Below are 42128 nucleotides of genomic sequence, written 5' to 3' on the forward strand. Positions count from 1 at the left end.
TTGACGGGAAAGCGACGGTCGTCGTGGTGAGATCCAGCACGTTCTTCAGGTCGATGGCGAAATCGGTCGTGAGCACATGCGCTCCGTTCTGCGTATTCGTCGCTTGCAGACGCAGGCTCAAATCGCCGGGGTTTTCGTAGTCGAGGGACTGCCCAGCGGCCAGCTTGATCAAGCGGGCGCCGCCGTCGACGACGAATCGATTGTCGACCGATCCATCATCGGCCAGCACCTGATAGGTGTAGGATGCAAAGCCCGAGGCGATCCAATCCGGATCAGCCAGCGCAAACGACCCCACGGGACCGCCGTTCACATTCTCCAGAATGGATAGCGGGGCCACGGTCAGCCCCGTGGGCGCCTCGTTGACGTCGTTCAGCGCCACCGTGAAGTCATGCGTGATCGTCTGGCTCGGATCCGCCACATTGGTCGCCTTGAGGCGGAGGCTTAAGTCGCTAGGCTGCTCGAAATTGAGCGCCGCGCCGGGCGCGAGCCGGATGGAGTTGGAGGCTGCGTCGATCACAAAGCGCCCGTCTGCCAAGCCATCATCGGCCAGGACCTGATAGGTGTAGGTCGTGAACGGACCAGCGCCGTCTGGATCGGTCATCACGAAATCGGCGAGCTTGGCTCCAGCGGTGTTCTCGTCAACCACGCTGGCGGTGATGGTGAGCGCCGTCGGCGCCTCATTCACGTCTTTCAGCGCGATGGTGAAGGCCTGCGTGATCGTCTGGCCGGGATCGGCCACATTGGTCGCCTTGAGGCGCAGGCTCAGATCGCCAGGCTGCTCATAATCAAGCGCCACGCCAGACGCGAGCTGGATGCTCTTGGCGGCTGGATCGACCACGAAGCGGCCGTCCACCGAGCCGTCGTCGGCCAGGACCTGATAGGTGTAGCTCGTGAACGGACCCGGCCCCAAATCAGGGTCGCTGATCGCGAAGCCGGCGACTTTGGCCCCAGCCGCAGTCTCGTTCACGTTCGTGGCCGTGATGCTGAGCGCTGTCGGGGCCTCATTGACGTCGGTGACGTCCAGATGGAACGCTGTGCTGACTGGCGTGGAGCCGATGACGCTGGGGTCGATGACAGCCACCCTCACGTCATAAGCGTTTTTCGCTTCGTAATTCGGCGATGGGCCGACGAAGTACAGCCCGTGTCCTCGCACTTCGAACGCGGCTGCGTCGGCGCCAGTTAAGCTATAGGTCCCTGCGGGGACGGCGTCCGGATCCGTGAAGGACAGGTCGGCGACCTTCACGCCCCCAATCAGATCCGCATTCTCCGCCACCGACGCCTTCTCGGGGGTCACCATGATGGCGGTTGGAGCGCTGTTGGGTGCGGGCGCATCGCCGCCCGCGTCGCCGGGATTGGCGTCGGCGTCGCCGCCGTCGTTCTGGCCGGCCGCGGTGAGCGGCTTGCCAAAAATCGAGCCCAGATAATTTTCCTTCCCGTCGGCGATCATATTGAAGAACTTCAACATGGCTGGCGCGGCGCGCGTGATGAATTCTTGCGATTGCGAGAAGCTGACGACCAGATCGGCCGTGCCAAGGCCCGACTGCGTCCAGGCTTGCAGGCCGGCGGCGTCGGGCTCGCGGTCGAGCACATGGCGATACAACTGCGTGACGAAATCGGTCAGGTTGAAATCCGAGCCGACGCCGTAGTGGTCCTTGAACTCCTGCGAGGTCACGAAAAACCGAGCGATGTCGTGCAGGCCGGCGCCGGCCGCCAGCTTGTCGGTCCAGACGTCGAACCCGGTGACGTCGGGCTTGTGGCCGAACACGGACTCGTAAAGCCGGACCACGGCGGAGGGATTGCCGCTGGCCTCGCCCGAAGCTCCAATGATGTCGCTGATCTGCTCAAAGGTGAAGCCGCCACGCCCGAGCTGTTCGGCGCGCAAAGCCAGCTCCGCCGCGGTCGGGTCGCGCTGCAAGATCTCCCGGTAGAGCTGCTGGAGGGCGGCGGGCAGGTCCGGCACTCCGTCGGATTGTCCGGCTTGCTGCGGGAGGTCGCTGAAGATCGAGCCGACGTGATCCTCCGCGCCCTTGGCGGCGAGCAAGAAGAACTCCAGCGCCTCCGGCGCGGCGCGGCTGATGAATTCCGGCGACTGCGAAAAGCCGATCAGCAGGTCGGCGGGCGACATCCCGGACTTTGTCCAGGCTTGCAGGCCGGCCGCGTCAGGCTCGCGGTCGAGCACATGGCGATAGAGCGCGGTGATGAAGGCGGCGCGATCGAAGGCGGCGCCAGCGCCGTAATGATCCTTGAACTCTTGGGAGCTGACGAAGCCTTGGGCGATGTCGTGCAGGTTGGCTCCGTCGCGCAGCGCCAAGGTCCAGGCGTTGAACCCGGCCACGTCGGGCTTGCGCCCGAAGGCCGCCTCATAGAGCCGCAGCACCTCGGAGGGAATGCCTGAAGCTTCCTCGGACGCCGCGATCGCTAACGCCACGCCGCCATCGTCAAGGAAGCCGCCACCCTGGATCGCGACCCAGAACGCGCTCTCGGCCGGAGTGGGCGCTCGGCCAAGGACGGAGGTGAAACAGGACTCAATTTGCGAGGCGGACGCCATGACCTTCGGTCTCCAACGAGGGCCAAATAGGCCCATCCATTGGTGGCGTTTATGTCAAATGCCATCTATCGCTGTAAACGAAAGAGTTATCGTTTCGTTAATTTCACTAGGTCCCGTGTCGGCAGATCGCTTGAAGTATCATCAGTGTTGTCATCCGTTAATGAACGGGATTACCGGACCGTGCTGAAATTGAACGGGGGACCGCCGTGACACTGCCGCAGTTGCGCCTGCGCTAGTCGGCCCCGCTTCGGCCGCACGCTGGCGCGATCGGGCCAGCTGCTTGCGTGGCGTCGGCGCGGATCAAGCGGCGACTAGGGGGAGCTCGAGGCCGGCTCAGTCCGCAAGGCTTGCTTCGCTCGACGAGGCTCGATAGGAGTCGCCGGACTGATCCGGCGGGCGGTTTCAGAGCTCCTCTCCGGCTGGACCTGATCGGACCAAACGATCCATGGTTTTGGGAGACGCATGTCCGTTCTCGCTAGCATCGAGACCTACTATCGCGGGATCCAGCTCAGGGAACCGCCCCAGGCGGAGGCGCGATCCTACGCCGCACAGGTCCAATCGGGCGCTCTGACCCTGCCGCAAGTCCAGCGGGCCCTCATTGACGCGCCCTACACGGCGGATTTCGTCCTGCCCGTGATCCGGGTCTACGAAGCCTCGTTCGGGCGTGTCCCCGAAGCCGCCGTGGTGGCCTATTGGGCGTCCATCATCGCGTCTGGCGCGTTCACGCTTGTGCGGCTCACCAAGCTGTTCGCGGCCTCCAGCGAATTTGTCGCCCTGTACGGCGACGATAGGGGTGTGAATGGTCCCTTCGTGCGGGCCCTGTATGCGCGGGTGCTCGCCCGTGCGCCCGAAGATGTCGGTCTCGCCTATTGGGTGGGCTCCGGCCGGGAGCGCTGGGAAGTCTTGCACTTTTTGGCCCAGTCCGACGAGTTCACCGCCCGCAGCGAGCCCCACGTGACGGACTATTTGGAAGCGTGCGTTGCTGGCCAGCCGCGCCCGGCAGGGTCGTTGTTTGGGCGAGGTGGTCTGCGGACCGGCGCATCCTGACCAACCCCATAGCGCAAGCTTCACTCGGCCGCCTTGCTTTCGGCGGAACCGGGGGTGACAGCAAACTTGAAACCCGTCGGAAACTGTCTTAGAAGAGGATTGCACAGGAGCGCGTGATGTACGGAAATCCACAGCGGCGTTTGGCGTCGGACACCTTGGAGCTTCGGCGCGAGGCTGGCCGATGGCTGAAGGAGCAGCGCGAACGCGCCGGTCTCTCGCAGCGCCAGCTGGCGGAAGCCGTCGGCACCGAGTACTACACCTTCATCTCGCAGCTGGAGACAGGCCGCGGCCGCATCCCGCCGGATCGCTATCGCGCCTGGGCCCGGGCTCTCGGCATGGATCCGCGCGACTTCGTCGTCTCTCTTTTGCCGTTTTACGATCCGATCACTTACGAGATACTCTTCGACGAGCATGCCGTAGCGGGGTCCTGATTCGATGGCGCTGAGCGTCCTGCCTTTCCTCCGGCCCGGCCCCTCTCGGGTTGATTGGTCGAATCAGGAGCTCGCGGAGTTCTATCGGGTCGAGGCGGTGCTGGGCCGGGCCGGCGTGCAGGTCGAAACCGACCGCGGCGTCACCGACGAGGGCGACCCCTGGTTCGTCTTCTGCCGCGAAGAGACAGGCGACGTCATCATCCATCTCGCCCGCTATGACGGGCGCTATGTCGTGGCGAGTCCGGTCGTCGACGGCGTCATCGCCGGGCGTGATTTTCGGGCCATCATTGAGCAGCTCATCGCGGCGCATCCCGTGGTGATGCCGCAGGCGACTGACGGCAAGCTGCGCATTCATCCCTCGGCGCTGCTCGTGGCGCTGGTGATGACCTTCCTGTTCAAGAGCTTCAATACGGACGCCCTGGCGGGCGAGACGGGAGACGCAGGAGCGGGGCACGCCTCGGACGCCTCGCACTCCGCGGCCGTCGACGGCGCCGGGCACGGGCTGGAACACGCGCCTTCGCCGGCCGGATCGACCGATGATCGTGACGAGCGCCATGCGCCGTTGATCGAACAGCGGCAATCGGCTCTCTATCTGATGGCCATCGCGATGGCCGTGGCCATGGACACGCGACCTGCCGGTGTGTCAGACGCGCTGAGGCCGCTGTTTGTGCTGCCGTCAGATCATGCCGCCGGGCCAACTGCGGCGAGTTCCGTGTCCGGCTTGCTGGCGGGGCCGCATGACGGGTCGGCGATTGAATTGGCCAACGACCATGGCGGGCTCACGCCGGCGCAACTGGGCGGGACAGAACTCGCTTTGTCCGATGTCGCTCCCACAACGTCGCAGGTCTATCTCTCCCGCGAGGCGCCGCCGCCAGTTCTCCACCCCGTGTCCACCGCCTCAGACGCGCATATGGCGGCCGCAGCGGATCCCGAACCCGCATTGACCCAGGATGCGGGCCTCGCCAGCGCCATAAGTCCCATTCTGGGTTATCGGCATTTCGAGCCGCAGACGCCGGCGGACACGCCTCACCCGAGCGGCGCCGCTAGCCGGCCGACAAGCGGTTCGGCGGGCGCCAGCGCGCCCGCAGGCGCCAGCGCGCCCGCAGTCAGCGCCGCCGCGCCCGCGACGAGCCCGCATCCGGCCAGCGAAGCGGAGCCGGCCGCCGAGCGCACCGGTTCGGCCGCCGCCGATGGCGCGAAGCCGATCGCAGCCGATCTTCTCGACAAGATGATTGGGGCGACCGCCCTGAAGGCCGCGCTGGACGCGGTCTCTCCAAGCGAGGCGCTGGCGATCCGCAAGCTGGTCGGTCTTGCCGTGGAGCCGCTGCAGACCCCGTCGGAGGCCGGCAAGCCCGCCAGTCTGGAACCTGCGAAGGCCGATGTGATCCACGGGTCGGTGCAGAATGTCGCTGTGCTGAAGAGCGCCCTCGATTGGTTCATTCACGAGCGTCCGGACTTTGAAGTGATCAAGACGGAGAAGGATTTCATCCTGTTTGACTCCCATCAACTCGCGGGATCAGCCCGGGAGATTTACACCTGGGAACTCGGCAACGGCTCCAGCATCGCCATTGTCGGATCCATCCCGGATTCCGTCCTGACTTAATCTATCCGGGCCACGCCGCAGCAGCGGTGGCGAAAGCTGTCAGCCCCGAGAGCGGCTTGCAGCCAAATGGGTCAGGCGGCGTGATCGGCGCGCCTGTGGCCGGCCAGCCCGCACCCCAGAATGGCCCATCGAAATCCGAGCCCGAGCGGACGCCAGAGATCCGTCGACCCGCTCACCCCTTCGGAACGGGCGGTCGCCGCTGGCGGACCTTCGCCTTGGCGTTGTTGGAACTGACATGGATCGATCTCACAAGCAGAATTTGGAGCTGCAGGCCCTCCGGGGCATTGCTGTGCTGATGACCTTCTTCGCTCATGCGCCCATCGCCTATCCAAAACTCAATATGCTCGGCAGGATGAACCTCACATCGGGGGTGGACGTCTTTCTGGTGATCTCCGGGTTCGTCATCGCTGGCTCGCTCTTTCCGCAGTTGGAGCCGAAGCGGCCCACGGCTGAGCGGGTTCGCATCGTCATCGCCTTTTGGATCAGGCGGGCCTATCGGCTGCTGCCCGCCAGCTGGTTTTGGGCGTTGTTCCTGGTCGTCCTCGCGCCGTTCAACGCCTCGCGATCATTCGGCCCGCCCAAGCTTGTGGCGCAGGAGTTCGTTTCTGTTCTTCTGTATTCCAAGAATATCATGGAGATTTACGGCCTCAATTTCTCGGTGGGCCCCTACTGGAGCCTCTCTCTAGAGGAGCAGTTTTATCTGATATTGCCGTTTGTGGTGATCGTGTTCCCGCGCCTGTTGACGGCATGGGCGCTGATTCCTCTGATTCTCGTGTTGAGTTCTTCGCCGACGCTGCTTGGTTCGCATTATTGGTTTTTCCGAGTTGGACCGCTGCTGCTCGGGATCCTTCTCTATCGCATGCACCAGACGCAATATGCTGGCGACCTCGAGCCTGTCTTCTTGAAACGAAGATGGGTGGGTCTCGCCGCGACAGGGCTGCTGCTGTTTGTGGCGACGGTGGGCAGTTCCTGGCTGAAATTTTTCCCAGGCTCCATGCTCTACATCACGCTCGCCTCCGGCGCCGTGGTGTTCATCGCCAGCTACCGGAAGAACTATCTTGGCTTGCCAAAGCCTCTTATGGCGCTGATGGTCTGGGTTGGAGACCGGTCTTTTTCTCTGTATGTGTCACATTTGCCAGTCATTCTCTCCGTCTATGAACTGTATTTTCGGCTGTCCGGATCGCTTCTGAAAGATGCGCCCCGGGCCTATGCGATCGCCGCCATGGGGCTGTCGCTCGCGATCGCGCTCGTCGTCGCAGACGTGAGCTATCGGTGGCTGGAAAGGCCCTACCAGCTGCGGGGACGGCGCAAAGCTGAAGAGTACCTGCAGGCAAGATCGCAAGCGAGCCAGTCGCCGGAACCCGCCTAACCTGTCGTGCGACCCGCCGGCGAGGACCTTCTTCGAAAGGCTTTTGCCTGGCGCAAGCGAGGGGCGAGAAGGGCGGCCCACCTAGCCCTGTCGAGGCGGCCTCGCCCGGTCTGAGAGCCGGCGTTCCGACCGGTGCGCCTCTGCGCCGACGGGTCGTTTTTGCATGACCTGCAACCGAGCGAGAGGGGCATCGAACCTGGCCTGCCTGCCCAGCGCGGGGATCTTTCCCTTATCCTGCGGGAAGGGTTACCTCACTGTCGCGAGATCAGCCGGTCAGCCGCGTGTGCGACAGCCCGACCCCGACCGGGAGACGGTCTATGGCCTGCCCGGTTGCACCTGGTTCCCTGGGCGGTTGCACGACAAGCCTGTCCAAAAGCCTGCACAAACACGTGAGCGCCGGCGCGAACAGTTTCTTGCGCGCCACCGTCCGCGACCGCCCCGATAGCCAAGGTGCGCAAGGTCACATTCACGGAAGTCTCCGTCGCTTAGTCTCAAGATGCTGCTGATCAACTTCTTGGCCCCTTTTCATCCCGGCAGCGCAGGCGACCACGGAGAAGCATCATGGCGAATATTCAGGGAGTCTATGTTGCGCTGTTTAACCGACCTGCCGACCCAGCTGGTCTTAAGTTCTTCAGTGACGCCACTGGCGGTGGCAAGGATCTCACCAAAATCGGCGACCTCGCGTCAACGGCGGAATACCAGACGCGGTTCACGGGGATGAGCAACACGGAGATCGTCAACTCGATCTACAAGAGTCTGTACAACAGAGATGCAGAACCTACAGGGTTGAAATTCTTCGTCGACGCGCTGACGTCGGGCAAGCAGACGATCAATTCGATCGCCATCAACATCCTCGACGGCGCGCAGGGACCTGACAAGACCCTGATCGACCTGAAGATTTCGGCGGCGGACCTGTTCACCAGCCATATCGACACCAGCGCCGAGATCGCGGCCTATAACGGCACCGCGGCCGCCGGCCTGGGGCGCGCTTACCTCACGTCTGTGCTGACGACCTTGCCTTCGGTGACCCAGGTCGATGCGGCGATCGCCGGCATCGTCTCCGGCGCCGGCCCGAAGCCGGGCGGGACGCCTGGTCAGACCTTTACGCTGACGGCTGGTGCGGACAACTTCCTGCCGACCGCGACGAATGCGGCGTTCAAGACCACAGACAATGACGACACCTTCCGCGCCAATGTGACGGCGAACACCCTTTCCTCCGCCGACAACATCGACGCCGGGGGCGGGCATGACACCCTGAACGCGCTCTACACTGTCGCTACGGCGGTCACACCGGTGCTCACCAACCTCGAAGATGTTTTCGTTCAAGCGCTTGGGGCGCCGGTCACCTTCAATCTCACCGACTCGCCGAGCGTTTCCACGCTGTGGAATAAGTCTTCAAACGGTGCGTTCACCGGGACAGGCATGAAACTCGGCATCGACGCGGGCCTGACCGGCGTGATCTCCGAAAACGCTGTGTTTTCCTATGCCGGTGCGACCGGAACGGAGGACAAAGCGACGCTGCAAGTACGCGAGGCGACCTTCGTAACGGCGACCAAGACTGTCGCCATCACCGCCATCGAGCATCTCACCCTGCAGCAGTCGGACAATCCCGACACGGGCCCCAATATCAGCAACATTGCGGGCTTGGTGTCGAACGCGCGCAGCATCGACGTTACCGGCGAAGGAACGTTCAGCTTGGGCGGAGCGGCGAGCAATTTCGCCGCGCTGACCAAGTTCGACGCGTCGCATCACAAAGGTGACCTGACCTTCACGGTCAATGTGGGCACGGCGCCCACGCAGCCCCTGACCATTCTGCCGTCGGCCGAGGGCGTCAACACCATCACGCTGAAAGCCGGCAACGGTCTGCCTGACACGATCCAGTTCACCACCGACAACGTGTCGACCGTCGGCAAGCTCACCACGGTCGCCAACTTCAGCCAGAACGCCGAGGACAAGCTCGACCTCAAGGCCTTCGCGCTGGGGGCCGACACCACCGTCGGCACGACGGGCGCGACCCTGACGGGCGATGCGGCGGGCTTTTTCACCGGCACGAACCGGGTGATGCTGAACGACGCCACCGACACGATCTATGTCGACGTCAACAAGGACGGCAACTTCAGCGCCGCCACCGATCTGGCCGTCAAGATCACCGGCGTGACGGCGGCCGGGTTCACCGCCGCCGACCTCGTGCTGGCCTGATTGGCTCGGTGCGGCAGCACTTGCAGATTGGAGGCGAGCAACGGCTCAGGACAGTGTCTGAAACGCCGAGATGAAGAACCAAGACAAGCCTCACCCTGCGAGAGCCCTCTCTCGCGGGGCTTTTGTTTGATCAGCACGCGACGGCGTGGCGACAACGCCGGCCAGCCCGGCTCGTCAGGTCACCTCCGGGCCGCTGCCCGCGACAAGGAGCGGCGGATGGTCTTGGAGGGAGACGGTTCTGAAGAAAGAGCCTGGGTCGCCCTTCCGCCGGCTGAAACCGTCCGGCGCGACAAGAGAGGATCGTCGGACACGCGGGATGCACGCGGTGCGCCGAAACGCCCGGCTTAGTCCGAGCGAACGCAGCCGTTTTCCCGCTTGGCAGCCGATCGTGAAGGTGAGCCAGATCACAAGGAGGGCGACAACCGTTGATTAAGATTACACGGCGGCACGGAAGCTCTCTCAGGTCTTTGTGCTGAAACGGCAGGCTACCCAAGGAGAATGTCATGGCGAGCATCCAGGGAGTCTATGTTGCGCTGTTCAACCGACCCGCCGATCCGGCAGGTCTTAAATTCTTCAGCGACGCCACGGGAGGCGGAAAAGATCTCACGAAAATCGGCGACCTCGCGTCAACAGCGGAATACCAGACGCGGTTTACGGGGCAGAGCGCCACTCAAATCGTCAACTCGATCTATAAAAGCCTGTACAACCGCGATGCCGAACCAAGTGGGCTCGCATTCTTCGTCGATGCTTTGACGTCGGGTCGTCAGACGATCAACACCATCGCCATCAACATCCTCGATGGGGCCCAGGGACCCGACAAGACGCTCATCGACCTTAAGGTGTCGGCCGCGGATTTGTTCACCAGCCACATCGACACCAGCGCCGAGATCGCGGCCTATAACGGCACCGCGGCCGCCGGCCTGGGGCGCGCGTTCCTCACCGCGGTGCTGACGACTCTGCCCTCGGTGACCCAGGTCGATGCGGCCATCGCCGGCATCGTGTCCGCCGCCGGCCCAGGCACGGGCGGAGTGCCCGGTCAGACCTTTACGCTGACGGGCGGAGCGGACAATTTCCTGCCGACCGCGACGAACGCGGCGTTCAAGACGACGGAGAACGACGACACCTTCCGCGCCAATGTGACGGCGAACACCCTCACATCCGCCGATAACATCGATGCCGGCGGCGGCAACGACACCCTCAATGCGCTCTACACGGTCCTGACCACCGCCAAGCCGGTGCTGACCAATCTCGAAAACGTGTTCGTTGAAGCGACCGGGAATACGGTTCAGCTTGATCTCGGCGACTCGACCGGCGTGTCCGTGCTGTGGAACAAGAGCTCGAGCACCGTATTGCAAGGCGTCGGCATGAAACTTGGCACGGACGCCGGGCTGACGGGCGGCATCACCGAGACTACGGTCTTCATCTATCCCGCTGCGACCGGAACCGAAGACAAAGCCACGCTGCGGGTGCGCGAGGCGACGTTCAACACGGCCAACAAGAGCGTGTTCATTGACAACATCGAGCTTTTCACCATTCAGCAATCGGATGATCCGGCGACGGCGGGCAATGTCTCCACCATCGCCGGGCTGCAAATCAACGCTGCGCGAACGCTGGACATCACGGGAGAAGGAACCCTCAATCTGGGTGGGGCGCAAACCCAGATCCCAAAGCTGACCACGGTTGACGCCTCGCATCACAAGGGCGACATGACTTTCAACGTCAACACCGCCGGATCGCCCCCGACCCAGCCCCTGACGATCCTGCCGTCGGCGGAGGGCGTCAACAGCATCACGCTGAAATTGGCCAACGCCTTGCCCGACACGATCAAATTCACCGCCGACAATGTCTCGACCGTCGGCAAGCTCACCACGGTCGCCAACTTCAACCAGAACGCTGAGGACAAGCTCGACCTGAAGGCCTTCGCGCTGGGCGCCGACACCACCGTCGGCACGACGGGCGCAACCCTGACCGGCGATACGGCCGGCTTCTTCACCGGCACGAACCGGGTGGTGCTCAATGACGCCACCGACAACGTCTATGTGGACGTCAACAAGGACGGCAACTTTAGCGCCACCACGGATCTGGCGGTCAGGATCACCGGCGTGACGGCGGCCGGCTTCACCGCGGCCGACCTCGTGCTGTGATCAACCACCCGCCTGACTGAGGCGTCGAGTGATAGCGGCGGGATCGGCTCTCGCAGCCGACCCCGCTGGGCAAGGTCGCCGCTAGGGCGCAGCGGTCTCCCGCGAAGCGGCCGCCACGCGGTCGGTGTACTGGCGCCGCATCAGCAAGAAAGGCAGCTCGATCGTCGTGTAGGACAGCCGCGCGAAAAGCAGGGTGATGGCGAGCACCATCAGGCCGTTGCCGATCAGCGCCGGCCCGCTCACGCCGCCGACCGCCCCACACGTCTTGAAGACGGCGTAGATGATCAGCGCATGCCACATATAAAAGGAAAAGCTCATCTCGCCGCCGGCGCGCAGCCAACGCCCGATGCGGGCCGGCCAAGCCGGGCGTCGCTCCACATAGGCCACGATGAAAAAGCCCCACAGCATGGCTTCGATCGTGCCGGCGATGACGCCCAGGGCCTGTTTGGGCTCAGCGGCCAGGAAGCTGACCCAGCGCGCCTGCGCCGCGCCGCCCGCCACCACCAGCGCGGTCGCCAGCGGCAGGAGCGCTCGACGCATCCCCATGCTGGACGGGGCGGATCCGGCCAGCATGGCGGCCGCCATGCCGATCAGGAACTGATCGAAGCGCCCGACCCAAGTGGAGTAGAGCATCAGCCGGCTGTTGTCAGTGGCGTAGTAGGCGGCCAGCTTGACGACCAGCAGGATGGCGATCAGCCGCGCCAAATAGCCGACGCCCTGCATCCTGGCGAACAGCGCCAGGAAGGGAAACACCAGATAGAAGCCAAATTCGACCGTGATGCTCCAGGCCGGGCCCGTGGCGAAATGCCAGGAGGTCGGCGGATCGCCGATATTGGTCACCACCAGATAGAGCAGGTCGGTCGCTTTGAAGCGATCGCGGCCAATCGAGATCGCCACCACAAAGATCACCACAAACAAGGGCGCGATGCGCAGCAGTCGATTGCGCAGGAACGAGCCATAGGCGATCGGTCCGCCCGCCAACGCGATCCGCATGAAGATGTAGCCGGACAGCACAAAAAACAGCGTGACGCCCGTATAACCGTCAGTGATCAATCCAAAGGCGGCGAGATGCGGCCAGGGCCGCCAGTCATTGGTGTAAAAATGAAAGAAATGAAAGAAAAACACCAACAAGGCCGCGAGCAAACGCAAGTGGTCGATTTCGGGGATATAGGCGACGTTGCGCGATTCCATCAAACATCCTGGTCGCTCGCCGGCGGCGCGGCGTCGGCGTCGGCGTCGGCGCGCAGCATCGTTTCCGCAAAGCGCGTCGCGATCTGTTTCCAGGAGTACAGCTCCTCCACCAAAGCGCGTGCGGCCTCCACCATCATGGACAGGCTGGCGTCGTCGCGCGCCGCCAGCCCGGCCAGCGCCTGCGCCAGACCGTCGTCCGCGGCGACGATGTAGTGGACCTCAGGCGCAATGGCGAGCCCGCGCGCCCCGAAGGCGGTCGAGATCACCGGCACGCCCGCCGCAAAATAGTCGAGCATTTTCAGATTCGTGCCCGAACCGAACCGCATCGGGTTCAAGGCGACGTCGGCGGCCGCCAGAAGATCGTCGCGCACGGTCTGATCGACCGGTCCGAGCAGATGGACATTGTCAGGGAGCTTGCGCTCTTTGAAGGGCAGGCAGGCGCTTCCCAGCACCACGAACCGCGTCTGGGGCGCCAACGGCGCCTCGCGGATGATGTCCTCCACCGCGGCCAGATTGGGGCCATGCCAACTGCCCATGAACAGCGCCGTTTGCAGCGGGCCCAGCCTGGCGCGCCGTTGAACGGCGCGGCGCTTATCCAACGGCGTGAAGGGGATATCGTCCAGCGCCACGCCGTTGGCCGCCTCGAGGCGGCGGGCGCGCGTCGGCCCGTACAACGAGGCGAGTTCATCAAGATCGCGCTCGGCGCAGGCGAACACCGTCGTCGCCGAGGTCCAGCAGGCCCGTTCGGCCTCACGCACCTCATCGAGCAGGCGCGCCGCCTCCGGGCGGTCCTGAAACAGGGCGGATTTCAGCGTGATCTCGACATCCTGCGCCTCATACCACAGCGGTCGGTCCGGGGCGACCTTCTGGATCGCGCCGACCAGATAGGGATGGCAGGCGATCACCGCGTCGCTGGTCATGGCCGAGAGTTCCAGCGCCTCCTCATAATCGCCGGAGAGCCCCGTCAACGCATAGGCGGCGATGTCGCCGATCGGAATGTGGCCGACGACATCGAAAATGTCGCGCTCCGCCTCGGCGTGGGCATGGCTGCGCGGCACGCAGATCTCCAGCAGGCCCGGGGCGATCTCGGTCTCGCTGCGCGCCTCGGTCGAGCCGGTCAGGCACACCAGATCGATATCGTAGAACTCCGCGAGGTTCTTATAGAAATGAAAGACGCGGGCCTGTCCGCCATTCATCGGCGGAAACACCCGAAAGGTGGTCGCCACCGTGAGCTTGGGCCGGCGCGCCCGAAGCCGCTGCGGCGCGGCGTCCGTCCGCAGCAGCCCGGCCGCGACGGCCTCCCAGCTCACCGGCTCCACCGCGCGCCGGGCGGCCTCGCCCATCTGGCGCGCCAGGTCGGGGTCCGTCGCCACGCGCGACAAAGCCTCACCCAAGGCCTGAGGCGTGGCCGCGCTCACCAACCCGGTCTCGCCATGGCGCACGAACTCGGTGGGCCCGCCGGCGTCGGCCGTGGTCAGCACCGCCTTGCCGCTCTTCATCGCCTCGACGGTGACCAGGCCGTAATCCTCGTCATAGGGCGTGAAGGGCACCGCCAGCGCGTCGGCGTAGAGGTCGGCCATGGCGGCGTCCGGCGCATGGCCCAAGAAGCGGATGCGCGGGTCTGACCCGGCCAGCGCCTCAAGCCGCTGCCGGTCCGGTCCGGTCCCGGCGATCAGCAGGGGAATCTCCTGCTGGACGCCGCGCATCGCCTCGATGATGAGGTCGACGCGCTTTGGCCGATCGAGCCGGCTGCTGGTGAAGAAATAGCGAAACGCGCCACCGTGATAGTCGTCACGATGCGGCGGCGGCCGCAGCACGTCCGGCGTCACGCCGGCGGGGAAATAGGATGCGCGGCGCCGCACCGTGTCGGAAATCGTGGCGTAACGGGCGATGCGCCGCGGCGACAGGCCGCCCGCGTCCAGGAAATGGATGATGCGGCGGATCAGCGGGCCCGGAAAGGCGAAGGCGCTGTCGGGCAGCCCGGCCGAGCGCAGCGCGTCCAGGCGCGCGAAAGCCTCGTCAATCTCGGCGTCGTCGGCCGCGCCGCCATAAGCTTCGACCTCGTCCATCCAGTCGAGAAGCGCGCGCACGGGCGGCAGCGCAAACACGGCGGGATCGCTCACGGCTTGCGCATAGGTGTCATAAAGCCCGCGCAGCCGATGCAGCATGTAGCAGATATGGCGCGGATGCTTGACCATCCAGGCCGGGTATTTGCCGGAGATGACGCAGTCATAGCCGCTGAGATCGAGCTCAGCGAAGGCGCGATACGACGCGATCAGGTCCCAGAACGACCGCTCCGAGCCCAACAGGGCGATGATGTCGCAGCGATGCGGCGTATGCCGCTCCAAATGGGTCTGCAGGCCCCACCACAGATTTTCAGCCCCGCCCAGGGCGAAGGGGACAGGATGGGGCGTGACGATGGCGATCTTCATGACGCCGCTCCAGGGGCGGACGCCGCCGCGACGGGAGCCTCGAGCGGCGTCACGCCCGCCAGCAGGCGCTCGATCACCGGATCCCAGCCGACGCCCATCGCCTGATAGCGCTCCAGGCCGCGCCGGCCCAACTCCGCCGCCGATGTGGCGGTCGCAAACACGCGGGCGAAGCCGTCGGCGATGGCGGCGGGGCTCGGTGCGACGACGAAGCCGGTCTCGCCGTCGCGGACGAACTCCAAGGGTCCGCCGGAATCCGTGCAGGTGATCACCGGCTTGGCCGACAGCATGGCTTCCAAGGTCACGTAGCCATAGTCCTCGTCAAGCGGGCCGAAAAACACCGCGGCGCAGCGCGCGTAAAGCGCCAGCATTTCGGCCCGGCTGACCGCGCCGACGAAGCGCACGCGGTCGCTCACGCCGCGTTGCTCGGCCAGCCTCTCCAGCTGCGGCCGCAGGCTCCCGGCCCCGGCGAAGATCGCCCCCATCCGGCCAAGGCCGCCGCCGCCTTCGCTCAGCGCTTCGATCAGCAGGTGCTGGCGTTTCAGCGTCTCCAGCCGGCTCGGCGCGAAGATGAAGGGCAGGGCGGGTTCGCAACGAAACTCCGCCGCATTGGCCGGGGGATGGTAGAGCGGTTCGGAGGCGACGCCAAGCGAGGCCATCAGCCGCTCCGACACGCGTTGGGCGATGGTGAAAACCGGGGCGCCGCCGCCCAGCGCCGCACGATCCGCCTGCTGGATCCGCCTCCGCAGCGTCTCGGTCTCCGCCGCCCCCGCGCGCCAGCCGTACGGGGTGCCGTAAAGATCGTAAGCCGGGCGATGCTGGTGCAACAGCCACACCCGCTTGGCCGGATGGCGCATGACATAGGCGGGGAATTTCAGGCCGATCAGGACGTCGAGCGAGCCGCCGCCATAGTCGGAGAAATCGACGGTCTCGCAGTGGTCGAGCGCCGCGCCGGCCGCCGCCGGCGGATCGAACCAAAACGGCAGCGAGATCTTGTGAACGGCGTGCCCGGCGCGATGCGTCGCCTCGATCAGCCCGTCGACGAGATACTCCGCCCCGCCATGAATGCCGGGCGTATGCACGGTGGCGATGCCCACCCTCATGCGCTGCGGTCCGCGACGCTCGGTTTTTGCGCATAGATGGCGTAGTCGGGGGGCTGCCGAAACCAGTCATTCACGTCGCTGGGCGCAAACCCCGATTCCGGCTGGCCGAGATCGCAGTCGGCGTCGGCGCGGATCACCCGCACCGCCTCATAGCCTCGCGCCTCTGCGACGAAGCGCAACAGGTCAGGCGGCAGCGGCTTGTTGTGCGTGGGGTCGTAGTGGAAGGTGCAGGCGCCCACCACCAAATTCTCCGGATTGGGGGTCTCAAACAGCACGACCCCGCCAGGCTTCAGGGCCCGCAACGCCCCGTCAAACAGCCTGACCAATTGGGCGAAGCTGAGATGTTCGACGATATGGAAACCGGTGACGGCCCCCAGCGATCCTTCTTCAAGCCGCTCCAGATAGGCGATGGCGTCGCCGGCCACCACGTCATGGCCAAGGGCTTGCGCCGCCTCGACCATGGCGACGTTGAGATCGACGCCGCGCGCCGCGACGCCGCAGCCGGCGAGCTGCGTCAGCCATTCGCCGCGCCCGCAGCCAATGTCCAAGACGACGCCGGCAGATGACACGGCGGCGTTTTGCGTGAACAGCGGCAGGTAGCGTTGCGCCCGGCGGGCGATCTCCTCGGTCGGACCGCGGAAGCGGTTTTCAAAGCCGAGATAGAGGCTGTCGAGCGCATGATCCTCAAGGCTGTCCAGGATGGCGCTGGCGCGCACCTGGCCGGGGGCGCCGGCCCGCAGCGCCTCGGTCAACTGGCGCAACTGGCGCGCCTCTTCGGCCAGAAGGCGCCGGCCCGCCCTGGCGTCGCTGGCGTCGCGGCTGGCGCTGGCTGCGGCCGCCTGCGACCGGTCGAGCGCGGTCTGCGACCGATCCATCGCCAGCTTGGATTGCACCCGCGCCGCCGCCGCCTCGCGATTGGCCTCATCCAGCCGGGTTTCGAATTCGACCAGGCTTTTGCGCAGCGCCGTCAGCGAGGCGTTGACGCCCGCCACCAGCTCCAGATGCTTGACGGACAGGTCGGCGAGACGCCGGTCGGTCGCCGGCTGCACGACGAGCGGCATCAGCGGCGCGAACAGGCGCCCGACGCCGGGCAGGCCGGCGAGACGGTCGAGCACGGTCGCCGGCGTCAGCCATTTGATCGTCACGCCATGCGCCCGGCCCTCGGCCGACCGGCGCAGCGCGCCCAGCACCCTGACGCGGCTGATATGGCCGGCGCGCAACGCCGGCATATTATAGGAGCGGCCGACCTCGTCGATCTCCCGGCCGAGCACGATGCGGTAGGCCTGGCGCAGGAAGGTTTCTTCGTCGAAGCCGCCGAACTCTTCGATGCGGTAGACGCGCCGGGCCGGATCGAGACCGGCCTCCTCGGCCGGCTGGATCAGCGGAATGGCCGAGGGCGAGTGCCGGGCGCGGCTCTTCGGCGGCTCCTGGCTGGCCGCCGGGCGCGCCTCTTCGCCCAGGGCCGCGCGCACGCGGCGCAAGATCGCGTCGATCCCGTCGCTCTCGCCTGCCGACAGATGATCCATGCTGATAAGGCCTCCTGGCGCATTCGCCTGTTGGCTGTAGCGCTCACGCAGCCTTGAGGCAACTGAGCCCGCCTTATGTCCCCAGCCGATTGCCGTGGCCCGGTCCCGCGAGCCGCAAGCTTCAGCCTGTGATGGCAGCCGCCGGAGCGCGTGAGGGGCGGCCGCAGGCCATGGTGGGCACAGGCCCGCCGATCCGATTGACAGGCGAGGACCGGCTGTCAAACAGGCGAACCGACCCTACATGAAACCAGTCCCCCGCAACCCCAAGGAACGCCGATGACGACGCCGATGACCGTCACCTCCCGCCGCCGGTTTGGCGCTTTGATCGCTTGCACGCTCGCCGCCCTCGCGGCGAGCCCTCTCAGCGCCGCCGAACTCGGCGGCGCCTACGCCGTCGAGGGCCAGAACGCCGGCGATCAGCGCGTCTATCGCGGCGACCTCACCATCACCCCCATGGGCCGCACCTATCGGGTGGTCTGGCGCATCGGCGCTGGCGAGAATGTCGGCACCGGCATCGTGCAAAACGACATGCTGGCGGTGGTCTATGTCCAGCAGGGCAAAGCCGGGCTGGCGCTTTACGAGGTCCGCCCCGACGGCGTCCTGTCGGGAACCTGGACGATCCACGGCACCCAGGGCGTCGGCTCGGAAATCCTGACGCCCAAGAACCGGACCTGAGCTGAAGTCGGTCGCCCGACCTCGCGGCCCTGACCGGGACCAGACGCGACGGCGATCCGCGGCCGGCCCAAAGGACGGCTTACAGCACGCCCAGCTGGCGCCAGAGCGGCAGTTTCTCAGAAAGGAACGCTTCGACATCGGCGCGCACCGCCTGCTGGCGCTCCCCTGGATCGGTGATCGGCTGGCCCTCCTTCATATAATTCATGCCCAGACGCTGCAGCGAATTAATCACATGCGTGGTCAGGCTCTCGGCGGAGGGCGTCGCGGGCGCGGATTGGCTGGCCGGGTCAGCGGCGGGCGCTGCGTCCGGACGAGCGCCCGATTGCAGCAGGGCCGCCAGGATCAACAGCTCGCTATGCGGAACCTGCAGACCGGAGCCGGCCAGGGGCGCGGCGAGGAAGCCATAGGCCCGGCCCTGCAGCATCTTGGCCGCGATCACCCGGTTGAGGCGCTGGGCCGGGCGGACATCCACGGCGGCGGCGGCGCCGGATCCCCTGTCCTCAAGAACGGGGGCAGGCAGCGCCTGTCCGCTATGGACCAAAAGGCTGACCGCCTGCAAGGCGGCGCTGGCGCCGCCCTGGCGCAGGGCCGGCAAGGCGGCGATCTCGGCGAAACTCGCGGGCCCCTGCGCCAGCAAATCCGCCACCGCGCCATAAATTTCGGCGTTGCCGTCCAGTTCGCCGACCGGGCTGGCGAATTTGAACGAGATCTTGGTCCGCGGCGTCGCCAGGGCGAACCGCATTGACGCCAGCATGGCGTTGTGTTCGCTGGGGTTGGGCGTCAGCGTTCCGCGGACGTAGAGGTCGCGGCGAAACTGCTTGTTCGAGGCGATGTCGCGCAGGGTCTCCTTGAACACCGGATCAGTTTCGGCGGCGATGCGGGCCCGTACGCCCTCCGGCACCGCAAGCCCATCGATGTTTTCGAGGATGGTGGCCGAGCCGACGAAGTCGAGCTTGGCGCGGCCGAACATGGCAGCCACATCGGCGACGTGGAAAATGAACCAGTTCGCGTTCAGATACTCGTGGGCCAAATAGTTCTTGTCGAGCTTCGCCATCTGCTCCAGCCGCGTCTGCAGATGGGGATTGGCCTTGAAGTAGGCCGCGCCTTCGCCCAACAGCGCCTTCGCCAGCTCCAGCCCTGAGCCGGTCTGCAGATCGGAGCGGCCAGCGTGGCGCTTGGCGTTCTCGCGCATCAGGCGCTGCAGCGGCAGCACCGGGGCCCAGCCCGGCATGGAATTATACGAGACGTAGAGCAAGCCGCCCGGCCGCAAGCGCTTGCGGGCGATCTCGACGATGGCCTCCTGCGCGTCGACCGACACCCAGGTCAGGATGCCGTGCAGCACGATGAGATCGAGGTCGTGCTGGCCCTCTTGCGCCTCCCGGGCCAGGTCCTGGAAGCTGGCCTCGCGCAGCGTCACATTGGCGAGCGCCGCCTCGTCGGCCAGGCCCCGGGCGTGCGCCACATGCATCGGGTTGAAATCGACGCCCTCAAACTGCGTCGCCGGATTGGCGGCGGCGTTGATCAAAAAGCCAAGCCCCATGCCGAAGCCGAGTTCGAGCACCCGTTGAGGCCGCAGCGCCAAGCCCGGACTCTTGCCCACGCAGACGGCCGCGAAGGCGATATGGGCCGGCGTGGTCTCGCGGTAGAAACCCAGCGAATAGGGAATATCGGCGACGTAGCCTTCGGTCCAAGCGCTCATGCGGGATCCTTGACGTGAGAAGCCGGCAGTAGCCGACAGCTATACAGCCGCGCACCCTCAATGGGAACACTAGCGAGCGCAACCGGCCTCATCCACGCGGAATCGAAGACCCCGTTTCACCCAGAGGCCCGCGTTTGCGCGCGGGGCCAAGAAGCATGGCGTCGCCTGAAATCCCGGGGATCCCGGAGCAGTACCAGTAGGTCGCCTATCTGGCGGGACTGATCGCCGCCGTGTTCACGGGCCTGAAAGCCCTGGCGGCGGGCACAAGGCGGCCGAGACCCAGCAGCACACAACAGTCGTGTTCTTCGCCGGTGGCCCCTTCATCGACCTGAAGCCCATCCGGGAGCTGAATGAGCACCTGCCGCATCTGGTCTCGCACACGGCGGCCGCCACCATACGAGAAGCAATGCGCGAGCTGAGAAGCGCCGAGTTCAAGAGCGACATGCCGCGTCGCCAGAGATGAGCTTTCGGCACTAGGCCGGTTCGAGGCCCGCATGGTGCGGGCATATGAAAAAGACGATGGCAGTACGCCCGGACGGCCTTCGCTGAGCTCGCCCAGGCTTCTGTCTGTGACTCCGTTTGCGCCCCTCTGACTCGCCCGCCCGGCACACGTCGCGGCGGGCTTTTTGTTTCAGGGTCTCACAAACGAAAATGGGCCGGTCACGAGGACCGGCCCACCTTCAGTTCAGATCAGACGAGATCAGGACAGGATGAAGTCAGCAGCCGAAAGGTCAGCAGTTGCAACGCCAGCCAGCTTGACCGCGAGGTCGGTGCCAGCGTTGAAGTTGCCGTCCTTGTTCACGTCGACGTAGAGAACCTTCGTGGTGTCGTTGAACACAGCGCGGTTCGTACCAGTGAAGAAGCCGCCGATGTCGCCGGCAACCGCAACCGTCGTCGTACCAACTGTCGTGTCGGCTCCGAGGTTGAACGCCTTGAGATCGAGCTTATCTTCGGCAACCGCGTCGAAGCCGGTCACCGTCGTCATTTTGTTGATCGTCGACACGTTCGCCGCCGTGAACACGACCGTGTCCACGTTAGTGTTAGTGCCCAAGGTGATCGCGTTCGTACCAGCCGCAGAGGCCAACACAGTCACGCCGGCAGTCGACGTGGAAAGGTCGACGGTGAGATCGCCCTTATGCGCCGAAGCGTCGAACTTGGTGATGTCCTTGAGGTCACCGCCAGCGCCGACCGTGAGGTTACCCTCACCAGTGACATTGATGGTGCTCGTGCCCGTAACGGTGAGCTTGGTAATCGTCGCGTCGTTCGTGCTTGTCGACGCCAGATCAACCTGGTTGATGGTGACCGTTTCGAGCTTCTGAGCCACTCCGCCAACAGCATTGGCCGAGAGGGTCACGTCAGCTGCGGTCGCTTCACGGATGACCAGCTTCACGTTGTCGGTCGCACTAGTCGCGCCCGAAAACTTGAATGTGACAGCACCGGTGTCATTGCCGTTCAGGCCAGCGGCAGTCGACAACTTCATGTTGTCTACCGTCAAAGCGCCAGAAGAGGCGTTATCCCAAATGGCAGTCGCGCCCGTGGTGTCGCCCGCGTCGTAGGTTACAGTGGCAGTAGTCTTCAGGTTGATGGTCTCCACATTCGAGACCACCGGCTTGACGGTCGCGGCAGCCGTGAAGCTGGCATTCAACGTATCGTTGCCCGCGCCACCATCGATCGTGTCGACCGTTTGGAGAGAATCCGCAACCGCGTCCGCGCGGAACGTGTCATCACCAGCAGTCGTCTGGTTAGCAGTCACGCTGTTCGTCGGCGTGAAGGTGTCTCCAGCCGCCCCAGCGGCGCTCGCCTGCAGCGTGAACGTCTGACCAGCCGTGCCGCCGCCCGTGGAGGACTGCGTCACGATGCCGGCGATGGCAGCGTCAACAGCCGCGTCGGTCGGAGCAGTGGTCGAGATCGGAGCAAGGAAAGCGCGGCCGGAAGCGGCAGCGTTATCACCCGAGTACGCGACGATCTCGGTGCCGAGGTCGACGTGCGCGGTGAAGGTGTTCGCGGCAGCGATCTTCGTGTCGGAGACGGTCTTGTCAGCGCCCTGGGCGCCGTCAAGGATGTTGATCGCGATGTTGTTGATGTTCATCTTGCCGGTGGCAAGCTGGTTCGCGAAGAAGGTCAGGCCGGGGCCGTCCGCATCGCGGTTGAACAGGCTCTTGTAGATCGAGTTGATGATCTGCGAGGGGCTCTGGCCCTTGAAGCGGTTCTGGTACTCGGGGGTCGCGGCCAGATCGCCGACTGCGGTCAGGTTCGCGCCGTTCTGGGTCACGCCATTGAAATAGGCGAGGCCAAGCGGGTCAGCGGGGCGGCCGAACAGGGCGACGTATACGCCTTGGATAGTTGCCATTGGGTGATGTCCTTTATCTCTTCAAAGCTGCACCGCTTCGGTCGCTGTCGACTCGGACCAGAGCAGGTGGATGAAACTCATACAGCGATCCCCATACCCTGCAAACTGAAAAATCGCGCTTTCCGCCGAATTTCTGATCTGTGATCCCGCTGCAACACTCAATGTTGTATGACCTTAACGCTCTGATAACACTTATAGAAATTCGAAAAAACCTGGGGCTAAGCTGTTCGTTTCCAAGTTAAAAGATTGCATTCAGTGATTATAGCGTTTGGTAAGCGCAACAAACTCGAGAGGTAGGCTGAGTCCCTCGTAACCCGAGCTGATTTTTGCTTCATCGGAGCAGATAAAATCCTACTTGGAGCTATCTTATTAGAGCGGGTCGTTCACTCGCAAAACCGAGGCGATCGCAGCGCCCTTTACGCACAAGTTCGTTTTCAGCGTTCATGATTTCGCCCGTCGACCTCTGCTTAGCCGATGTCTGGAAGCCGCCAGCACATTCGAGCAGTGGAGGACCCCTTCCACCACGTGTGCATGATGGGTCGCCAGGCGATCACGAAGCGCCGGGACAGCCGGTCTAAATCCGGACCAACGCAGCCATGGTTGAGGGTGAATTGTCCGAGGTACAAGCGGCGATGACCCTCCGCGTCCCGCCACCCTGGACCGTCCACGCGCGTCCGGGCGCTAATGCGTCGCCGACGGGAATGGCGCCTAGCTGGCCTACGTCTACACGAACCGAGGAGCAAACGCGGGCGGCCACACGAGGCCGCAGGCCGGAGCGGTGGCGGCGAGGATCGAGCGCGGCTGCGGGGGCGCGGCGCGAGCGCCGGAGCACGTCACCCAGCCACGGGAGCGGGCCTTCTCATCAGCCTCCGGATTGTCCTCCCTTGCGTCGTGATTAGAGCTTCGGGGCTGGCGACTCGGGCGTTTCGAAGCTGCAAACTCATCCAGACTAACCAGCAGCGTTTGGCGGTATATTCCAAGACAACGCATCTATAAACGTCTGGCGGACTCTATATTCTTCTCAGTTCTTTACAGAAAGCGATTCGTTGACGACTATAAAATCTGCTTACAAACGACGTCATTTTAACTGTAGCCTTGATTCGTTGGCCGCGCGTCGGCTGCGAATCGTTGACGAAACCCAACAAATTTAATTAGAAATTAACACGGTCGCCATCGGGCCGTTGTCGCACATGAACGCTGGACCTGCAGAACAGGCCGAATCCGGACGGATTCGGTCCGCGGCTTCGCGCGTTTGCGAAAGCCAAAGAGGACGCAATGAACACTGGTTTCACCACAACGCTCGCCGCCCGGGCCTATGTCGATCAGGTCGCTCTCTTGTACCAAACCACGTTAGGCCGCCTGCCCGATGGCGGTGGCCTCGACTACTTTGTCAACGCGCTCGCGCAAGGCGGCATGTCGCTGGCCGACCTCGCTCACATCCTGGTCGACTCGCCTGAATTCACCATGGCTCACGCCGGCGAGACCCGCGAGCAGATTATCAAGGACTTTTACGTCAATATCTTTGGCCGCGCCGCCGACGCCGGCGGCCTGAAGTTTTGGTCCGAGTCGAAGCTTACGCTGGCAGGGCTCGTGCAAGACCTGTCGTCCTCCAACGAAGCCGCACTTCACAATGATTCGGCGCTGAACAGCTTCGAATTTTCGGCGATCAAAGGCGAGATCTCCAGTTCGCCGGGTCAGTCCGGCCAGAACGACGGCAATTCCGGCGCCGGAAATGGCAACGGCAACGGGAATGGCGGCGGCGGCGGCGGCGGTGGGGGAGGCGGCACCGTGGTCGTCACGGTCCCGTCCACGATCGAAATCCCGGGCGCGACCATCAACGGCCAGGCCTTGACGATTGACGGCACCGGCAACGTCAACATCACCGGAGTGACCGTCGCTGAAGCCAAGTTCGATGCGAATGGCGCCGTGGTTCCGGTCGCCGTGAACGCCGACATCGCCGGCGTCACCTTCACCAATGTCGGCACTCACACGGTCAATGGGTCCTACGCCCAGTATGTCGAGACCGCCTGGCGCAACCTGGACAGCGATTACGGCTATGTCGCGGGACAGAATGGCGGCGCCGATTCCCTCAATGGCGGCGGACTCGGCTTCGCCAACCCGGCCGTGATGGGCCGCGCCATTCTGGGCAAGACGACGGTAGGCGAGGCCGCGCTGGCCGTGGACCAGGCCTTCGTCAATCTCGGCCTTGAATATCTCGACTATCTCAAGAAGGGCGGCATGGCGCTGGTCGACTTCGCGGCCAAACTCGGCGGCAGCGCCAGCAGCGTCACCGTTTTTAGTCGATCCACGACAATCTGCTGTCCAACCTCAACACGGAGCAACTCAAGTTCCGCCACCTCGCGGGCGAGTCGGACATCATCGCCAAGACCGGCGAGTGGGGCGCCCGGCCATCCTATGATGGGACGATCGCTGACGTCGCCGACGGACAGGCCGCGCTCAAATTCGACGTTGCCCACAATGTCCTTATGCCCGAGAACTACACCGTTCATTTCGTGCACGGAACAATCGATCCGGCGCTCAAAAAGGCGAACGGCGATTTCATCGCTGGAACCGGAATCTCCGGGACCGATTGGACGGTCGTCAACAATCCACCGAAGGGCCTTGAACTGGATCTGCGGGGCGTGCACTACGCCAATGGCGTGGATACGCTGGCGTTCGTCGACGCGAATGGCGTGACGCACTACTCTGGACCCTCTGGAGCGAGCCCGCTGAAGTCCTCACGCGCCGACATGGGGGTGGACTACGGCGCCAAAGCGCCGAACGCGTCTCAGCTTAAATTCACCCTCGATTTCGACACGGATCCCACTGTCGGGACGAATTACGTTCGCCTCATGCGTGATGCCCTGTTCAGCCTCGGTCAGACCAGGTCGATGACGATATGGTTACGCCGGATCGCTGACCGCCTTTGGCAACAGTCAAAACGCGGCGTTTGGATTCTGGCTTGGAAATCGCCCGACACGGCGGACCATCGCCAGGACGCTCACCTTGGCCACCTCACACGAGGTGGTAGCCTGAGGTCACCCAGGCGTCGTTGAAGCTGTGAAGGTTCGCCAAGGTCACGGTGCCGGCGATTTGCAGCGCGCCATTGACCGGTTCCAGCATGAAGATCCGATACCCCTCGGGATTGTCTGACGTGGTGTAGATCTCACCGTTCAGGTTGATCGTGTCGCCCTCGCTGGCGTTGAAATCGAACACCACATCGTTGCCCGGCGTGATCCGCAGCGGAGCGCCGGTCGCGTCGATGACCGTGTAAGTCGGGTCGAAGATGAAGCTGTCGGCGCCCGCGTCGCCCCAGAGCTTGTCGTCGCCGCCGTCGCCGTTCAGCCTGTCATTGCCCGGCCCTCCGTGCAGTTCGTCGGCGCCGGCCATGAAATCCAAGCTAGGGTCGTATTCGCTGCGCAGTCCGGCAGCGGGCGGCCTGGCGTCGCCATGCAACTCGTCATTGCCGGCGTCGCCGAAAAGAATGTCGGCGTAGTTCGTCCCAGGATAGACGTGAGCGATATAGTTCGTGCCGCCCCACAATTGGTCGTCGCCGTCGCCGCCATGCAACTGGTCCGTCTGCCATTGCCCATCGATGATGTCGTCGCCGGCGTCGCCCCAGACGAAGTCGAACCCGCCACCGCCTAACAAGAGATCGTCGCCCTCCCGGCCAAAGATGAAATCGGGTGAGCCGCCGCCGTCAATGATGTTGCCGGTCGCGTCGCCATAGATCGCGTCCGTAAAGCGGCTGCCGATCAGCTCCTCGACTCCGACATAGCTGTCGCCGCTGGCCCAGCCGGTGTTTGAATTGGAGTTGGCCATGTCGATGACGACGCCGATGTCGTAGCTGCCGATCGACGCAAGGCTTGGGGCGTTTTCGTAGCTGACAGCGTCGACGGCAGCCGCCCCTCCTGCGCCCACGAAAACATCCGGCAAGCTGGTGGCGTACACAAGGGTCTGGAAATTGACTTGCGATGCGACCACCATCATCTCCTCCTGACGCCATCAGGCAGGCTGGCGCTCAGCGCCAGGCCTGCACGAAGCTAAACGGCGGGGACCGTTCAGCACCTATCCTCCTCAACGCAGTGGATGCTGTCCTTGTTCATCAAATGGCAGAGTGGCGCTCAGTCATGCGATGCAAAAACAGGAATGCGACCGGAGCATCAATGCGGACTGTTCCCACGGCCGACTAGCCGAGAAGTCGGCCCGAACCGGCAAGGGCAAACTTGGGTCGCCCTATGGCGCCGCCTTTGGGCCGCTAAGGACCCGTGCTTTTGCTCGTCATAGGTGGACGTAACGAGCGCGACAAAAACCCTCGTCAGGCGTACCCTCATCATGTTCAGCCGGAGGGTAAGTCCATGCTTCACCTGCACTGGACAAATGTACTGAGTAACAAGAATGGCCAGTGGCGCACTGCCCTTCATACCTGGACAATAGAGGAATAACAATTATCCCGCCATAGTTTGGATGAGTTGGTCAGGTCGCGAGCCAGATTGACCGTGCCATCCAGGCGTTCTGGACGGGAATGCGCGACTTCGGTTCCGATCTTTGGCTTACAAGCCCGGACGTGAAGTCGGCCACCTCGGCCTCACTAGTCGTCCCTCGCGGTCCAACTTGCGGCAGGGAGTAGGTCGTGCGTATAGGTGGGGCGTGGTGGCAAGCTATGAACGCTGGTGAGATGATGGCTCCCCGCCTTACTGGGAGGCAATCATGCTTTTTATGGTCAAGTGGAAGGAAAAGCCCCAGGGGTCACCAGCCGCCTACGATGAAGCACAGAAGCGAGTGTTGGCGCTCTTCGAGCATTGGGATGCTGGACCCAACACAACGATTCAACAGTTCGTCGTTGGTTGGTAGCTTTAGTGGCTACATGATCCTGGAGACTGACGATGTTGCAAATTTACACAAGCTTGCCACCGTTTACTCGACCTACGAGATTGAGGCTGAGCCGATCATCGACGTGACCACGGCCGCAAGAATGGAAGCTGAAGGCGTTCAGGTTCGGGAGCGGCTGTTGCAGCGCCAGTGAGCAGCACGAGCGAGGTCATCTCCAATTGCAGGCATCCAGACACGCACTGCTCCGTCGCGTGTCTGGGACCATAGTTGGACGGATTTCATGGTCGGGCGACCCACTCATGCGCGTGCTCGGTCATCGCCCCAACCACCTCCTCACTGCATACCTAACGTTTCGCTCGCCTTAATGCCTGGATAGCTCCGAGTAGGCGTCCATCACTCTTGCAGAGTAGGCCAGGGCCGCACCTGCGTTCATGGCCACCGCCACGCCCAGCGCCTCAGCGATCTCGTCCTGCGACACGCCAAGCTCGATGGCTTTTTTCGTGTGATTGGCGATGCAGCCATCGCAGCGCGTCGTGACTGCTACCGCGAGCGCAATCAGTTCTCGTGTTTTCGGATCCAGCAGCTTTTTCTCACCACCAGCCGCATGCAGCAGCCGGTAGCCGTCGCGCGTCTGCGGAGTTCGTCTCGCAAGCTCGCCGACACTGGTTTTCAGATCAGCTAGCATTCCCGTCCAGTTCAGGAACATCGTCGTCCTCCATCCTGCACCGTCGAGCTTGCCACTCGGGCGCAAAACGCGCCAGTCTGCTCCCTCGCGCGATGCAGTACAGTTCGGGAGGGCGCAATGGCGGTCCTGGAGCCTGTCGAGCCGCCTAAAGTCACTGTTCTGGTCGATAACGCGACCGACAGTCTCTCGTCGGGCGCGCGAAGAACGTTTGATTGAAGATCCATCTTCCGGATCATCGCGCACCCCAGCGGTCCGAAGCGCACTGATAAAATCGAGGCCGTCGCTCGCATCCTGAATACGTGTTCATCTACACGGCAAAAAAGATCAGCAACCCAGGGCGAGTTGATGGGTTCACTACAGTGGTGGGGGGATTCGCGCCATGGCGATTCATTCGGGTGTCACGTCTACGCTTGGCTTCGCAGCCGCGCTGCTCGCGGCGACCGTCGCGCCGTCATTGGCCCAGAGCCTCGGCGCGACAGCCAGAACGGGACGGCCTTCGTCGCCTCAGCGCCTTTGCCCCCGCTGATTTGGCCAAGCTGCGCCAGAAACTCGCGAGCAACCCCGGATTTCGGCTGCGATTTCGGCCCCGTCCTGACCGGCATGGTCCTTCCCGAGACCGTTCGGCTGGACGAGATTCCCGCCGCGTTCGACGTGCAGAGCAGCCTTCACTATGGCGTGGTCAACAATCGCTTCGTTCTTGCGGAGCGATTGTGATGCATGTCCTCGACCCGATGAGCCTACCCCTTGGGGGGCGAGCAGTTCCGGGCTGAGTCCTCAGTTGCTCCCACCGCAATGACGAAACAGGCGGGACTCGACAGCGCAGGTGTTTCGTCCAGAGCCGGGCTCAAGCCAAAAAGCGAAGCATTGGGCGACACGGTTGTGTGCGGCGTTCGGTTTCCCCGCCGCGCCTAGATATCCGTTCACCATGGCGTGCATTGCTGGGCAACCATCGCCGGGCGGACCGTTCTTCCACCAGCACAGCCGATGCATCGGAGGAAATCATGAACAAGCTTTGGTTGGTCGCCGTTGTCGCGGCGAGCGCTTTCACGTCCACGTCGGGTTTCGCCCACAACAGCGGCGCTCCTGCGGGCGCGGCGACCGGGGCAGTCTGACGTCGGTGTCCGGTCGAAACGGGAAGCACTTAACTTATGGCAACGGGACGGCTGAACGTCGGTACGCAACCTCACGCTGGTCGACCCTTTTGATTACCGCCGAAATTCGGGCCGATCACGTTTTCGGCATCCGGCGACGAGAACCGTGTTGTGGTCGCGTATCAGGAGTGTCTCAGTGTTTGGTTGAGGCAGTTCATATTCCTTCCCGACCGCGCCGCGCGCTACACGGGCGTTTGCCAGCTTACTGGAGAGGGAAGGGGAGCGCGACTTGGCGACCTGGACCGCCATATCGGTTCCGCTCAGTTCGTCACATTTGAATGACCGTTGCGCCTGAGCCGTTAGGCTCTTGCTGCGACCCTGCATTATCCTCTTGGAGAAAATACAATGTCGCAGGTTCAAAGTTTCACAGACAACGTCCGTCACGCCAATCGGCTTATCGAAGAGGCGTTGGAGGAAATCGTTGTGCATGGTGTGCCAGACACCATCGACGAGTTGCGCAAGCTGGCCGCCCAATGTCGCGTACGATCGGCCTTTATCATCGCCAGCGTCCCGCCCGGAACGCAGCCGCAGCCACTTCTCGAAGAGATTGCAGATCAGATCGACGACGCGTTGGCCACCGCTATTCACCGGCTCGAAAAAGCGGTGGAACAGGGCTCGCCTCCTGACAGGGCTTGACGTGATTCGCCAAGGGCGGGACGATCCTACGACCGGGCGATTTCGCGGGCGCGGACGGTGCCACCAAGGAGTTCGGCCCTCCTAAGACGTTAAGCGAAGCCGCAGGTGTGAGACCGCCAGTTTAGGCATTTCCATTGGGCATCGATAGAACTCGCTTCTCGAGTTGGAAACGCCGCCTCACGACAAGAACGGCTGAGTTAAGGGATCCAAGGCAAATCATCGGGTGGATTACCACATCGGTGCTTTTGATGCGGCGCGAACACAAGACCAAATTACGCCGGGGCATTGTCCCTTGGCTTCCGTTGGTATGTTGGTGCGGCGCATCACTCAGGCGCAGGCGGCCTGGCTCCTGGCTCTAATTTTTCAACCTTTCCGACAGCTGGAGCGAGATCGTTCGGCCGAAGAGGCACGCTGGGTCCAGTCGAACGCGTTGGAGCTCCAGAGCCGCGCCTCTGCCCCTACGCGGCTGATCCCGGCCTCTATGCGCTGAGCCCGGTCCCGGATACGGTTTAGACGGTAACCATCGATCAGCTATACCATCGCTGCCACCGCAGCCAGCCTTTCCAGCCAACACCCATGGTCCAGGCGGGTGTCCGGCAAGCATCTTCCAAAGCGAGGCTTCTAGTTGGTCTGAGAAACGAGCGGGCCATAAAGGGTTTCACACCGGCCTCCAGCCGAATGGCAAGCTGCCGCCCAGGTCGTAGACGGTTATCCCGGAACCCACGTGTCAACGTGTCAACGTGTCGAAGTTAATGAACGATACGGGTATCGCGAGGTCCTTCTCAACACGTTTTAGCGTGTTGACGAACCCTAAGAGGCAATCATAGGGTTATTTCTTCTCATTGCTGAATTATCCTGACCTACGTGCAGAGTCCTCGCCACCAGCGGGACCGCCGCTCCATCGCCAGGATGGCCGTACTGGGTGCTGCGAGGCTAGAAGAATCAGCCCTACCTGAACAGGGCCGAAGTGGGCGCTCGCTCGGAGGGGCTGTCGAGCATCCAGCAATGCTGCTCATAGAAGATCGGTCTACGTAGTGGGCGGTCATGCGCGGCCCAGATGAAGCGAGTTGTGCTCGCGGGGGCAGTGCCCAGCACTTTATTTTGCGGAGCACTGCCCAAAAACGCGGGCTATTAAATCATCCAGCCGTCCTGGCCATGAGCAAGAGCAATTTGGCCAACGAGGGAGTGGAGGTCGTTCGCAGATGAGACCTCGTTGATCTCGCCGCTCGCAACCGGAAGAACGAGCTTGTATCCGGCGGTTCCGTCCACCTCGCCAGGCGTTCCTGCACCTGGTCCAGCAGGGACAGTCAGGCCATGCAACACGATCTCACGCAGGTCTAGCATCGCATCCTGGGTGAGCTTGCCTGCGGGAAGCGTGAAGCTTTCGACATATGAGATCACGCCACTTGGAGCAGTCGGAAACCCCGTCAGGGCGCCGTCATGGCTATGGCCGTTATCTTGTCCGGTGCCATTGGCATGGTTCACGGTGAGGTTGAGCAGGATTTCACCGTACTGGGGAAGGCCCTCCCCAAGTTCAACATATCCGTCGTTGTCGGCGTCGCTCGCCGTCGTGGGAGTATGTGAATCAGTGCCGTCTACAAAGCCATGGATATGCTGAACATGCGGCTGGTTCGGTTCCAGACCCGTCGCAGAAATTGCGATGGTGAGCGTGTGGGTCTGGTCGTCAAGTGCGAGAACCGCTCCGCCCGTCACCCCAGAGTGGTTCAGGGTCGTGAACTCGGCGAAGTAGAAGTGGTCAGCTGCCAGGAAATCCTTGTCCCCGGTGGCATGGAACATGAGCTTGCGCTCTTGCATCAGATCCACGTCCGACCGCTGATGCCCGTGGCCCAGCAGCATGTCCCCGCGTGGTCTCGGAGCCTCAACCGCAGACGACCCCCTCAGGGTAGATATGTTTTCTCTGGCCATTGAAGCGCTCCTTGGTTTGCTGGAAGGAGGGCTTACGGATCTGCATGGCCGAGAGTTTCAGCCTGAGTTCACGACCCCGTGAAGCTTAGCGCACGGATTGAAATCGCGGCCATCGAGGGGATGCACCCGGCTCGAAGGGCGCGAGCCGAGCTGGGCAACCGCTGCATGCGCCGCGCATCGTGAACGCCCATCGGGAACATGTAGTGCACCGTACAGTTGCCGAGGATCGCGCGGGCCCGTTGGGACCGCTCCAATCCCCGAGGACGATGTTCATGACCAATATCAAGCCCGCACTCTGGGCCACGATTTCTCTTGCTGCGCTGACCCCATCGTTCGGCGCTTCAGCCTTGGCGCAGACGGCCTCTTCAGCCTCGACGTCCATGTCGGATGACAGCGGAACGATGCAGCGGTCCGACAAGGATATGCGACGCGTCCTGGAGAAGCTCCACGCACTCGGCGCAAAGCCCATCGGCACGCAATCGGTCGAGGAGACCCGAAAAGGTCCGACGCCCGCCGACGCGGTCAAAGCCGTCCTGAAGGATGAAGGGAGAGATGCAGCCGCCTTGATGGCCAAACTCAAGGTGGCCAAGAAGGACATGACCTATCCGACGGGGGGCGGCCAGCAGCCGATCCGAATCTACACGCCCGAGGGTTCGGGCGGTCAGCCCAAGCCGGTGGTTGTCTACTACCATGGCGGCGGATGGGTCATCGCCGACCTCGACACCTACGAGTCGTCCGCCATGGCGATGGCCCATAAGACCGGGGCGATCGTGGCCAGCGTCGAATATCGTCACGCGCCGGAGAACAAGTTTCCGGCTGCGCACGAGGACGCCTTCGCGGCCTACCAATGGGTCGTGCAAAATGCCGGTCAGTTTGGCGGCGATCCGCAGCGCCTGGCCCTCATGGGCGAGTCCGCCGGCGGCAATCTGGCCACCAACGTAGCGATCATGGCCCGGGACCAGAAGGTCGAGGCGCCGCTCCATATGGTGCTCGTCTACCCGGTGGCGGGCGCCAACACCGATACGCCGTCCTACCAGAAGAACGCCCACGCCATGCCGCTGAGCAAGCCGGCCATGGAATGGTTTTTCCAAAACACGGTGTCGAAGGATGCTGATCGGAACGACCCGCGCCTCGACCTGGTCGGCAAGGCCGATCTGAAGGATCTGCCTGACGTCACCCTGATCACCGCCGAGATCGACCCGCTGATGTCGGAGGGCAAGGCCCTGGCGGACAAACTGAAGCAGGCTGGATCGAAGGTGAAGTATGAGAACTTCTCCGGCGTCACACACGAGTTCTTCGGCATGGACGCTGTGGTGAAAGACGCCGGGAAGGCGCAAGAACTTGCGGCTGCCGATCTCAAGCATGCCTTCTCTGAGGGCGCCACCGGCGCGGTCAAGGGGCGCACACCGGCGAAGCAATAAGGCCAGAGACACCGTGAAGGACTGCCCAGCTCCAGGGCAGTCCTTCCGACTCAATCTCCCGTTTGCTGAGCCAGTTGGAATCGTACGGCCCGACTGGGCCAGCTCTCCTTCCACTTTCCGCTGAGCGAAGAGCCCAGGGTTCTGCCTGGGCCCAGCGCTGGTCAGCTACGGCATCAGAACCGCATCCACAACGTGGATCACCCCGTTCGACTGCATCACATTAGAAATAGTTACGCGAGCCGTGTTGCCTTTGGCGTCCTCGACAAACAGTGACTTCCCGCTCTTGCCGGGAAGGACGGTCAGCGGCTCACCTTGAACGGTCTTAAGAGTGGCCCTTCCTCCGCCTTGCTTCACCATCCTCATCAGGTCCTGCGCTGAGTAGTTGCCGGCCACGACGTGGTAGGTCAGCACCTTTGTCAGTGTGCCCTTGTTCTGCGGTTGCACGAGGTTGTCGACCGTACCGGTCGGCAGCTTTGAAAATGCGCCATTGGTCGGGGCGAACACCGTGAATGGGCCGGGACTGGCGAGGGTGTCGACGAGGCCAGCCGCCTTGACCGCCGCCACTAGCGTCGTGTGATCCTTTGAGTTCACGGCATTCTCAACGATGGTCTTGGTCGGATACATGGGGGCGCCGCCGACCATTACCGTTCTGGCCAGAGCCGAGCCCGACAGCGTCAGCGATGCGGCGAGCGCAAGGGCGGCGCAGGCTTGAGGGCGAATAAGCGAGGTCATCGTGGGTCTCCCTGATGGCCCTCAATCTGGGGCCCACATCCGACTACGACCGCAAAGAGCAGCGCGTTTCCGAAAACCTGCGGAAAAAGGATCAACTCCGCGTGATGGGGGAGCTCCACGGGTCGAGGTTCTCTAAGTTGGCCGGCTCGGGCGACCTGGGCCCGAGCCTAAGCCCCTTTTGGCCCCAAGAACAATAACGGCAGGGCCCGCCCGCCTCTGCGGCGGCTTTTTGGATCAGCTTCATCCAAGCACTTTACATCGTTAGCACCCCCTGTTCGCACCGAGTTTGCTCCCAGCTGACTACCAGCGCACACAGCGCTCGCTGTTCGACCCCACGTTCAGAATCTCTAACAGCCCTCCCCAGGCGGGAGGAAAGGCCCAGGAGATGATTTCCTCCTGGGCCGCCCGCCGTTTAGCATTTGGCCAGCTAGGGGCGCTATCGTCGTGGCCCGCGCTCCTCACGGAGAACAGGGGCTGGATGCCAGACGGTAGCCTGTGCTCTCCGTTTCGCTCGTCATGTTGACTGAGCGCGGCTAGCTCGGCTGCCGCCTGTGCGGCTCCGAGGGGCAGGGTGAGGCTGTTGAAGGTTTTTGGCCGTCAGCGACACGAAAGCCGGCCGACATGGCGTGGACAGTCCAGGGCGGCGAGAAGGGGCGGCGCGCTATGGCGTGCACGCCTCGCCCACGGCGCTGATGACCTGCTTGGTAACCTCCGCGCGCGACAGCCAGCATCTCCACTTCATCGTCGGCGGCAATGGTGGCTATACCGCAGCCTCACGCCTGTTGAAGCGCGATTGAGCCGGCCGGCGAGCGCAGCCGCGCCGCCCGCAAATAGACGAGGCGCCATGCGCCACGCGGCGCGGCGCTCGGCCAGGTGCAGTCGGTTGTGCGGCGTGGTGCGTCGGCCACAGCGCCGGCGGCCTAACTTTCACATTGCGGCAATCGGCCGCTTGTGAACCTATCCGGGCCGCATGTTACGCCCCGTGTGGCGCTAGAGGCGAACCTAGTGATGACGCAACCCCGCGTGCTGATCCTTGAAGACGAGTTTTTCGTGGCCCTGGATCTTGAAGCGATCGTGCAGGCGCATGTGCCTCGCGCGGAAATCGTTCTGTGCACGTCCGTGGTCGAGGCGCAGGCCGCGCTGGCCAAACCGATTCGGGTGGCCCTGCTTGACGTCGATGTGCATGACGGCAAATCCTTTTCGGTCGCCGAAGCCCTCGTCGCGCGCGGCATTCCATTCGCGTTCGTGTCGGCGTCGTCGCCCGGCGCGGTTCCCGACGCTCTGTCCCACGCTCCCTTTGTGGCGAAGCCCTACGCGGCGCCGCTGCTTCAACAAACGTTGAGCGCCATGATCGGGCGAGTTCCTCACCATGACTGAGCGGTTCACAGGTGCGCAGGGCGCCGCGGCGCACGGCTATGGCGACGAGCCCCTCAGGTCAGACCCGAGTGAAGAGGTGAAAGTTGCGGACCGGCTCCGGCGCGCACAGGAGCTTGGCGGCGCGATCCCTTATGAGTGGGACAGCCGAACGAATGCTCTGATCGCGCCGCGCGCCTTTGGTCGGCTGTACGGCCTTGGCGAAACTGACCCATTGACCTATGACGCCGTCGTCGCCCGCATCCATCCCGACGACCAGGCGAAGAGCAAAGCCGCTCACCGCCGGGCGATCCAGACGGGCGGCTCCTACGAGCAGGAATACAGGGTCGTTCGGGCGCATGACCGAATCGGGTGGCTCTTGGTCCGCGGCGAGGCGACGCGCGACGCGCAGGGCCGGGCGGTGGGGCTGGCCGGCGTCGCCATGGACATCACCTCCAGGAAACAGGCGGAGATCGCGCTGCGTCAGCGCGAAGCGGAGCTTGCTGAACGCCAACAATTCATCAGCAATGTTTTGGCCAGTTCCGACGACTGCATCAAAGTGCTCGATCTCGACGCCCGCCTTCAATTCATGAGCGAGGGGGGCATGCGGGTGATGGAGGTGGACGACTTCGGCAAAATCGAAGGCTGCTCATGGCCTGCCTTCTGGAGCGGCGAGGGGCAGGATTTCGCGCGAGCGGCGGTGGAGGCCGCCACAGAGGGCAAAACCGGCCGGTTTGAGGGCTTTTGTCCGACGCTGGCGGGCACGCCGCGCTGGTGGGACGTGGTGGTCACGCCGATCCGCGACGCCAGCGGCAAAGTCGAGCGCCTGCTGTCGATCTCGCGCGACATCACCGCCCGCAAAGAGGCCGAGGACGCGCTACGATTGGCCCAGGAGCGCGTCGAACTGGCGATGGCGGCCGGCAAAGTCGGCACCTGGGTGTGGGACCTCAAAGCCGGCGTGATCACCGCCGATGAGCGCCTGGCTGAGATGTTTGGGGTGGATGCCGCGCAGGCGGCGCAGGGCGCGCCGGTGGCGGCTTTCACGCAAGCGGTGCACCCCGACGACCGCGACCGCGTCCACGCGATCATGGCCGAGGTCATCGCCAAAGGCGGCTTTTATGAAGTGGAGCACCGCCTGGGCGACGCCAACGGCGCGCCGCGCTGGGTCGTGGCGCGGGGCGAATGCCAGCTCGACAGCGCCGGTCGCCCGGCGCGCTTTCCCGGCGCGACCGTGGACATCACCGCCTTGAAGCGGGCGGAGGAAGCGCGTGAGTTGGTGACTCGCGAGCTGGCGCATCGCATCAAAAACATCTTCGCGGTGGTGAATGGCATCGTGGCGATGTCCGCCCGCAGCGAACCGGAGGCGAAACCCTTCGCCGATCGCCTGCGCGAGCGGCTCACCGCTCTGGCCCAAGCGCATGAGTATATTCGGCCCCATTCGCCGCAAAGCCGCAGCCCGGCCCATGCGCAGCAGACCGTGCAGGGCCTGCTGCGCCTTCTATTGGCGCCCTACCTGCAAGCTGGACAGGAGCGGATCGTGCTGCACGGGGCGGACGTGACCATCGGCCCCAAAACCGCCACTGCGCTCGCCCTGATCTTCCATGAGCAAGCCACGAATGCGGTGAAATACGGCTCGCTTTCAAGCGCCACCGGCTCCGTCGACGTCACGGCGGAACATACAGGCGCGTATTTTCGGCTGCAGTGGCGGGAGGTCGGCGGGCCGCCCATCGACCACAAGCCCGAGCGACGCGGCTTTGGAACGGAACTCGCCGCTCGCAGCGCGGCCAGCCAGCTCGGCGGCGCATTGTCGCATGACTGGGCTGAACGGGGCCTCATCGTGCGGCTGACGCTGCCGGTGGACAGACTCCATGTGTGATGGCAGGACGTGCGACGGATCCAAATCCCGCATTCGAGCTTGGCCGCGAGTGCGGCAGCGACGATTATGACCGCGTCATCGCGCTGTCTAACACCCTGCCCGCCAGCGGCGAACCGCTAGCGTTCCACGCGCTAACCGGCAGAGGATGCGCGACCTGCGCAGCTTGCGTGACACCGCTCCACACTGTGTTTCCACGTACGCCACGACGATTGCGTTATGCTCAAAGTGCAGTCGCTCGGCACATTGTTGAAACGCCAAAGCTTGGATTGCGCGATGCTGCGTGTTATGCGGCTGGGCCACCCAAGGGGTACTGAATGGTTTTGATGCGCCGCGCTACGTCGGTTCAGACGCTTCTTGCTGCCCTTGTTGCCTGTCTGCTTATGCCCGTCCTCTTTTTCACGGGCGTCCTCCTCAGCCGATATGCCGAAGGCGAGCGGGCCCGTCAGCAAGCGGACGCGCTGGATATTGCGAGGCAGCTCGCCAGCGATGTTGATCGCGAGTTGGCGGGCCTCCAAGGCGCGCTGCAGGTGATGACGACCTACATCAGCCTCGACGCGAAGGACTGGTCCGTTGTGTACCGGCAAGCGACTGAGGTGAAGCAATTCTTAGGCGTCGAATCGTTTTCAAGGACGCCAGCGGCCAGCAACACGTGAATACCCGTTTTTCCTTTGGGACGTCGTTGCCCTCCTCACTGCCGCAGGGAGACCGCCGCGCATTGGCGGAGATGAAGCCGGTCATCTCGGACCTGTTTATGGGTGCGACGGCCGGTCGACCCATCTTGAGCCTGAACGCACCCGTGATCCGCCAAGGCGAAGCCGTCGGTCTCGTAAACATGGCAATCGAGCCAAATCGGCTCTCGGCTGTGTTGCGCTCCAGGCTCCTGCCTCAGAACTGGGTCGCGGCGCTGGTGGATGGAGCGGGCAAGGTTGTGGCGCGCTCTCGCTCCCCGGAACAGTTCATCGGCCAGACTGCGACGGTCGACCTCCTTGAGAACACGACCGGGCAACAGGGCACTTGGGCTGGCACTACCAAGGAAGGGACGCCGGTTCTTTCGGCCTACGCGCGATCCTCGCTGTCTGGCTGGCGAGTCGCCGTCGGTGCGCCAGTTGCGGCGATAGAAGCCCCGTTTCGGCGGTCACTGTGGTGGCTGCTCTTCGGTGGTGGCTCGGTCCTGGCATTAGCGACCCTCGCCGCAGGCTGGTGCGGGCGGCAGATTTCCAAGTCCCTTCGTGCGGTCGCTGAGCTGGCAATCTCTGTGACCCGCGCAGAACCTATCGCGCCGCTCCAGACTCGCTTGAAGGAAGTCAACGCGATCTCACAGGCGCTGAGCCAAGCGGCGACCGATGTGGCTCGCCAGACCGCGGGACGAAATCAAGCTGAAGCAAGCCTACGCGCCGAGACGGATCGCTTAGATGCCTTGAACCGCGTCGGCCAAATGATCTCGTCGGAACTGGACCGACAGGCCCTAGTGCAAAAGGTCACCGATGCTGGCGTCGAACTGTCCGGCGCTGCGTTTGGATCATTCTTCTATAACGTCGCCCAAGGAGGGGAGACCCTGACCCTCTACACAAGATCCGGCGTTCCGCGAGAAGCTTTCTCCAATTTCCCTATGCCGCGCGGCACGCACGTCTTCGCACCGGCCAGTCCTGCGGGCGAGCTTCGCTCGCCAGCGAGCTTCCCCAAGGCGTGCAGGATGTCTTCTGTCGTAAAGGGCTTTTCGACGAAACTCGTATGCGCCAGCGGTTCGACTTCATCGCTATCATATCCGCTGATGAAAATCACCGAGACGGCGCGCAGCAAACGGCATTGCGCCGCCAGAACATCGCCGCGCCGGTCCGGCAGGCCGATATCGATGATGAGCAGGTCAATGTCAGGGTTTGCTGAAAAGATCGCCAAACCCGCCCCGGCGCTGCTGGCGCAAATGACGCCATGTCCCTGCTCGCGCAGCACTTCAGCCAAAGAAAGCGCCACGAAGGGCTGATCATCGACTACAAGGATCGTCAGGCGTTTCGGCACGGGCCATTCTCCAGCCTCACCACCGCAGCGTTTCATACTCTTTGGCGCCGTCAACTTGGGGATCTCACGTACCGCGGTCGGCGGTCCAGTCCTGCTTTGCCGCATGCTGGCGAACGACCTTGGCCATCCTACCCGCCGGGCACCAACCCCGACGTTTCGTCTTACCGGCTGTTGAGCGATCGTGTTTGCGCCTCGCCAGCAAGGCGACGCCCTCTTTGCGCTTGCCGCAATCGTCGCGTTCGGTCGGGAGCGGGGCCATACTTTGCTCATTGCATAGGGCCGATCCTAAGCTAGCCAGCGTGGAGAGACGCTCGACTTCTCCCGACCGGGGAAGCCGACCACAACGCCTTCATCGAGAGACTGAACGGCAAGTTCCGGGCGGAGTGCCGTCTTTAGTGCAATCGTCGCCGCAGCGGACCGTTCCAAAGCGCTAAGCGCGATCCGGGAGAGCAGCAGCCGAGCTGAAACGACGAAAAATTCTAATCAAAACGTCGATATCCGGAACCTTGGTCCAGAGAAAACGTCGTTTGCTCAGGGGGCCACAAAAGGAACATCGAAATGGGAACTCGTAATCCCCGCTGTATCATGCAATCGGTTCCTGTCGTACAATCGCCAGAACACACCTCCACGTCTCCTGGCGATCATGGCGAGACGTTTCTGGATGTTGAACTGAGCCCGAAGAACCAGCAAGACCTAATAACGTTGCTTCAGCTCGATTTGGCTCCCTTGAGCCCGCTGGCTATGAACCACACCTTTCTCGGATTCACCATCATCGGGTGGCTCGTCGCGCCCCAGGAGTTGATTGGATTTTTCGGCATTGAGGAAGCCGTAGAGCGTTGGCACCGCCAGTACGAGAGTTCAAGTGAACGGCGTTCACTGCGCCGCGCCAGCTCTCACTGACGGCAGAACAGAGCGGATAATGTCAGACGGGAGCCACTATACAGCCCGGGGCAGAAAGCACCGCCGCCGTTCCGAGATAAATCACCGTCAAGGGTTGGAACAGGTCGATCGCCTTTTTATCATCGCCAGCAGGGGGGCGACACCCGAGAGAGGATGATGAGAACATCTTAATCGGCAGCTTGCGCTTATCGAAACTGGGCCGTTCAGATTATCGCATCGACCTTTGGTGACGTGCGATCCTGACCGAAGCGTGGGGAGGTGAGTACCGCCCACCTCCCCAATCCGAGTGCTCCCCTCTCGGCGCGACCGTCAAAGGGAGCCGATGCTGAACACACTGCTGGCCAGTCAGGTTGCAGCGGCAGGCCAAAGGGCGCTTCCGCACCTGTCCCATCAACGCGGGACGTCAGGTTGTCGCAGCCTGTGCTGATGCTCGCCATGCAGGCGGCTCAAGCGTTTCTGGAGGGAAAGGAACTAAATACACGGCATCTTTGTTGATATCCGTCAACGAGTGGAACGAACAATCGTGTGGAGTGGTGGAATGTCTCAGCCGAACAGCCCAGTGGCGGTCGCCTCAACGCGCGGCGGAGAAGCAGGAGCCACAATCGAGTCCTCCCACTCAGCCATATCCTGGGCTTCGATCATTGCGGGCGGCGTCATAGCGGCCGCTCTGTCGCTGATCCTCCTTTTGGTCGGGGTCGGCTTGGGGCTGACGTCCATTTCGCCGTGGGCCAACTCAGGCGTCAGCGCCACCACCTTCACCGTTTGGGCTGCGGTTTGGCTGATCATCGTCCAATGGCTGTCATCGGCGCTCGGTGGCTATCTCTCTGGCCGTCTGCGGACCAAATGGGTCGGGGTCCATAACGACGAGGTGTTCTTTCGCGACACCGCCCATGGATTGTTGGCCTGGGCGGTTGCGACGCTGCTGACAGTCTCGGTTGTCGCCTCGGGAGCGACCGGTGTCCTCAGCAGTGGGGCTCAGGCCGTGGGCGGGGTGCTGTCAGGGGCGGCTCAGGGCGCCAGCCAGGCAGCCGGACAGGCCGCATCCTCCATTGATCCCAACGCTTATCTGCTGGACGGTCTGTTTCGTTCAAACAAGCCGAACCCGAGTGGGACTGAGCAGGAGGCAAAGGCTGAAGCCGGCAGGATCCTGCTGACCAGCGTCCGCAACGGTTCGATCGAGCCTGCTGACAAAACCTATCTTGCGCAGATGATAGTGAGCCGAACCGGCCAATCCCAGCAGGAAGCCGAAAAGCGGGTTGATGACGCGATCGCCAAGGCGAAGGACGCGGCCGCCAAGGCCAAGGATGCGGCCGACCAGGCCAGGAAAGCCGCGGCAAAGATGGCATTCTACAGCTTCTTCTCAATGCTTCTTGGCGCTTTCATCGCGTGCGCTGCGGGGGCAGTCGGCGGGGCCCAACGTGACGAGTGGTGAGCCAGGCACGGGGTGGGGTGCGCGCGGGGCAGCCTTGGGACTGCCGGAACCAGACCTCGCCTGAGTCGTTGTATCGGCGCTACGTAACGACCAACCAGTGAGAGAGCCCTGCAGCAGATCGCCCTTGCTGCAGGGCTTCTTTGTACCGAGGGTTAGGCAGTGGACGACGCCATTTCGACGATAAGCTGGAGAGCCTCGACCTGCTTGTCAGTCAGACCGTTGCCGCCCCCAATCTTTGTCTCGGCCGCGCCCACAGCTAAGGCAAGATGTTAGCCGAGCCCGTCGTTGTCCTGGCATTTCGGGTCGAAAGCGGCTTCAACCGGCCTTTTTCCCGTCCGTGCACGTCGTCGTGATCCGGGGCCCGTCCCGCTAAGCTGGGAAGGGTTTAGCCTACGGGCGATTTTGCCGTTGCATCCGTGCTTGCAATGAGGCGCTCCGCCGCTTCGTCAGCCCATCGAGGCCCAGAAGAGCTCTAAGCGTACAAGCCATAGCCGAGCATTGCCCAACTGCCCCAGTATCGAAGCAGGCGTAGCCAGATCACGGGCGCAAGAGACATTGAACCCTTCTGGCTCTGTCGGTCGACGTATTCTTCAGTTGCAGCAGCCGATCAAAGAGCGCTAGCGTCGCGGGTTTATGAAGTCCGGGATTGCAACTGCAATGTTCCATTCAGGTCTTGAACCTTGAGACGCTGTCGCGTCATGTGAGGCCAGACAGGAATCTACTATGGAGAAAGCTGCTTTCGCTTACGCATTCAGGTCGTGTCCCACGGAGTGGTGTAGCTGGCCTGGCTGGCACAGCGTCCTCGGGCAGAGCCGAGTCTGTCAGGCTGCCGCCACGGGCAGGATGACGGTGG

General features: G+C 63.4%; 29 protein-coding genes and 1 pseudogene (1 of these 30 cut by a window edge). 18 read left to right on the forward strand and 12 right to left on the reverse strand.

Translation table 11 applies throughout. The features are described from left to right. Positions 1 to 2548, reverse strand: partial view of a DUF4214 domain-containing protein gene (locus ACYVO7_RS18540; protein ID WP_460451298.1) — the 5' portion only. 347 nt of this gene lie to the left of the window's left edge; 2548 of the gene's 2895 nt are visible here — the first part of the coding sequence; it begins with the start codon at positions 2546 to 2548; its stop codon lies off the left edge, out of view. 462 nt (positions 2549 to 3010) lie between these two features. On the opposite strand from ACYVO7_RS18540, the gene ACYVO7_RS18545 reads away from it, so the two are divergent. The 6 genes from ACYVO7_RS18545 to ACYVO7_RS18570 all read left to right on the forward strand — a co-directional run bounded on the left by ACYVO7_RS18545 (position 3011) and on the right by ACYVO7_RS18570 (position 11341). Continuing rightward, the gene (locus tag ACYVO7_RS18545; protein ID WP_460451299.1) at positions 3011 to 3595 is read left to right on the forward strand and encodes a DUF4214 domain-containing protein; all 585 of its coding nucleotides are present in this window, start codon (positions 3011 to 3013) and stop codon (positions 3593 to 3595) included. Positions 3596 to 3711: 116 nt separating this feature from the next. Continuing rightward, complete coding sequence (locus ACYVO7_RS18550; RefSeq protein WP_460451326.1) at positions 3712 to 4026, forward strand: helix-turn-helix domain-containing protein; 315 nt, start codon at positions 3712 to 3714, stop codon at positions 4024 to 4026. A gap of 4 nt (positions 4027 to 4030) precedes the next feature. Next, a complete protein-coding gene (locus ACYVO7_RS18555) occupies positions 4031 to 5629 on the forward strand; it encodes a hypothetical protein (protein WP_460451300.1) in 1599 nt (532 codons plus the stop codon). A 235-nt stretch (positions 5630 to 5864) separates the two neighbouring features. Next, entirely contained in the window at positions 5865 to 6998 is a 1134-nt protein-coding gene (locus ACYVO7_RS18560) for an acyltransferase family protein (RefSeq protein WP_460451301.1), read from the forward strand. 561 nt (positions 6999 to 7559) lie between these two features. After that, the gene (locus ACYVO7_RS18565; RefSeq protein WP_460451302.1) at positions 7560 to 9197 is read left to right on the forward strand and encodes a DUF4214 domain-containing protein; all 1638 of its coding nucleotides are present in this window, start codon (positions 7560 to 7562) and stop codon (positions 9195 to 9197) included. Between the two features lie 503 nt (positions 9198 to 9700). Next, complete coding sequence (locus ACYVO7_RS18570; RefSeq protein ID WP_460451303.1) at positions 9701 to 11341, forward strand: DUF4214 domain-containing protein; 1641 nt, start codon at positions 9701 to 9703, stop codon at positions 11339 to 11341. An 81-nt stretch (positions 11342 to 11422) separates the two neighbouring features. Here ACYVO7_RS18570 and ACYVO7_RS18575 read toward each other — a convergent pair whose 3' ends face one another. Genes ACYVO7_RS18575 through ACYVO7_RS18590 form a run of 4 tightly spaced genes read right to left on the reverse strand, consistent with a single transcriptional unit; the run spans position 11423 to position 17812 of the window. Next, the gene (locus ACYVO7_RS18575) at positions 11423 to 12532 is read right to left on the reverse strand and encodes an acyltransferase family protein (RefSeq protein WP_460451304.1); all 1110 of its coding nucleotides are present in this window, start codon (positions 12530 to 12532) and stop codon (positions 11423 to 11425) included. Next, positions 12532 to 14964: a glycosyltransferase family 4 protein gene (locus ACYVO7_RS18580; RefSeq protein ID WP_460451305.1), complete on the reverse strand. Its 2433-nt coding sequence runs from the start codon at positions 14962 to 14964 to the stop codon at positions 12532 to 12534. The genes ACYVO7_RS18575 and ACYVO7_RS18580 overlap by 1 nt, the downstream gene beginning before the upstream one ends. Continuing rightward, complete coding sequence (locus ACYVO7_RS18585; RefSeq protein WP_460451306.1) at positions 14961 to 16064, reverse strand: glycosyltransferase family 4 protein; 1104 nt, start codon at positions 16062 to 16064, stop codon at positions 14961 to 14963. The genes ACYVO7_RS18580 and ACYVO7_RS18585 overlap by 4 nt, the downstream gene beginning before the upstream one ends. Beyond that, complete coding sequence (locus ACYVO7_RS18590; RefSeq protein WP_460451307.1) at positions 16061 to 17812, reverse strand: class I SAM-dependent methyltransferase; 1752 nt, start codon at positions 17810 to 17812, stop codon at positions 16061 to 16063. Before ACYVO7_RS18590 ends, ACYVO7_RS18585 begins: the two co-directional genes overlap by 4 nt. A gap of 54 nt (positions 17813 to 17866) precedes the next feature. Here ACYVO7_RS18590 and ACYVO7_RS18595 point away from each other — a divergent pair, with 54 nt between their 5' ends. Then, positions 17867 to 18265: a hypothetical protein gene (locus ACYVO7_RS18595; protein WP_460451308.1), complete on the forward strand. Its 399-nt coding sequence runs from the start codon at positions 17867 to 17869 to the stop codon at positions 18263 to 18265. A gap of 79 nt (positions 18266 to 18344) precedes the next feature. On the opposite strand, the gene ACYVO7_RS18600 is transcribed toward ACYVO7_RS18595, so the two are convergent. After that, complete coding sequence (locus ACYVO7_RS18600) at positions 18345 to 19964, reverse strand: class I SAM-dependent methyltransferase (protein ID WP_460451309.1); 1620 nt, start codon at positions 19962 to 19964, stop codon at positions 18345 to 18347. A 298-nt stretch (positions 19965 to 20262) separates the two neighbouring features. Between ACYVO7_RS18600 and ACYVO7_RS18605 the strand changes: the two genes are divergently transcribed. Further along, positions 20263 to 20427, forward strand: a complete 165-nt coding sequence (locus ACYVO7_RS18605) for a hypothetical protein (RefSeq protein WP_460451310.1) — start codon at positions 20263 to 20265, stop codon at positions 20425 to 20427. A 237-nt stretch (positions 20428 to 20664) separates the two neighbouring features. On the opposite strand, the gene ACYVO7_RS18610 is transcribed toward ACYVO7_RS18605, so the two are convergent. Further along, positions 20665 to 22314: a DUF4214 domain-containing protein gene (locus ACYVO7_RS18610; protein ID WP_460451311.1), complete on the reverse strand. Its 1650-nt coding sequence runs from the start codon at positions 22312 to 22314 to the stop codon at positions 20665 to 20667. 1275 nt (positions 22315 to 23589) lie between these two features. Between ACYVO7_RS18610 and ACYVO7_RS18615 the strand changes: the two genes are divergently transcribed. Further along, the gene (locus ACYVO7_RS18615) at positions 23590 to 25011 is read left to right on the forward strand and encodes a DUF4214 domain-containing protein (RefSeq protein ID WP_460451312.1); all 1422 of its coding nucleotides are present in this window, start codon (positions 23590 to 23592) and stop codon (positions 25009 to 25011) included. Between the two features lie 318 nt (positions 25012 to 25329). Here ACYVO7_RS18615 and ACYVO7_RS18620 read toward each other — a convergent pair whose 3' ends face one another. Next, positions 25330 to 26301, reverse strand: a complete 972-nt coding sequence (locus tag ACYVO7_RS18620) for a calcium-binding protein (RefSeq protein WP_460451313.1) — start codon at positions 26299 to 26301, stop codon at positions 25330 to 25332. Positions 26302 to 27033: 732 nt separating this feature from the next. Here ACYVO7_RS18620 and ACYVO7_RS18625 point away from each other — a divergent pair. Then, positions 27034 to 27340, forward strand: a pseudogene (locus ACYVO7_RS18625) (DUF3303 family protein). Positions 27341 to 27508: 168 nt separating this feature from the next. Here the strand turns inward: ACYVO7_RS18625 and ACYVO7_RS18630 are convergent. Next, positions 27509 to 27853 (reverse strand): carboxymuconolactone decarboxylase family protein, encoded by a 345-nt coding sequence (locus tag ACYVO7_RS18630; protein ID WP_460451314.1) that lies wholly within the window; start codon positions 27851 to 27853, stop codon positions 27509 to 27511. A gap of 1475 nt (positions 27854 to 29328) precedes the next feature. Here ACYVO7_RS18630 and ACYVO7_RS18635 point away from each other — a divergent pair. Further along, the gene (locus tag ACYVO7_RS18635) at positions 29329 to 29619 is read left to right on the forward strand and encodes a hypothetical protein (RefSeq protein WP_460451315.1); all 291 of its coding nucleotides are present in this window, start codon (positions 29329 to 29331) and stop codon (positions 29617 to 29619) included. A 1131-nt stretch (positions 29620 to 30750) separates the two neighbouring features. On the opposite strand, the gene ACYVO7_RS18640 is transcribed toward ACYVO7_RS18635, so the two are convergent. Then, positions 30751 to 31476, reverse strand: a complete 726-nt coding sequence (locus tag ACYVO7_RS18640) for a hypothetical protein (protein WP_460451316.1) — start codon at positions 31474 to 31476, stop codon at positions 30751 to 30753. 341 nt (positions 31477 to 31817) lie between these two features. Between ACYVO7_RS18640 and ACYVO7_RS18645 the strand changes: the two genes are divergently transcribed. Continuing rightward, entirely contained in the window at positions 31818 to 32966 is a 1149-nt protein-coding gene (locus tag ACYVO7_RS18645; RefSeq protein WP_460451317.1) for an alpha/beta hydrolase, read from the forward strand. 165 nt (positions 32967 to 33131) lie between these two features. Here ACYVO7_RS18645 and ACYVO7_RS18650 read toward each other — a convergent pair whose 3' ends face one another. Continuing rightward, positions 33132 to 33698: a fasciclin domain-containing protein gene (locus tag ACYVO7_RS18650; protein WP_460451318.1), complete on the reverse strand. Its 567-nt coding sequence runs from the start codon at positions 33696 to 33698 to the stop codon at positions 33132 to 33134. A 626-nt stretch (positions 33699 to 34324) separates the two neighbouring features. Between ACYVO7_RS18650 and ACYVO7_RS18655 the strand changes: the two genes are divergently transcribed. The 4 genes from ACYVO7_RS18655 to ACYVO7_RS18670 all read left to right on the forward strand — a co-directional run bounded on the left by ACYVO7_RS18655 (position 34325) and on the right by ACYVO7_RS18670 (position 37580). Continuing rightward, positions 34325 to 34495, forward strand: a complete 171-nt coding sequence (locus ACYVO7_RS18655; RefSeq protein WP_460451327.1) for a DUF3095 family protein — start codon at positions 34325 to 34327, stop codon at positions 34493 to 34495. A gap of 211 nt (positions 34496 to 34706) precedes the next feature. Then, positions 34707 to 35075: a response regulator gene (locus ACYVO7_RS18660; RefSeq protein ID WP_460451319.1), complete on the forward strand. Its 369-nt coding sequence runs from the start codon at positions 34707 to 34709 to the stop codon at positions 35073 to 35075. Beyond that, entirely contained in the window at positions 35068 to 36927 is a 1860-nt protein-coding gene (locus tag ACYVO7_RS18665; protein WP_460451320.1) for a PAS domain-containing protein, read from the forward strand. The genes ACYVO7_RS18660 and ACYVO7_RS18665 overlap by 8 nt, the downstream gene beginning before the upstream one ends. A gap of 314 nt (positions 36928 to 37241) precedes the next feature. Further along, positions 37242 to 37580 carry a hypothetical protein gene (locus ACYVO7_RS18670; RefSeq protein WP_460451321.1) on the forward strand — a complete coding sequence of 113 codons (339 nt, stop codon included), beginning with the start codon at positions 37242 to 37244 and terminating at the stop codon, positions 37578 to 37580. 910 nt (positions 37581 to 38490) lie between these two features. Here ACYVO7_RS18670 and ACYVO7_RS18675 read toward each other — a convergent pair. Further along, the gene (locus tag ACYVO7_RS18675) at positions 38491 to 38943 is read right to left on the reverse strand and encodes a response regulator (RefSeq protein ID WP_460451322.1); all 453 of its coding nucleotides are present in this window, start codon (positions 38941 to 38943) and stop codon (positions 38491 to 38493) included. Positions 38944 to 39501: 558 nt separating this feature from the next. Between ACYVO7_RS18675 and ACYVO7_RS18680 the strand changes: the two genes are divergently transcribed. Together ACYVO7_RS18680 and ACYVO7_RS18685 are read left to right on the forward strand one after the other, a co-directional pair. Then, the gene (locus ACYVO7_RS18680) at positions 39502 to 39843 is read left to right on the forward strand and encodes a hypothetical protein (protein WP_460451323.1); all 342 of its coding nucleotides are present in this window, start codon (positions 39502 to 39504) and stop codon (positions 39841 to 39843) included. A 538-nt stretch (positions 39844 to 40381) separates the two neighbouring features. Continuing rightward, entirely contained in the window at positions 40382 to 41275 is an 894-nt protein-coding gene (locus ACYVO7_RS18685) for a hypothetical protein (protein ID WP_460451324.1), read from the forward strand. Positions 41276 to 42128 lie beyond the last annotated feature (853 nt).

It is taken from the genome of Alsobacter sp. SYSU BS001988 (genome assembly GCF_054796215.1).

Coding starts and splice junctions, on each gene's coding strand:
- ACYVO7_RS18545 (WP_460451299.1), top strand. CDS start 3,011: ATGTCCGTTCTCGCTAGCATCGAGACCTACTATCGCGGGATCCAGCTC.
- ACYVO7_RS18550 (WP_460451326.1), top strand. CDS start 3,712: ATGTACGGAAATCCACAGCGGCGTTTGGCGTCGGACACCTTGGAGCTT.
- ACYVO7_RS18555 (WP_460451300.1), top strand. CDS start 4,031: ATGGCGCTGAGCGTCCTGCCTTTCCTCCGGCCCGGCCCCTCTCGGGTT.
- ACYVO7_RS18560 (WP_460451301.1), top strand. CDS start 5,865: ATGGATCGATCTCACAAGCAGAATTTGGAGCTGCAGGCCCTCCGGGGC.
- ACYVO7_RS18565 (WP_460451302.1), top strand. CDS start 7,560: ATGGCGAATATTCAGGGAGTCTATGTTGCGCTGTTTAACCGACCTGCC.
- ACYVO7_RS18570 (WP_460451303.1), top strand. CDS start 9,701: ATGGCGAGCATCCAGGGAGTCTATGTTGCGCTGTTCAACCGACCCGCC.
- ACYVO7_RS18575 (WP_460451304.1), bottom strand. CDS start 12,532: ATGGAATCGCGCAACGTCGCCTATATCCCCGAAATCGACCACTTGCGT.
- ACYVO7_RS18580 (WP_460451305.1), bottom strand. CDS start 14,964: ATGAAGATCGCCATCGTCACGCCCCATCCTGTCCCCTTCGCCCTGGGC.
- ACYVO7_RS18585 (WP_460451306.1), bottom strand. CDS start 16,064: ATGAGGGTGGGCATCGCCACCGTGCATACGCCCGGCATTCATGGCGGG.
- ACYVO7_RS18595 (WP_460451308.1), top strand. CDS start 17,867: ATGACGACGCCGATGACCGTCACCTCCCGCCGCCGGTTTGGCGCTTTG.
- ACYVO7_RS18600 (WP_460451309.1), bottom strand. CDS start 19,964: ATGAGCGCTTGGACCGAAGGCTACGTCGCCGATATTCCCTATTCGCTG.
- ACYVO7_RS18610 (WP_460451311.1), bottom strand. CDS start 22,314: ATGGCAACTATCCAAGGCGTATACGTCGCCCTGTTCGGCCGCCCCGCT.
- ACYVO7_RS18615 (WP_460451312.1), top strand. CDS start 23,590: ATGAACACTGGTTTCACCACAACGCTCGCCGCCCGGGCCTATGTCGAT.
- ACYVO7_RS18620 (WP_460451313.1), bottom strand. CDS start 26,301: ATGGTGGTCGCATCGCAAGTCAATTTCCAGACCCTTGTGTACGCCACC.
- ACYVO7_RS18630 (WP_460451314.1), bottom strand. CDS start 27,853: ATGTTCCTGAACTGGACGGGAATGCTAGCTGATCTGAAAACCAGTGTC.
- ACYVO7_RS18635 (WP_460451315.1), top strand. CDS start 29,329: ATGTCGCAGGTTCAAAGTTTCACAGACAACGTCCGTCACGCCAATCGG.
- ACYVO7_RS18640 (WP_460451316.1), bottom strand. CDS start 31,476: ATGCTGCTGGGCCACGGGCATCAGCGGTCGGACGTGGATCTGATGCAA.
- ACYVO7_RS18645 (WP_460451317.1), top strand. CDS start 31,818: ATGACCAATATCAAGCCCGCACTCTGGGCCACGATTTCTCTTGCTGCG.
- ACYVO7_RS18650 (WP_460451318.1), bottom strand. CDS start 33,698: ATGACCTCGCTTATTCGCCCTCAAGCCTGCGCCGCCCTTGCGCTCGCC.
- ACYVO7_RS18660 (WP_460451319.1), top strand. CDS start 34,707: ATGACGCAACCCCGCGTGCTGATCCTTGAAGACGAGTTTTTCGTGGCC.
- ACYVO7_RS18665 (WP_460451320.1), top strand. CDS start 35,068: ATGACTGAGCGGTTCACAGGTGCGCAGGGCGCCGCGGCGCACGGCTAT.
- ACYVO7_RS18670 (WP_460451321.1), top strand. CDS start 37,242: ATGGTTTTGATGCGCCGCGCTACGTCGGTTCAGACGCTTCTTGCTGCC.
- ACYVO7_RS18680 (WP_460451323.1), top strand. CDS start 39,502: ATGGGAACTCGTAATCCCCGCTGTATCATGCAATCGGTTCCTGTCGTA.
- ACYVO7_RS18685 (WP_460451324.1), top strand. CDS start 40,382: ATGTCTCAGCCGAACAGCCCAGTGGCGGTCGCCTCAACGCGCGGCGGA.